Genomic DNA, 57,671 nt, shown 5'->3' on the forward strand with positions numbered 1-57,671 from the left:
CGCTTGTTGGCGCAGAAGCCTGCATATCTGCGGTGTTTCCGGATGAAGCATCGCGGCCAAGCCTGCGGAGTTTCCGGGAATGGCAGGCTCGGGGCTACATTCCATTCGTAAAAGTGGGAAGGCGGACCTTCTTTGACCCCCAAGAGGTAAGATCGGCAATTGATCGCCGCTTCCGTGTTAATCCGATGCCGGCTCAAGGAGGTAGCACGCCATGAGCCCTAACGAAGAGATCCGTTCGGACGAGGTGGCGGCCTCCAGTAAGCTTGGCGACTCCGGCTGTGAGATTACCAGCGCTGTCAGTTTGCCCCGAAAAGCCGAGCCGCAGCTCAAGGACATCGCAGAAAGGGCCAATCGGAAATACAGGACGGCGAAGGACCAGCTTCAAAGCTTCTTGGGCCACGCTCGCGATTGTGGCCATGAATTGAACCACGCCAAGCAACTGGTGCCGCATGGCGAATGGGGAAAATGGGGGGAGGCGAACTTCGAGGGGTCCGACCGGTTGGCCCGTCACTACATGTTCCTTGATGCAAATTGGCATCGGATTTCCGATTTGGATCTTGGATCCCTCGGGGAAGCGATCGCGACAATCCGCTTCCTAAAGTCGTCCCCGGACTCCTGCGAAGACGAGCTTGGGGTTATGGACGATGAAACGCCGCCCTTTGCAGAGCTAGAATCAAACAAGGGGGAGACGCCAGAAATGCCGGCGGCGCAGGTGATGGAAGCGGTGGCGACCGTGGAGCGCCCTCCGGAACCGCTCCAAGTAACACCATGCAGCAAAGCGGCGCGCATACCTGTTGCTACGACGGCGAAGGTGATCGCAATTCTGGAAAAACGTATCGAGACCGGCCCGACCGAAGCAGTGCGGGAGGAAATTCGCGTGATCCTGGCGTTTTGTCGCGATCGGATATCGCGGTTGCCCTCGCCCTTGATTGGGGATGCCGAACTGCCTCTCTTTTAGATCGAAAGCGCCCGCGGCGTTGGCGGCTGTCCTAAAGACGCTGTGACCGCGGCCATGGCTCCATTCGGGCTGGCTTCCCTTGCTGCTTCTCTCTGGAGCGGCAAGGGGAGCCGGAGGGGGAAAACGACAAACCATGTTTTGCGCGAATGCAATTCGACGATTTCGAGGAACCGAACTCTTTCCGTGAGGAGCCGTACCCTTGGTCCGACCTCGAAGGCTGGGAGGACTTCTGGAACGAGGTCCGATCGGTTTACTCGATGGAACACCTCAGGCTTGTACTAGGGGTCCATCTCAGAGCCGGCGAGGCCGAAACATGGTCAGACGTGGTGGGGTTCGTGTCTCATTTCCTGACCGGGCAGGTTGTGAATCTGGGTGCTGCTAGAGAGTGGTTCCAAGAGCGGCTGATACAGGACCAAGCGCTCTGTGCGAAGGACAACGCGGGGACGTGTGACTCAATCATCGCACCACTCTGTGAGGCGATCACTGAAGGAGCTACATCGATGCCAGCCAGCCTGGCCGCGGATTCGCCCGGCACGGAAACGAGTGAAAAAATCACCGCCATAGAACCGGAACCGGAAAAGTCACCGACATGGAATGGGAAAAAATCACCGACATGGAGCGAGGAAGAATCACCGTCCGACCAAGTACCAGTGGGGTTGTGGTTGGTGGTGGATCGTGAAGATTTAGAGAAGCGTTTGCGGCGATTCCAGCAAGGCGAGTGGTGTACGCGCGTAAGACTCAGCGGGCTGCTGCTGTTGATCGGCTTCATCGCGGCCAACACGACTCGACGCGGATTTTCCGTATCGGCAAACTTGGCTCAAAGCTACATCTCGGCGATCAAGCGGGCCCGATCGAGAACCACAATTCGCGAGCCCTTGGCGGTGCTAGAAAAGATCGGCGTGATCGAAATGGTTCGGGAGGCGGTGTTCGGGAAACACACCTGTAGTTCGGCGGCCTACCGGATCCCGGCTTCCTTGCTTAAGAAGAAGAGGCGGGGAGCGATCGTGGTGACTCCCAATTTGGAAGCTAAGCTTGCCATGGCAGAGCCTCGCAAGGAGCGCCGCTTGAGCGCGAAGCAACCATGGAGGGCACGACTCCGTGTAACGCTCGGGAGGGTGAGCTTGTCGGCAGCGTGTGAGAGACTCGCACTAGAGCTCGTTCTTGAGAAGCCGGCGGGGGCGAAGGGCGTGAAGCGCGTCTTGGAGATTTTGAAGGGGGCGATCCCCGCCAAGGTTGGCGCCGATCAAGCCGGGCACATCACCACGAGCTTCAGCAACTGCCCCAGGGAGTTGAAGCCGCACCTCCTCATTGCCGGGGAGGAGGTCGGGCTTTGCGACATCACGGCAGCCCATTTTTGCATATTGCCGCGGGTGATCCGGGACGGGCTTGAACAAGCCGGGGTGTCCGATTGCTGCGAGGGTGACACGCAAGCCTTGTGGGAGGAACACGGGCGTTTCGTCGAGTTGCTCAGCACCTCCGACCTTTACCGAGAGTTCAGTGAGGATCCGCAGTCAGACGCCTCGCGGAGGGCCGCGAAGGAGCGACTTCTGAAGGTTCTGAATTTGAAGACTCAGTGGGCCCGAAAGGATCCTACCTATCGCCGCTTCCAGGAAAAGTTCCCGCTCATCGTAAAGTTCATTGAACAGGTGAAGCGTCAAGACCATCGGGCGATCCAGGCTCCGCTCAGGCACTACACCGCCATGGCGGTCAATCGAGCCCTAGTCCGCCTCCAAGAGGCGGGCGTGGATGCCATTCCCGACTCGGACTGCTTGATTTGCCCACAGCGGCATCGGGACCTCGTTTGCCGCATTTTAGGCAAGGAGATATTCCTTCTATCTGGGGTCCGGTGCATCGTCGGAGGACGAAGGTTCCAGCCTTAGCTGGCGAGTGCCCCGACCACGCCGACTAGCCTTTGGAACGATCATCCGACCGCAGAGGTGGTTCGGTGGCCCCTTGAATCCATCCTCGTAACCGCGTGCGGTCGGGCAATATGCACTATGAAGCACCTAATTTGGGCCGAATGAAGGGTTACGCTCGTCGAAAAGTCGTTCACGGGCGCCCGCGCCCCCGCGCGCGAGGGACGGCCTCGAGCACGGCCGGTCTGGTGAAGGGCAGTTTGCCACCTGCGGACGGTACCAGTGTCCACTTTCCCGCCGCTTTTGCAGACGTCGAAGAATGCAACGGAACTTGGTCGAGAAACTGGGCTTTTGGGGCCTTTTGACGCGTCGGGGACATGTGGCCGGCGCACGCGCACCCGCGTGTGTGTGCGTGCGCGCGACGGAGAGGATTGGGGAGTGGCATTGGGAACCGTGATCGATCGTTCGATGCGTTGCAGGGACCCGCGTGCATCACCTCCAGGAGAGCGGCGGGACGTCGACCTTCTCGGGCTTCAGCTCGCAGGTGATTCGTCCGGCTCGTGCCACGGCTACCGCATTGAGGCCTCGTGAATCGGTGAGACCGCTCGCCATCGATTTTTGTGGGCTAGTTGGGTCCAAACAATGGGTTCTCCGTTTTTGGGCCGTCTTCAGCTTTTACTCCGTTCGCTTTTGCCGCTTGGCGAGGGTTCAAGAAACCATGTGATTGTTTGGACCTTTCGAATTGCCAAGTCCGTTGGCCTCGGCGAGGGTTTTGCGGTGGAAGTCCCCGTCTGCATACTGGTTCGAGTCTCAACCGATGAGCAGAACAACGCCCGGCAGGTTTCCGAGCTGGAGGCAGTAGCTGAACGCCATGGCTGGAAGGTCGTGGAGGTGATCCGAGAAGATGGGGTAGGTGGGAGCAGTCGCATCCGGCCCGGGCTTGCGCGAGCGCTACACTTGGCGGAGAGCAAGCTTGTGCGGAAGGTGATGGTGCACGAGGTTTCAAGGTTATCCCGACATCCAGCGGTACTCCACGACGCGGTGGAGCGCCTAAATGAGGCCGGGGTTTCGCTCTATTGGCACTCACAGGCCGCCGAGACCCTCTTGCCTAGCGGGAAGCGCAATCCGGCTACGGGCATGATGTTGGCGATTCTGGGCGAAATGGCGCGCTACGAGAAAGAGAACCTGGTAGAGCGAATCCACTCCGGGCTTGCCGAGGCACGGCGGAGAGGTCGGAGGCTGGGACGTCCCGAAGGAACAACGCTTTCAGCTGCCGATCTTCTGGCCAAACACGAGGATATTGTGAGGGCCCTCCGGGCGGGCAAGCCTCTACGAGATATCGCAGCTCGAACAAAGAAGGGTTTGAGCACGGTGAAGCGCGTTAAGGCGGCTCTCGTCGGCTGATCTCAGGCTTTGGTCTGTCGACTGCAGCACGCCCATTTGATTTCTCGGCGCTTGCGAGTGCGGACCAGATCACGAGATTCGAAGGAGGCCGGATTGGACGACCCGCGCTCTGAGTCCACCGCGGAAATCGGACTTGAGGAATTGCTCAGCGCCAGGAGCAATAACCCGATCCATCCATTCGCAGGGGATGCACTCCTGCGCGCCTTCGAACTCCACGCCTTGGAAGCGGAAGCGCTTGCCCAGCCAATGGCGGAGATTGACGCCTTCGACTATCAAGTTGCGACGGAAGATGGATGCTGGAAGCTTGGGTAGCTTGAATTGCTCGCGGATCTGCTGGACCACACGCAGGTCAAAGAAGGTGACCTGTCCGCGGGCATTCGGGCGTTTGTTGAAGTAGCGGTCACCGCGCAAGCCCATCGCCGCGACGCATTCGACCTCCGAGAGGGAGTTGATGCCATGCTGCATGCGCCCTTCGCCTTGCCGGCCCCAGTAGTCGTGGCCGGAGGAAGTGTAGATGTGAATCAGCCGGGCATTCCAAATGGGAGGGGCGCCAGAGCGGCCTGGCTCGGCTTCTGGAGTGTCAGGAGATGAAGTGGAGTCTTCCATGTCGGCGTCTGCGAAAGGGGAGGGGCAGCGGTCCTCGACTGACAGCGTGGTGGTGTGGACAGCAAGGGAAAAGCGGTCGAGAAAGCCTTGAGCTCTCGATAGCCGGCGCGAGGTCCGGGCATTGTGCGCGGTCTAGCAGCTGGCTCCCGGAAAAAACCGGGGCAACATCAGAAGCGGCCTTGCGCGCAACCTCTTTCGGGCCGACCGGACAGCCGATCTTCGTCGTTTGGCTAACTTTCCTCCTACCCTTATGCCTCCCCAAGTGAACCTCGCCATTATTGGCAGCGGCCCTTCGGCAATCTACCTCCTCAAACATTTACTGGATGAAGGAAAGTTTTTGAAGCGGTGGCTCGCCAGCATCTCGGTGTTCGAGAAGAGCCAGCTCACGGGCATGGGGATGCCCTACAACCCGCTGACGACCGACCGCTTTAACTTGGCGAACATCTCTTCCGAGGAATTGCCCGAACTGCCCGTCCCGATGGTGGACTGGCTCGAAAGCCTGGACCAGGAGGACCTGCGGGGCTTGGGTTTAGAGGGAGAGGAGATCAGCGCTGAAAAGATCTACCCTCGGCTCGTGCTCGGGCAGTATCTACACTCCCAATACCGGGTGCTGCTGTCCGGACTCCAAGAGCGGGGGATTCACGTCCGCGAGTTTCCCGGTTGCGAGATCACCGATATCCAGGATCTGCCTGAGGAAGGCGCCGTTCGCCTAGTGACCGCGAACGGAGGAACCCATTCGTTCGAGAGGGTAGTGATCGCAACCGGCCACTATTGGACAAGCGAAGACCGCCCGGATCGGGGTTACTACGCGTCACCTTGGCCGATCCGCAAGCTCTTGCCGGGTGAGGGCGAGCATCATGACTTCACAATCGGCACGCTAGGTGCCTCCTTGAGCGCCTTCGATCTGATCACGTCGCTTGCCCACCGCCACGGTCGGTTCGCGGGAGAGCTTGGAAATCTCTGCTTCGAGCCCAGTCCTGAAGCCCCCAATTTCAAGATCGTCATGCATTCTTTTCACGGTTGGTTGCCGCATTTGCAGTGGGACCAAGAAGAAGCGATGCGAGTGATCTACCGTCACGTCGGCCGGGAAGTGCTGCTGGGATTGCGGGATCACGAGGGCTTCCTGAGGCTGGAGACTTACTTCGATGCGGTATGCCGCCCGGCGCTGGCCGACGCCTTCCGCAAGGACGGGATGACCGAAATGGTAGGAAAGCTGGCGGATCCCCACTTCAAGCTGGCCGACTTGGTGGAAACGATGAGCGACAAGCACGACTATGACAATGCCTTCGAAGGCATGCGCCGGGAGATGACGGAGTCGCGGCGCTCGGTGCTGGGGCACAAGCCGATCCACTGGAAGGAGGTCATCGATGACCTGATGTATACCTTGAACTTCCACGCCGAGTTGATGCCGGCGGAAGATCACCTGAGCTTCCGCAAGACGGTGATGCCATTCCTGATGAACGTCATCGCGGCAATGCCGCTGGAATCTGGCGAGATCCTGCTGGCCCTGTATGATGCGGGAAAGATCGAGATCATCTCCGGCAAGGCGGTGGTCAACGAAGAGACGGGGAACGATGGCACCACCAGGATCACCATCCATGATGAAGACGGCAGCGAAACCACCTCGAACTTCCGCATCTTCGTGGATTGTGGCGGCCAAAAGCCTTTGGAGCTGCCCGACTACCCTTTCCCGAGCTTGGTGAGGGCCGGGGTCGTGAGCAAAGGGCGGGTCCGTTTCGCTGATTCCTCGGTGATTTCATCCTTGGAGGATGAGGTGCGGGAGCATGTCTTCTCGGACAGGGGCGAGAGCTTTTACCACGTCGGCGGCGTGGATATCGATTCCGCATGCCGCTTGATCTCGGCGGATGGTGTTAGCAGCCCCCGAATCGCTGACGTGGCCTTCTCCCACACTTCGGGTCTACGGCCCTACTCTTACGGCTTGCAGTGTTGCAGCGATACCGTGGCGATTTTTGTTCAGGCCTGGCTGCAGGAACTCCGCAGCAATGGAGAAATCGAGGAGGACTCCATCGAGCTTTCAAAGCTCTACGAGGAGATCTGAAGCAATCCCCCTGGGCCTTTCAAAATCCCGAGGCACCTCACGGCGGGTCGCATTCCGGGTGCAGGACAGCGTCGTCGATGCCGTTGAAGAACTCTGCATCGGAAATCGAACTGCGGGGTATCACGGTCGACCTGAAGGTGGCCACGGTGGGACCGCGCGTGCAGACCAAGTAGTCGCAGGCTGTGGGAAAGATCGCCAAGACCTCCGCAGCCTCCGGCCCGGGAGGATGAGGAACGCCGACCTGCGCCAGATACTCCAGACCCTCGAAGCGGTATCGGATTGCAAACAAGGCGGCGGGGGTCAGCGGCTTGCCATATCGCTCGGCACATCCCTTGGCGAGTTCCCGGTAGAACTTCAGCGCCTGATCACGGTCGGAGAAGCCGGGGACGAAGAACTTCATGGATCCACGACTCCCTCGGCCCAGGCATCGATGGCAGCGGTGAGCGCAGCCGACGCCCGTTGGATTTCCGGTTCGGCGGAAGAAGCAAGTTCCAGCGCCTTGCGCGCCGACTTCAAGCGGTCAGTCAGATATTGGGGCGGACCATTGAGATGGTCCAGTGCATCGGCCATCTTGATCAACCGCGCCTGCCACGGCGCCTGCCTGAGACCCTCCCAGTATTTGCCTTTGTCCGATGAGGGGGACTTTGAAAGCCACTCCACCCATTGCGCCACTTTCGGGCCCATGGTCATCGCTAGGCCCTCCCGGGTCAGCGGGGTCTTTTCGAGTGCATCGTGAAGGTAAGCAGCTGAGAGCACCTCGGCGTCATGGCAACCGAAAACCGCAGAGACCAGCATTGCCACCCGCGCGGGATGGGCGAAGTACGGCATCGGTGATCCGGGAGGATTCTGGCCCTCATGTGCCTCGGCCGCGATTGCCGCCGCATACTGCCACAGATAGGCCTTGGGCGGCGGGTCCAGCAGCGGGTTCAGGGGTGTAGGGGACTCCTGCATGGCAACGAATCAATCGGCGAGCTTGGCGAAATCCTCCCGCCAATCCCGGTTGAACTGGTCCTTGTAGTCAGGATGGAGCGGCCCGAATGCTTCGATGAACTTTTCCGCCTTGTGCTGCCGAATCTTGAATTGAGGGCGGACGCCGTCTGAATAGACCACCTCGCCCTCGCCCGAATGTTTTTGCCTCCAGGTCCGCAGGTTCTCGGCGATCGTCAGATCGTCGGTGGCCTGAGGACCGGACACCTCTTTCTGCTGCTGTTCTGAAAGGTCGCCTGTCATGGTTCGAGATGGCTCGAAAGCTTATCCAATGCTGCGGAGGGTAGGCTCGCGGTCCCAGCGCCGGCCCTTCTTGGCCACGGCGATGAACGAGCGTTGCCCTTTCGCGTCATCCACCGTGACGGTGCCGTCGTCCGGCTCGACCGCAGCGGTATCCAACAAGGGTTTCGCGGAAGCGGTATAGCCGATCACCTTGAGATGGCCGAAGGCATCGCGGACCCAGTTCACCGCGGCAGCTTCTTCCACCAGAATTTCGATAGCCTCTGCGGAAGCGACCACCGCTACCACGTCGAACAGCACGGAGGGCCCGCCGGAAAGGGAATGGTGCACGGCGAGCGGGGTGCCATCCGAAAGCGTGACTCCGCCGATCTTCGGTGCAATGAGTTCCACGGCTGATTTCTCTTTCTTGAAGGCTGCGGTGAGCGCGGTGATCACGGCGGCATCCGCTCCGTCCGTCACAAAAATCCCGGCCTTGCGTCCCTTGAGGATGCCGGGATCCTTTGCGATGAGGCTCAGCGACGGGGATGCGGGAAGATCCCGCGGAGCGATTGCGGGAGCGATCTTCATTCCGCCCTTCGCCGGCATCCCGAGCGCGTCCGCCACCGTCTGATGGAGTTCTTCCGCGATGTTCGCCAAGTGTCCGAGCATGCGCTCGCGAATTGCCACCACTTCGACCTTGGCCAATTCGAAGGCGAGTGCGCTGGCGATGTGGTTCTGCTCAGGCGGAGTCATCGACCGGAAAAACATCCGCGCTTGCGAATAGTGATCCGCGAAGGTGTCCGAACGCTTGCGGATCTTCTCGCCGGTCTCCGTCTCCGGATGTGTGCGGAAGCCGTGCATGGGGCACTCGCGTGGAGCGGCCGGGGGCGAGATCTGGCTCGGCTCATAGGCGACGCGCCCGGGGTGCACATGCATTTGGCGCAGGCCGTCCCGCTGGTTGTTGGCGAAAGGACAGCGCGGCGCGTTGATCGGAATCTGATGGAAATTGGGACCACCCAAGCGGCTCAGCTGCGTATCGAGGTAGGAGAACAGGCGGCCTTGAAGCAGCGGATCGTCAGAAAAGCCAATGCCCGGCACGATGTGGCTGGGACAAAAAGCAACCTGCTCGGTCTCCGCGAAGTGGTTCACCGGGTTGCGGTTGAGCACCATCTTGCCCAGCATGCGGATCGGGATCACCTCCTCCGGGATCAGCTTGGTGGGATCGAGCAAGTCGAAGTCGAGGTCGGCAGCCTGGCTTTCCTCGATGACCTGCACGCCCAGTTCCCACTCCGGGAAGTCGCCGCGTTCAATTGCTTCCCACAGGTCACGCCGATGGAAATCCGGGTCAGCGCCGCTGATCTTCACGGCCTCGTCCCAGACCACCGCAGCGCTACCGATCGTGGGCCGCCAATGGAACTTCACAAAACGGCTTACGCCTTCTGCGGTGATAAAACGGAAGGTATGAACGCCGAAGCCTTCGATCATGCGCAGCGACCGCGGGATCGCCCTGTCGGACATGGCCCACATGATCATGTGCATGCTCTCGGGCGTGAGCGAAATGAAGTCCCAAAATGTCGCATGCGCGGAGGCGGCCTGCGGGAAGCCGCGGTCCGGCTCCATCTTCACGGCATGGATGACGTCGGGGAACTTCATGGCATCCTGGATGAAGAAAACCGGGATGTTATTGCCAACGAAGTCGTAGTTGCCCTGCTCGGTGTAGAACTTCACCGAGAATCCGCGGACATCCCGCGGCAAATCAACGGATCCGGCACCACCCGCAACCGTGGAGAAGCGGGCGAAAACCTCGGTCTTCTTCTTCGGATCCTGGAGGAAGCCGGCACAGGTGATATCCGCGGCGGATTCGTAAGGCTGGAAGTAGCCGTGGGCACCAGACCCACGGGCGTGGACGATGCGCTCGGGAATCCGCTCGTGATCAAAGTGAGTGATCTTTTCCCTGAGGATGAAGTCCTCCAGTAGCAGTGGACCGCGCACGCCAGCTTTCAGCGAGTTCTGGTTATCGGAGATCGGCAGTCCCTGATTTGTGGTGAGGTGTGGGTCACTTTCGACAGCAGTCTGGTGGGTCTCTGCGGGTTGCGATAAGGGCTTGCTTGCTGAAGGGGTCGAGGGCGATTTCTTGGAGGCCATGGCGGGAGATGCGTTGTGTGAGACTATACCGGTTTGCCGATTCGCCCTCGCAGGAAGAATGCCCGAATCAGGAAGAGACGGCCCATGGCTGTACATCCGGAATCCATCCAATGTTACGCCCATAAATTGCGGGCAATCTGCATGACTCCACAGCACATTGCACGCGCTGACGCCTCTTCACCACACAGTCCAATCGCTCTACGGAACCTAAGCGGAAGAAATAAGCGCCGGCGGTGAGGGCAGGCTTCAGGGATAGGGGAGGCCTGTGGCGGGAAGTATGATGCGGGATCAACTTTTACACTTCTCTCGCTGCCGTTCTGGGTGCGGGTAAGCAGTTTTACAGCCAGCGGAACAGCCCGCCCGGCACTGAGAATGCTAAGGTGAGCCGATCCTCCCGAGCACGTGCCTCCTTCTGGTTACACGTCGGGTGGCATTTGCTTATCCTGAATCCAAGCACTTTGCGACCCTGTATGGACAATATTGACGGCGTGATGATCCAATTTTTTCATTGGTACAACGCCCCCGATGTCACGCTCTGGAATGAATTGAAGGACCGCGCCTGGCAACTTGGAGAGGCCGGTTTCACTTCGGTCTGGCTGCCTCCGGCGTACAAGGGAAATGCCGGTGGATTGGACGCGGGCTATTCCGTCTACGATATGTATGGCCTGGGTGAATTCGACCAGAAGGGCTCGGTGAGGACCAAATACGGGACCCGTGACGAATTGATTGCCGCCGTGGCCGAAGCCCGCCTCTGCGGACTGCAAATCTACTGGGACGTAGTCCTGAATCATCGCATGGGCGGGGACGAGGAGGAGGAATTCACCGCCACTCCCTACTACAACGACAACCGGCACGAGCAGATTGGCGAGCCGCGCACGATCCGGGCGCACACGCACTTCACCTTTCCCTGCCGGCAAAAGAAGTATTCCGAGACGGAATGGCATTGGTGGCACTTCACCGCGACCGATACAGACAACAACAATCCCACGGCGAATGATATCCTCTTGTTCGAGGGCAAGAGTTTTGATGAAGCTGTGGATCTGGAGAAGGGCTCATTCGACTACCTGATGGGCTGTGATGTGGACGTGAAGCACGAGGAGGTACAAGCGGAGATTAAACGTTGGGGTGAATGGTTCTTCGACACGATCGGCATGGATGGCGTCCGCTTCGAGGCGGTGAAACACGTCGAGGCTGGTTTCTTCCCGGTCTGGCTGCAACATGTCCGGAACTACTCGAAGAGCCGGATATTCGCCGTCGGCGAGTATTGGTCCTACGAGATCGAAGCGCTGCATCACTTCATCTCCGTGACGAGTGGCGCCGTGGCGCTCTTCGACGCGCCCCTGCACCTGAATTTCTCGGAGGCTAGCAAGGCGGGTAATTCCTTCGACATGTCGCGCATTTTCGAAGGCACTCTAGTCAAAAATGAACCCGCGCTGGCGGTCACGCTGGTCGCGAATCACGATACTCAACCCCTGCGGGCCTTGGAGTCAGTGGTCGAAGAATGGTTCAAGCCGCTTGCCTATGCGCTGATCCTTCTTCGGCAGGAAGGTTACCCCTGCGTGTTTTACGCAGACTATTACGGCGCGAGCTATGAGGATGTGGGCCGGGATGGAAACACCTATCCGATCGAAATCCTCTGCCACAAGAAGACGATCGATGATCTGAGGGGAGTTCGCCGCAACCATGCGCACGGTGATCAGTACGATTACTTCGACCATCCGAATACCATCGGCTGGACCCGTCAGGGGACGGACTCCCATCAAGGCGGGGTGGCTGTCGTATTGAGCAACGGTGATGCTGGCACCAAGCGAATGCAGGCCTCCAGCCGAACCACGCCTTTTACGATGCCCTCGGCAACATCTCCGACATGATCCACACCGATGGCGATGGCTGGGGGGATTTCTGCTGCAACGCGGGCAGCGTATCCGTCTGGTTGCCGCAATGATCCCATAGGCTGCTTTTGGTTAGGCGGCCCCGTCCCATTACTACCCCAGCCAATGAAGCGCATCTTTAAAAATAACGGCCTCAGCATCGTCCTTCTCGTTTGCTTCCTAGCTTTTTGGGCCGCGCAGGCCGTCAGTGGCTTCAAGGTCCACAATCAGGATCAAATTCTCTACGGAAGATCGCCCCTGGAGTTCTTGGATTACCTCCGTAGCGGGCATTTCTGGCAGGCCACCGGCGAGAACTGGGAAAGTGAATTCCTCCAAATGGGAGCCTATGTGATTCTCACCACCTATCTCTACCAACGAGGTTCCGCCGAGTCCAACGATCCGAACAGGGCCGGAGAATTTGAGAGGGAACGGAAGAAGAAACCTGGTAGCTGGCTCTACCGAAACTCGCTTTCGCTCGCCTTCCTAGTTCTGTTTCTCCTCTCTTTTACGATGCACGCAGCGGGTGGCCTGGTGGAATTCAACGAGGAGCGATCCGAGCATGGCCAGAGCGCCGCGACGTTGGGCGAGTTCCTCGGGGATCCCGAATTCTGGTTCCAATCTTTCCAAAACTGGCAGAGCGAGTTCCTGGCAGTGCTTTCAATCGTGGTCCTCACGATCTTCCTGCGGCAGAATGGCTCGCCCGAAAGCAAGAAAGTCGGGGCAACGAATTCGGAGACGGGTGACTAAGGATTGTGCGAGTGGCTTTCGAGTCGCAGGCCGTCCTCGTTGAGACGTAGAGGATGCGTGCCTCGTCGAGCGGGAATGAAGGCAGATGCCAGTTGCCGGCCCTTGGATACCTATGGGCTGCCATCGATTGTCGACGCCGAGCGCATGGGCGTGACTTCGAGTAGGGAATAGCATGCTTGGCGGTTGCAAGTTGCATTCCGATGCCGGCATTTCCGGGATAGCTCCCGCGAGGCCGGATGGGGATCAGGAACATCTCCGATATTGGCTATAGCGGCATGAGCATTTCATCCAGTAGTAAGGGCAAATGGCCCGCGTTTTGCGAGGGGAGTGGAAGCCATGCCGAACAACTCCAAGGACGAATCGGATGAACATCCTCAACGGCCCGCTCAGGAGCAACCCCGCCAGCCGGGTATCGAAAGTGAAATGGAACCCGCTCCCCGCTTCGAGAATCCGGAGCTTCGCGGGAGCGGCCGGCTTGTAGGTCGTGTGGCGCTGATCACCGGCGGTGATTCCGGCATCGGTCGAGCGGTGGCGATCGCATTCGCCCGGGAAGGCGCGGACGTCGCAGTTGTCTACTTGAACGAAGACGATGACGCGAGGGAAACTGCGAGGCTGATTCATCAGCATGGTCGACGCTGTCTGCTTCATGCTTGCAACATCGGATCCCAAACCGCCTGTGAAGAGGCCGTGGCGCAAACCCTTCGGAGCTTTGGTAGACTCGACATCCTCGTGAACAATGCCGCGGAGCAACATCCCCAGCCCTTTGTTACCGACATTACTCCAGAACAGTTGGAAACTACGTTCCGCACCAATGTCTTCGCGATGTTCTTTCTCACAGCGGCTGCTTTGCCTTACCTAAAAGCCTCCCCAACCCCAGCAATCATCAATACCACCTCAGTGACAGCTTACCGGGGAAGCCCGAAGCTACTCGATTACTCTGCCACGAAGGGTGCGATCGTCAGCTTCACCCGCTCGCTCGCGAGTCAGCTTGCGGAGTTGAAGGTCCGCGTCAATGCCGTGGCTCCCGGGCCCATTTGGACGCCCCTGATACCTGCTACTTTCCCGGCCGACGAAGTAGCGTCTTTCGGTTCGGACAGTCCACTAGGTCGCGCCGGGGAGCCTTGGGAATGCGCCGAGTGCTATGTGTTTCTTGCCAGCGAGGCCGCTAGTTACATGACCGGCCAGGTTCTCCACCCGAATGGCGGTGAAATCGTCAACGGATGACCCCACTTGCTACCATCCTCAGTTGCCATTTTCCATGTATCCGAACCCTTTGCTCCTTTTCTGCCTTCTCGCGCTCCCCGCTGCAGCCTCTTTGAGGACAGCTCGCGCACCGTGTCCCCTTTGCCGCTGTGTTCCAAGGGGAAGGGTGCCCGAACCCTACCTCGAAGTTCGTCGAAACCCATGCCGCCACGGCTCTGAGGATGTGGACCTCGTGCTTGACGGTGCGGCAGCCTCGATCACGTGGCCCGAAACAATGGTCAGGGCTGTGGAGCGGGAGTAAGGCATTTGGCTTCATGACATGAAGATTGCCACCTACAACGTCAATGGAGTGAACGGCCGGCTACCGGTCCTTCTCCGCTGGCTTCATGAGGCCGAGCCGGATGTGGTATGCCTTCAAGAACTCAAGGCCCCGGAGGAAAAGTTCCCTTTGCTGGCAATTCAGGAAGCGGGCTATGGCGCGGTCTGGCACGGCCAGAAGAGCTGGAATGGTGTCGCGATCCTCCGCCGCGGTGCGGACCCGGTCGAGACGATGCGCGGCCTGCCAGGAGATCCAGAGGACCTTCACAGCCGCTACATTGAAGCTGCGGTCGAAGGCGTTCTCATCGCCTGCCTCTACCTGCCGAACGGCAATCCCGCGCCGGGTCCTAAGTTTGACTACAAACTCCGTTGGTTCGATCGCTTCACCAAGCATGCCCGATCGCTGATATCGAAAAAGCTCCCTGTCATCTTGGCAGGGGACTTCAACGTGATGCCCACCGAGCTGGATGTCTACAAGCCAGAGAGCTGGGTGGATGATGCGCTATTCAGGCCCGAGGTGCGCGAGGCTTTCGATCGCTTGGTGACGCAAGGCTGGACCGACGCCCTCCGGCATCTACATCCGGGCGAGCGCATTTACACTTTCTGGGACTACTTTCGGAATGCCTACGCGCGCAACGCCGGCCTCCGGATTGACCATTTTCTCGTGAGCCCCGAGCTCGCTGAGCGCTTGACCTCTGCCGGAGTGGATCGCGACGTCCGAAGCTGGGAAAAGACAAGCGATCATGCCCCGGTATGGATTGAACTGGCAAACCAACCCAAGCCCGCGAAGAAGAAGCGGTGCACCGCACGTCCAAGCTGGTGACTCTTTTGGATCAAGCAAAGGGCTACCTTGCCCTCGATATGTTCGAAGAGGCCTGGCAAGCCTTGGATGAGTTGCCCTCAGACACCGTTGCAACGCCCGAGATGGTCCGCATCCGCATGCGCGCCGCCGCGGGGATGCAGCGCTGGGACTTCGTCCACGAACTCGCCTTGATTCTCCGGAGGGGCAATGAGGAGGACCGCTTCGAGGCCGCCTCCGCGTTCCAATCGATGGCTGCTGAACACCTTCGCCAGGGCCACGAGGAGGACGCCCGGAAGATGGCAGCGGCAGCTATCGAAACACGCCCAGCGCAACGCACGCTGATTCTCGAAGACCCCCGCTTTCCGGCGAACTTCATCTAGCGAATGCGAAGTCAGCTTCCGGCCCACCAGGAGCGTTCGTTTGACGCTCGGCTCGTCCACCTCTACAGCATGCAATGGCCAAACCGCATGCTTCTTCTGCGAGATCCTACGGTACGAGGAGCTCTGCGATATGTTTGACGCAAAAGTGATCGACTACGCCGCGAAGGCTGCTGAGGGGACGACTAGCTCAGTCAGCCGCGGGCGGATCGAGGTCGTCGAGGACCAATCAGCAGAGCCGGCCCATGACGGCGTATGGGTCACGTTGGAGATTCGTTCCCCTGAAACTCACAGCCTGGGGGATTCCCAGGATAAGATTACTCTTTCGGAAGTGGATATTAAGCTGGTCTTGAGGGCGCCCCACGATTCAGAGGCGGATTGGATTCTCGATGGTGCAGAACCCTTGGGCCTTTCCGATGCGGACGTGTGAGCTCCAACGGGTCTCTGTAACCTGGATTTTCTCGATACTTCCACCCGGAGTCCTCTTTCTTCTCTGCTAGGTCTGGCCCGGGCATCGCTCGGAGTCGGCGGGATTTGTTTATAGGCCCCGGGTGGAGGCGGTCAACACTCAGCCCTTCCATGGGGGACCGGGGGCAGCCTGCAATTTTTATCGGGCAATTAGCCACCGCGCCGTGAGTCCCGCTAGCAGGCCCGCGCATCCGGCGGCAACGATCGTGGTCACGGGGGCCATCTCGACTAGGTCTCCGATCCGGGAATGCCACAGCGCCTTGTTGATACCCATTCGCGTCTCCCCCTCATCCTGCTGTTCGTTTCCTTCCGCCACTGCCGCGAATGGTCGTGGATCGCGTGCCGGTACAAATGGGCGAGGGTCCGCTGCGGCGAGAAACGGCCGGGCGCTTTCCCCAACCGCGGATGGACGGGGGGCGTCCTCCGGCGCTTGGGATTCCAATATCGGGCTTTTAGGGTAGGCAGGTACGTTGGACATCGTCGTGAGGGTTGTGCTGTTCTCCCTCGCAGCAGCTGTGCCATTCAGCTGGCAGCTATCGTCGCCTAGCGGGGAGCGCAGGATTCAAGTCCGGTTCCCCGGTCCGCGGCTGTTTGGCTGTTCTTGGCGAGCCGTAGGGGTTCTTGCCGTTCCTCGACAGTTCACGAGGGGCCGTGTGAGCCACGACTGCTTTTGGTCGGGCGGGAGGGCTACGTGCAGCTCTCCCGAAATTTCGACAACATCGCCAAAAGTTCTGTCCTGTTCCGTCAGCGTGTCAAAGGCAGCGCGAGTAGACAAAAGTCGGGTTGCATTTGCGTCGATCTGCTTTCCTTTTGGCTGTGGAACTCGCGGTAGCGGGGGCGAAGGGATCGCAGAGCACCTTCTAGCTGCCTCGGGAACTAACAGCAAAGTGATAGGATGAGAAACGTCACCCCGGACCAGATCAACAAGGAAGCGGACCAATCGAGCGAGGGCAAGCGATCCACATCAAGTGTGGTCGCATCGCTGATGGACGATTTCATCCGGATTCCGGGGACTGATATCCGGTTCGGTCTAGACCCCATCTTGGGTCTTTTTCCGGGGCTTGGAGATACGTTTGCTTCGCTCGTGGGCGTGGCGATTATCAACGAAGCCGGTCGGTGCGGCGTGTCCCGGAAAACGCTTATAACAATGGCCCTCAACATTCTCGCCAATGCTGCTGTCGGGTCCGTCCCGGTGATTGGCGACCTCTTTTCCGTTTGGTTCAAATCCAATCGGCGGAATCACGATCTGTTGCAAAAGGCGCTCTCCAGCGAGATATCGCCGGCCGAGCGCGAAAAGGCCGTTCGCCATGCAAGCCGCTTCGCCATTCTCTTGATCGCCGGGGTAATCTTGGGCGTGGTCCTCATCATCATAGGCTCCCTCGCCCTGCTCAAACTGCTCTTCCAATGGATGTCCGCGTAAGACCAAATGCGCATCCGCTGCCGTGACCGCCCACACTCAGCCTCTTCAAGTGCGCTAGGGGATGGACCTTGGGGGGGCTTCCAACGACACTTCGCCCGTCAGCGCGGCGACAACTGCTAGAATGACATTCCCGTTTGCGAAGTCATTTTGCCACAGATCTCAGGGTGACTGAATCTGCTTGTTCGATCGCTTGCGGACGCTATCTAAAGCATGGCCTTTGCCAGTGAGGCGAATGAATGCTTGCCGCTTCCATCTTCTTCGATGGCTGATCGCCGTCGTCTTGATCTCCGTTCAGGTCCGCGCTGACGATGCCGTGCTAAGTGCGGACTTCTCCGTGCATACCGGGGCCATTCGGCCACTGCATGGTGTCAACAAGGGGCCGCTGGCACCTGGGGGGATCATCGACGTGATTAAGGAGCAGAAGGAACTGGGGATTCCTTTCACCCGGCTTCATGACTGCGGCTGGCCTAATCCGTATGTCATCGATCACCACGTCGTTTTTCCAAACCCAGACGCTGATCCGGCATTGCCGGAGAGCTACGATTTCCGACTGACTGACGAATACATCGACGCAGTGTGCAAGACCGGCGCGGAACCGATCTACCGATTGGGCGAAAGTATCGAGCACACCAGCGTGAAGCGGTATGTCCATCCCCCCGCGGATATGGAGAAATGGGCGGCGGTCTGTATCGGCATTATCCGCCACTACAATGAAGGGTGGGCTAGCGGCTTTCATCACAAAATCCGCTACTGGGAAATTTGGAACGAACCCGAGAATCGCCCGGCAATGTGGAGCGGGACCGACGACGACTACCTGCGGCTCTACCGCACGGCAGCCACGGCCATCAAAAAACAGTTCCCGGCTTTGAAGGTTGGCGGCCCGGCGCTTGGTTCCAGCGGCACATTCGTGAATGGTGAATTCGTTCCAACAGAGTTCGCCACGAACTTTTTGGCGATGTGCCGCAGAGACAATGTTCCATTGAATTTCTTTTCCTGGCATTGCTACACCGCCGATCCCTCCGAGCTCTCGGCGCGCGCGTGGGCAATTCGCCGACTTCTGGATTCCAGAGGTTTCACTGAGACCGAGAACCATCTCAATGAATGGAATTATCTTCCCGGCAACAGCTGGGAGCCGATCGCGCGCTCCGGAACTCCGGAGGCGCGCCAGCACTTCTACGAAGAAATGGCCGGTGCCGCGGGAGCGGCTTTCATTACCACTTCCCTAACAGAACTTGAGGACGCACCCCTTGACGTCGGCAACTTCTTTCACGGTGAATTGGGTGGCTTCGGGATTTTCACCGAGCAAGGCGTACCTCTGAAGGCTTACCAAGGGCTGCGGGCATTCCAAGGTCTAGTGGAGACGCCGCAGCGCGTGGAAACCCGCGGTTCCGTCGCGGGGAAGCTGGCCTTTGCCGCCGGATCGAGCGGCGATGGGCGTGAAGCGACGATGCTGGTGAGCAACTTCGCCGACCCGCGCCAAGAGTTTGTCCTGGACTGGAAGAGTTTCGCCTGGACCGGTGGCGTGACAGCAGAGATCCACATCATTGATGCAGGCAACGATTTTTCTACATCGCGGACCGAGGCGATCGCGGGCGACGCTGCTACGCTGCGCCTGACCCTGAAGGCTCCGGCGGTTGCGTTGATTCGTCTGCGCCCTACCGCAGGCGCGGCGGCGAGAACAACGCTGTCGGTTACCGCGCCTGCGAACCGGCTGGTCTTCCAGCGCAGCCAGGCCGGGGACGCGGTAATACATGTCTCCGGAAGCTGCGCGTGGCCGGGCCAGGCGGTTGAGGCGCGCATCGTGGACATCGAGACGGGCAAGGCCGGTGAATGGACTGCGCTGGGAGAAGTGCAATCGGATTTCAGCTACCGGGGAAAGCTCACCGTCGCCACGGGCTGGTATTCGCTTGAGGTCCGCTCCCGCGGCGATGGAAATTCAGCCGTTGCAACGGTCGGACGTTTCGGGGTGGGGGAAGTCTTCGTGGTCGTAGGCCATTCGGTCGCGCACGGGGGAGCGATCAATCTCCCCGGGGCCGATGACGACAGGGTGAACACCATCGCGCTGCCTGCGGGCGATATGGAATCGCAGCGGCAGTATCGACTCACCGGCGACACGCGTTTTCTTCCGGACGCGGTAGGCCGGCACTTCGGTTCGAACGTCCAGCCCGCTCCCGCCGGAAACGGAACGTATTTCTGGGCCGCATTCGCGGAGCACGTCGCCAAGGCGAACAAGGTTCCGGTGCTGCTGCTAAATGCGGCATTTGGCGGCACCAGCTTGGAACACTGGGCCAAATCGGCGCGCGGCGAGACGTTCGAACATCCCTTCGTTAATTCACAGATCCGCATGCCATATGTCCGCCTCGAACAGGCGCTAACGAAGTATGCTGCGGTCACCGGCCTGCGCGCCATCCTCTCCGATCAGGGTCAGAACGATTGGCTCGAGAGGGACGAGAATAAAATCGTCGCGAACTACAAGGCGTGGATCGATCAGGCTCGCAAGGATGCCGGCTTCCCGAATCTGGCTGTGGTGATCAACCGTCAGTCCCCCCCTGATGGCTTTGGCCAAATCCGCCGGGTGCAGGATCGAATGATTAAAGAGCACCCCTTTTGTTTCGCCGGTGCAGACTACGACACGCTGGAGAAGGAGGATACGGTGGATAAGGTTCACCTCAGCGAGGCCGGGGCCAAGAAGGCCGCCAAGCTATGGGCGGACGCGCTTGATGCAAAGTTCTTCGGCAGCGCTCCAGCGATGTTGGCGCACTAACCGACGATAACCCAAATCTTCCATAGGCGCTCCACGACCCTTGTTAACGGACGTCGTCCTCAACCCGTTCTGAGCTCATCCTATCTCTCCGGCAGCTTCAACGGATGCAACCCTTCAAAATCAAGGTTCTGACTGAAAACGGTCCGGAATTTGCGACGGCTATTTTTAATCCGCGCCACCCTTTGGGGGAGATGTTGCGAGGACGTTCCGGATCGTTTCGATCAATGTCGGAATGGCAACGGGCTTGATGAGATGGGCGTTGAACCCGGCATTCCGACTTTTTTCGATGTCCGATGGCATCCCGTACCCGCTTTGGGCGATCGCGGGAAGCTTCTGAATTTGATGGATCCGCTCGACGAGTTCGTACCCGCTCATGTCGGGGAGTCCGAGGTCGCTGACGAGGAGGTCGAAGCTCTTCCGCCTGGCCATCTCCAGCGCGTGCTTCCCGTCGAGCGCCGTGCTGACCACCAGACCCATACTCTCAAGGATCATCGTGAAGACTTCCAAAGTGTCTGCATGATCATCGACTATGAGGATCCTCGTTCCGGTGAGGTCTGCACGCATTTCCGTAGTTGGTGCGGTAGGTGCCGACAAGGATTTCGACTGGGCGAGCGGAAGCTCCACGGTGACGGTTGTTCCCTGCATTTTGCCGGCGCTATGGGCGGAGATGGTGCCGCCGTGAAGCTCCGCGAACTTTCGGGCGATGGCGAGGCCGAGTCCCAGCCCTCCGAATTCTACCGCGACCTGTTTGCCGCCTTGTTCAAAGGCGTTGAAGATTTCCCGGATTACATCCGGTTCGATGCCCACCCCGTCATCGGTGATGACGATCCGAAGCGTTTCGCCCTCGACCGAGGTGGCGATGTTGATGTTGCCGCCGACAGGGGTGAATTTGATCGCGTTCTTGAGGATGTTCCAAAGGGTCTGCTGCAGGCGCGCCGAGTCCCCGTTGACATGACTCCTTCCGGCGTCCATGTGGAGGGTGAGTTGCTGCCCCTTGGAATCGGCATCTACTTGGCAAATTTCCACAACATTGGTAACAAGTGCGTGGACATCGACAATGTCATTGTCGAGATGGAGCTTGCCCTGGATGACGCGATTGAAATCGAGCAGGTCGTCGATCAGTCTAGCTTGCAGACGCACGTTGCGGTCAATCACCACGAGTTTCTCGCGCAGTCCGGGAGGCAGGCTGTCGTTGTCATGCAACGACGATATGAGGGCCAGCACGGGAGTGAGTGGGGTGCGGAGTTCATGGCTGAGGATGGCGAGGAACTGGTCCTTGGCATCGCTGGCAGCCGTGACGGAGGAGAACAACCGGGCTTTCTCCAAACCGATCGCCGCCTGTGCTGCCACACTGCCGAGGATGCGTTCGCTGCGCTCGGAGAAGGCCGACTTCGATTTGCTCCAGAAATGGAACATCCCCATGAGGCCACCCTCGGGTTGCTGGACGGGAACCGACATGCAGCTGAGCATGCCGAGACCGTCGTGGAGTTCACCCAGGATGCCCCCAGACGGAATATCAGAAATGTCCGCATACCGGCTAATCGATGCCGGAATCTCGCCCCAAATAAGTTTCCCATCCGCTCCCAACCCTAAGTCTGACAACGCTCCGGCCGATCTGCCGGAGACCGCATATAGCCGCCATTGGCCGGCGCCTTCCCCGAGCAGGAACACCCCGAGATCGGCATCCGTCAGTCCAGTGGTCACCTCGATGAGCGATTGCGCGAGGGGCACCAGGTCCAGCTTGGAAGCAAGCATGAGGCTGATGCGGTTGAGGGTCTCGAGCTCGTCATAGAGCGCCAGGACGCCGGTGTTGGTCTCGGAAAGTTCCTGGTTCATGCGCGACAGCTCCTCCTCGCGGAGGTGGGCTTCGGACATCATTTCCAGCAACTCGCGGTTCTGGACGCGCACCTCCTCGAACGCGCCCTTCGGGGAACGGCTGGAGAGCTCGTCAACGATAGCCTGCAGATCTTTCGGCAATAGCTCGGGGGCTGTGGGAGGGAACACCTTCGACATGCGGATCGTGGTGCCATCCCGTGTGCTTTCGATGTCCAAGCGGTCCATCAGCCGCTTGGTGCCGACGATGCCGAGGCCCATGCCAGTCTTCGAACGATAGGAACCGCCGAGGATCTCTTCCAACTGGGCGATCCCATTCCCCCTGTCGCTGACCTCGATGAACAAGGTCTGGCGGAGCCGTCCGGCGCGGGAAGGAGAGGGCTCTGATACAACCGAGAAGTCCACCCTGCCACCGCCGGCGTATTGGTAGGCGTTGCGGGCAATCTCGGAAACGGCCGTGGCGATGCGGATCTGCAGTTGCTGCGGAAAGCCGAGCGAACCGGCCAACTGCCGGGCTTGCTGGCGCGCCGTCACCACATCCTGCTCGAAGCCGATGCTGAGGGAGAAAAGCCGGAGTTTGGCGTTTGGCGCTGTCATGGTCTGGCCCGGACGACAACAGCAGTGGCATCGTCGTTCCCCCTCAAATAATCCCGATACAGGATGCCTGCAATCAAAGCGGTCCGTTTCATCCAGATCCCCGGATAGCTTGAAATGGGGGTGTTAGACTTGAGGCCATCGCTGGCCATGAGGAGCATCGCACCGGCTGGCCAAGGGACACTGTGTACCCTCACCGTTCGGAAATTGAGGCCCATTGTGCCGTTCATCGATAGGAGGCTGGAAGACGAATCGGGGGTCACCACGCAGCCTGAGATGTTGCCCAGCCCGGTGAAGCGGAGCTCCTGCCTTGCCGGATCTATCTCTGCGATAGCGAGGGCGGCGCCGCGTGTCGTCCGCAGCGCGGCGTGGATCCTTTCCATGAGCTGCTCCAGCCTTTCCTCCGGATGCGCAAGGAGAACCTCCACGGCCTTTCCCGAGGCCTCTGCCGCCATCTCCCCGTGACCTAGTCCGTCCGCCACCAGCACTCGCAGGATGCCATCGCCGAGTTCGACGGTCTGCCATGAGTCGCCGCAGGCGATCTCAGGCGGCACGGGAACATTCACGGCACCGACCTCCCAGCGGCCTGTCTTCGACGGCGCGGCATCCCGCTCCGCGAGCCCGCTCAATATAGCCGTGCCGAGGCCAGGGGAGGAATGGAAATCGAAATAATGCGAAGCCCGCCCAACCGCGCCGAGTCCGGTGCCGGAGGTGCCTGCCGTTGAGAAACCATCGGACAGGCACTGCTGGAAATTCGCCACGCCGCCGCAGCGGTTAAGAGAAAGGATTTCCACCCCGTAGGTTGCACCGCTGGCGAGTGGCCGGACAACAAGTGTTCCGCCCTTGGTGTGTAGCGCCAGATTGTTGCCGAGCTCTGTTACCACGAGTGCAACGCGGGCGGAAAGATCCTGCGACCATCCGGTATTGCGCGCCCAATACCCGATCATCCTCCGGGCATCGCCCACCTGGCTCTGCTCGTGGATCGGGATGGCAAGGGAGTGCATCATGGACGTTCTTCCGACATCAGCGCCATTTGGTGATTGTAACCCGTGTTCCCTCGCCCGGCTTGGAAACGAGATCGAAATCGTTAACCAGGCGTTTCGCCCCGCCCAGCCCGAGGCCCATCCCTGAACCGCTCGTGAAGCCGTCCCTCAGCGCCTGCTCGAGGTCCGCGATTCCCGGGCCTTCATCGACGAAAGCGACCCGCACACCCCGGCGGACGTTGTCGGTCACCAGATCCAGGATCACCTCGCCGCCGCCGCCGTAGATGAGCAGGTTCCTGCCCAGCTCGCTGGCCGCCGTGACCACCTTCGTCTGATCCACCAGCGATAGGCCGATCTCCACCGCAATTGTGCGCACAGACTGGCGCACTTTCACCACGTCCGATTCACCTTGGACAGGAATGGTCGATGTTTTTTCGACGGTCATGCCGGGCCGCTCTCCGCACGCAACAGTTTCATGCCCCGCGAGACGTTCAAGGCGGTGTGCACGCCTTCCAGCGTGAGGCCGAGTTCCACGAGGGTGATGGCTACCGCCGGCTGTATCCCTACAACCACGGTCTTGGCATCCAGAACGCGCGCCATCGCGGAGATGTTGCCAATCACGCGTCCGATGAACGAATCCACCACCTCGAGCGCGGAGATGTCGATGAGAACGCCGCGAGCGTTCTCCTGGCTTATCTTCTCCGTTAGATCGTCCTGGAGCTGGAGCGCGAGGCGGTCATGCATGTCGACCTGGATTGTGACCAGAAGCATGTCCTCGATCTGGAGGATTGGGATTTTCTCTACCATCAGTCGTAGGGCTTATTTTTCTCGGGTGACCCTGAATCCCATCTTGTTCATGGCTGTCTTCAGCGCCTCGGCCATGGTAGCCTTGGTGCTGACCGTGGTCAGGTCGATGCCAAGGTGCACCATGGTCTGGGCGATCTGCGGCCTGATGCCGCTGATGATGCAGTCCGCGCCCATAAGCCTTGCGGCGGAGACGGTCTTGAGAAGATGCTGCGCGACCAGCGTGTCTACGGTGGGGACGCCGGTGATGTCGATGATCGCGATCTCGGACTCCGTGCTGACGATCTGCAGGAGGAGTGACTCCATCACCACGTTCGTCCGGGCGCTGTCGAGGGTGCCGATGAGCGGCAGGGCTACGATCCCGTCCCAGAGCTTTACGACAGGAGTGGATAGTTCGATCATCTCCATCTGCTGCCGGGAGATCACCTCCTCGCGTGCGCGCTGGTGCGTCTCGATGGTGTGGAGTGCCAACCTATCGAGCAGGTTGTTGGCGGTTTTGATCTCCTCGAAAAGCTTGTCTGGGTCATTCCCCACATCCTCCCTTAGCCCCTGGATGATGGGCTGCTTGAGCGACAGCACGAAAAGTGCGGTTTCCGACGCGGAGAACCCTAGGCGTCCCCGGCCTTTGGAGATTTCGCTGAGAAACTCCAGCACCGGCTTCCATGCCGGAGCTTTCAGATCATCGAGTCTGCCTCCTTGCACCGCAGTTTCCAGGCGTGTAAGGAACTGCTGGCCCTGTGTGCGCTCGTCGTCCTCTTTGATCAGGTCGGATCGTCTTCCGGCGGAGCTGAGCTGGCGATCCCATTCCTCCAAGATATTACTACCGGATTTCTTTAAAAGATTTGGCAAGATCGTCTCCGACATGATCGCGTCTACGCCGCTCTCAAGAGGCGAGCAAGGGGGAAAATTTTAATCCTTCCGCAAGCTTGTATCGCATACCTGAGGATCGGCTCATTCAGCGGTCGGTCCGGCTGCCCGCTGACCGACCGTGAAGAGCTGCAACATATCGCCTTTTTTGATTGTGAGCGCCGCCTGAATGTTTCGCTTCCTACTGCCGAAGCCTTATATCCGTCGAACTCGGCCTACACATTTTTTGTCTTCCGATGGAGGACTTCCAGCAGCTCTTAGTCCCTCGAAGCCTATCTCCGCAAAACACCAGATTTCTCAGGGAAAACTCCACGGTTGTCGTGCATTATCCGCGCCTCCTCCATGTCGCAGGAGTCCATCCCTTCTTCTCGCCGCGGGCTTTGAGCGCCTGCCGATACTCGTGGTGGTGCTCGGCGGGGTTGCGTCGCCCGTAATGAGCACCGCCTCTCCATCCCCTGTTTCCCATCCGGGTGGCGCGGTGTCGGCCACCCAGTCACCAGGCGAACAATCCAGCGGCGTCGCCCGTATTTATGCGGCGTGTTCCATTATTGCCGATGCTTGTTAGAGGCAGGGCTTAAAGTGCCGGAAAGAATTTGCACTCCCGCGGTCCGGGTTGCCTCGCTGAACCCAAGCCCTCTTGACGAAGCGCCCCCGCGCGCAACTTTACGTTCGCGGGTCGGAGTGGGATCCTTCCGTGGACGCTAATCCAAATGCCTCCGGTCGGCATTTTGCCGCCCTTGTCCGGCGCGACTTCAATGCTTTGATCCGTGCATGCGTGAGGCGGATCACCCTACCGCTCCAGAAGTCACCCCCGATTCTGTTTCCTCTCGCTTCTCTGGGCGACACCTAGGAACGCCTGAGGCGGTGGGAAGAAGAAACATCCGCGCAATGCGTCAAGAGGTGGCCGACGTCCGCCGTCGGCTGGCGGAATATTGGGATGGGATGCCGCCCGAGGATCGGGCCGAATTACAGTTGGCGGGGGTTAGGTCTAGAGCCGCAACCATATCGCGTGGACGCTGCCGTCCTTGGCCACGCACCGCGTAGGCGTAAACACCCGAGCGAGGCCGGCTTCCGTCGCAAGCAAATACCTCCTCTTTGAAGCGTCCCCATCAGGCACCGCTGTGGCCAGAACCCAATCATAGACTTCGCTATCTTCGACACAGGACCGGAGGCGCGGATCACGCTTGGGCCGGATCAGGGTAACGGGAATTTCAATGATCGGCGCGCGGTTATCCTCCGCCTGTGGTGAAGTCTCGGGCTTGATGTGGGAAGGTTCCCGCCGTGTAGGAGAAGTGGGGGCGCGTATCGTTAGGGAGGGGGTGAGTGCGAAAGGCAGTCAAATCGGCTCACATCTGCGTTTGCAGAATTCGTCACTGGCATTGCTTTTTGCTCGTCACTTTCCGCTTGTGTCCGCACCGCCTGCTAGAGGGAGGCTGATCGGAAGCGCAACGCTTTTTGGCCCGTGTTATGCGAAAGCTTCCGCGCTCCTGTAAGGTCCCCAACTTTACCCCCCAGGAGTGGCGACGGGCCTGATGCATCCCCCCTTCACCGGGCCCGCCGCCATATCATCTTCCAGGACTAAAACTCCCGTGCTTGGACACTGCCACCTTGGGCAAACAGTTCGGGTCCTTCACCCTAGACCCCGAGAGGCGCGCCAAGGGCTACGAGAGAGGCCTCTCCGGCCTCACCAACTTCGGCTTCCTCATCAGGCTCCGCTCGATCATCTCGGACCTTGCCAGCTCCGCCTTCAAGAACGCTTCAATGGCCTCCTCCAAGGCATCCTCGGCATTACCGGCGAGCTCTTCGGGCAGGGTGGGGGACTAGGCGGCAATTCCCTCAGCTGCCAGCTTGCTTTCAGCGGTTGCTCCACTGGGGGCGGCCTTATGAGTTCCCTCTTTGGCAGCCTGCTAAGCTTTGAGGGCGGCTACACCGGCAATGGCACCCGCTCCGGCGACATGAACTGCCGCGGGGGGGCGCCTCGCCATCCCTTCACCCCCGCGAGACCGTCTTCGATCACGCCGCCGTCAAAAGGAGTGCCCCCTCGCGCGACGGTGCCGTTAACCTCTCCATGCCCATCACCTTCATGCCCGGCGTGAGCAAAGCAGGAACTCGCCGAGATCTTCCTCTCCTCAAGCGCGACATCATTAAAACCAATCCCGCTGCTCATCTCCCGCGACGGCCGCTACGCCGGTGCCTTCGTCCAATAGTCGGTAGGGCGGTCGTGGCCCACGCCGCCCCACTTCACCTGCTTTTCCCTGATCACTGCCCACCGATCACTTGGCACCTGCCATCTCATCTGACAGCCATGCACCCCACCCCAAACCCCATCCCCGCAACCTCCACGCCCCCCTTGGTCTCACCAAAGCCATCCCAACCGCCCTCATCCCCTCCGGCTGGCAACAAGTCACCGCACCTTTCCAAGTCGGCGACATTATCCTAACAGACATGGCCCACCCGGCATCTGGGACGGCGTCAAGATCCTCGCCCAACCTGCCCAAGGCATCGGCATCCTCCACCTCCACGCGAGCCACGCCCGCGCCGGACTCCGGTTCACGACACCCGTTCCCACGCCATCAATATCTCACCCGTAGCGTCATCGTGCCGTTCGCCGCGCTTGAAGGTCCACCATCCCTCAGGCCTACCGCCGCGCGACCGCGGACCTTCCATCGTGTGAAAGTCGTGGATGCCCCAGAACGGCGCCCGCACCGCTGGCAGCCAGTCTCCCACTTGGCAATCGATCGGATCTTCGCGTCGCTCTCCACGGCACATGCCCGCGGGAATTAGCGCACAAGAGTCCTCTATGGCAATCAACCGCTAATAGGCATCATGCTGAATATCCCGTCAGTGAAATTCCCGACGCCCCCACTGGGAGCGCGGAGGCTCCGCCTTGCATCCTTCATCCACGCGCTTCCCAGCTCATAAAAAAATGCCGCCGCCCCATCCCTGAAGCGGCGGCTGCATTTTCCAGGAAATCCTTATTTGGAAGTCTTCGCCTTCTTGGAAGCTTTCGGAGCCTTGCTCTCGGCTTCATCAGCCTCCTCCTCTTCCTCGCCTCCTTCATTTGCCTCCGCCATCAGCGTCTCCGCCAAGTCCGTGAGTGTGGAATCGCACTCACTTTCTTCGTCCAGAGTTTCCTGCAGAAGCTCCACCACTTCATCGAGACCCAAGGTTTCTGCCAGCGCCCGAGCCGATCCGTAACCAGAGATCTCGTAGTGTTCCACTCGTTGGGCGGCCGCGATCAGTGCGAGGTCTTTGATCGTCGGATCGCCGTCCTCCTCGATCGCTTCCGCGCCCTCTTCCACCAGGCCCTGCATCGCCTTGCACACCTTGCCTTTCGGCGAGATCTCAAGCAGCTCGGCCACTTTCTCTAGGCGGGTCACGTGACCCTTCGTTTCTTCGAGGTGAGAGGTGAAACCTTCCTTCAGATCCTCATTCGCCGCCGCCTTCGCCATTTTCGGGAGAGCTTTGACGAGTTGGTTTTCCGCACTGAAGAGATCCTTGATCTCTTCTTTTAGCAGGACTTCAAGCGATGTGAGTTTAGCCATAATTCTATCCCTTGTGGGGAGTTTCCCTCTCGCATGACATGTGCCTTAATGGGGAGATTGGAAAAGCCTCGTCCTTGCAAGGCCCGCCACTACTGACCATTGCTTCAGCACCGGAGCCGGCGAGCAACCTGCACTGCCTTCATCGCAGAATGCCGTGGCTCTTCCCGTGGCCTACTCTTCACGGGCCTGCACTCGCACCGGCGCATCGTTGGCATTCCCTTTGCAAAGGTCTCTGCATCCGGAGCAACCGCCGGAAATCATCGAACATGAAATCCAAGGACGAACAGATCAAGGAAGCCCGCAACGAAGATCCCATCACCGGCGAACCCGGCAGCCATCCTGTCGGCGTAGGTGTTGGTACCGCTGCGGGCGCGGCAACCGGCGCCAGCATTGGTGCCGTCGGTGGCCCGATCGGCGCGGTCGCGGGTGCCGTGGTAGGTGGCATTGCCGGCGCAGTCGCGGGCAAGGCTGCCGCCGAAAAGATCGACCCCACCGTCGAGGCCGACTACTGGCGCACCCAGCATCCGCGCCAGGATTACGCGGACGCGGAATACACCTATGAGGGCGACTACGCCCCGGCCTACCGCCTGGGCTGGGAAGGACCTGACCGCTACAATACCAACTTCGAAAACGCGGAGAGTGCCATGCGCGCCGATTGGGAAGAGCGGAAAGGTAACTCACGCCTCGACTGGGAGAATGCCAAGCACGCCGTCCGTGCCGGCTGGCATCGCGTCGAGCGACAACTCCCGGGAGATGCCGACAACGACGGCATTTGACCAATTTCCAGGTCCCGCCATCTGACGGTTTAATTGCGTTGGCTGGGCCCCGGTTCGCAAGAGCCGGGGCCTTCTTTCTTCCGCTCGCTGATCCTCACACCCACTCGATTGTGGCACCAGCCACTCCACTTTCACTCGAGCCACTTCCCGCACTACCATATCCCAGGCGAAAGGCTCTCGTTGGAAAGCTCATTTTGACTTCGCTTCCCCAGCCGCTTCTCCAGCACGGTCCCGCTCGGCTTTCGGAACTTTGTCCCAAGGCGCAATCAACAGTTTGCTGACATCGAAGCCCGCCTTTCGGGCGATATCTTGAAGCGACTTCAGTGTCTCTTCTCCGATTGGAACCTCCCGCGCGAGGATCCACAGCGACTTTCGATCCGGCACCCCGACCACCGCGTATCGGTAACCCTCATCGACATGCATCACGTAGTAGTTCGGAGCTTTCGCCTTGATCGGACCGAACGAAACCACCAAGCGTCCCGGCGGGTCGCCCTCGGCAAGCTTCGCCTCGCCTGTGATGTCCACGACCTTCTTTCCCGCTTTGTCGTAAGCGGTGTTTTTGACTGTCACCTGCCCGGGCTCCTTTCCTGCTCCGTATTCGGCCACTGCAAGGGTCCCGGAAGGCTGGAACAGCATCGGCAGCCTAGCCACCTCATACCACTTCCCGAGATACTTCTCGGGCTTGAACTCTTTTAAGGAAGGCAGCGGTTCCGGCGCTTTGTCCTCCCCGGCGGCTGTCCCGAATAATGTGGTCGAGAACAACGAAAGAACCAGCGTGCAGATGGATGAGCTTCTCATGGGTGGCTTTGAAAACTTTGCGGAGCCAGCCCTTGCAGACCGGTAACCCCACATTTTGCCTCTGGCGGAGCACGCATCAACCGATTTCTCCGCGCTCCCTCTGCGACCCCTGCGCCTCCGCGGTTACCTCCACATCCCGGGTGCCTTCAATCCGCGCCCATCCGTGGAAAGCCGTGGTTCACCCCGCACTATACTCAGCCGGTCCCGTTTCCGCCCTGCCTGCCCTTCACGGTCCACACGTCCGGAGCATTGCTGCGGGGATTGAACCCGCCATCCAGGATTTCGAGATTACGAATCAAGCAGTATCGGAAGATCCTCCAACCCGGAGCACCCTGGCCCTCCTCGACCCACGCCACGAGGACAAGAGCCCCGTATCGGGGGGCTTGGGCGAGCGAATGAGGTTCTACCACGAACACCTCTCCGAGGTGCTGGAATTTTACCTGTCTGAAATGTTGAATCGCCCCACGAAGTGCAGGCAGGGCGGCATAGGAGGAAGTCGCCATACGGAGGATTTTAGGCAATTTTTTTGCCTGTCAAGAGCACCCCGGTTCACTCCACCCGCTTCCACCCGATCGTCTCCATCCCCTTGTAGCTCGCCGCAAACATCCAAGGTTTTTCCCCCGGCTTCAATCCTGCCGGAGTAAACTCCACCAAGCGGATCCCGCCGTCCCAGTGCGGCACTGATTGCGGCAATAGCCGGTCACCGACCTCGCAGTTTTCCGGCCGTTCCATCACGCGTTCTTCAATTGGGCTTAGGGTCATGATCGCACCATCTAACAATGTTTCGCGAGCGCAAGGTCTCGCACGGTTCTTTCCGTTCGAAATTTGCCTCTTCCGCGTCACTCGTTTCGCTTACGCGCCATAGGAAGACGGAGGGGTAAAATTTGCATCTCGCAATCTTCCGCATGCAGCGTGCCTCCTGTTAGTCCCCATGGAAAAGCTCTAGGCGCACCGGAAAAATCCCGTTGTCGGAACCCAGGGGTGATTTGTCCTTTGCCACAGACTGCGCCCAAGCAAGGAGCAGTCCCACAAATAGGATCATCGAGGGCAAGGTCAGATCAGGGCGGCGATTCGGGGAGAAGAAGTCAGGGAGTCGCTTCATGCCGCCCCTTTTGCAAGCAGCGTGCCATCGCCATCTCCTTCCGAACGCCCCAAATCCCGCTCTCCTACTCCTCATTTCGCACTACGCGGCCATGCCAAGCGCCACCGTCCGCCTCCTCTGCGAAGCCGGCAGCCCGAGCCGTGCACTGTCCCCGACGGTGCCCCGGCCTCCGCCCCTTCTACTCGCGCGGATCCTCGGTCAAATTTGTACTCGCGCTCACCTATAGCGGCGCCTTCCTCCTCACCGCCGGCGTCGGCACCATCATCATCGAGGTGAAGCCCCTTTCTGCCCTGTCGACCGATGATGACGCGCTCATGCGCATTGCGTCGCCGCGGTTCGCGGGATCCGCTCACAAGCACGCTTCACTTCGAGTTTTCATTAGCGCATTTCTTCGCCTGCAACATGTTAGACTTCCAATGTTTCTCCTCCGACACTCCCTCGTTCTGCTCATAACCCTGCTGGCCTCCTGTCAACCCCTCCGCCCCTACGCGCCCATAGTCACCTCTAAGCCGGTCAATTTCGTCACCCTCACCGGCGGGCAACGGGTGCACGTGGAGCGCTACGGCCATCGCGGTCCTGCCGTCCTTCTCATCCACGGCTTTTGCGCTTCCTCCTACTGCTTCCGCCACCTCGCTCCTGAACTTGCGCGTGACCATCGCGTCTTCGCCATCGATCTCAATGGTTTCGGCTACACTGAGCGCCCGCGCGATCCCGCCGCATACGATCTCGATGGCCAAGCCCGCTTGGTCAATGAAACCACCCAAAAACTGGGGCTCACTCGCGTGAATTTCGTTGGTCACTCCTTCGGAGCCGTAGTCGCCTTGCGCGCCGCCGAACTCGAGCCCCGGCGCTGCGATCGGCTGGTCCTTGCCTGCCCCGCTTCAAGTGTCGGTCTGCCCGCCTTGCTGCGCTTTACACCGACCCGTTATCTGCTCTATCCCTTCGTGAGGATGCAGCTCTCTTCGCCCCAGGCCTTCCGGGCCGCTGCCAGCACTGCCTTCTACCAGCCAGGACTCCCCACTCTTGAAGACAGCGAAGTATTCCGCAATCAGCTGCTCGTTGAAGGGTTTCCGGATGCCTATCATGGCTTCGGTCGCGCGATCGATCCCGAACCAGGAAAACAACTGCCGGCCGGCGAGAATCTCCGGAAGCCGATCCTAGTAATTGCCGGGAGACACGACCGCGTCATTCCCCTTGGGAATGTCCGCAGCACCACCCGGCATCTTCATCACCCGCAACTGGTGATTCTGGAGAACAGCGGTCATGGTGCCATGGAAGAAGAACCCCGTGCCATGGCCCGCTACATTCGGCGCTTCATCGATCGCTGAAAAAGACTGACCTCCGCAAAACCCCGCAACCTGCCCCGGAATCTGATATTCCGCGAAGCTCTGCCGCACTTCCATCTGCGTCACCGATGCGCTGTCCCCGAATTTTTCTGACAGGTCCTCCGGAATTTCCATCTCCAATCACCTTCGGCGATTCCCCGCACTCGCGGTCGGCGTCCACTTGAGAGAATCGCCTGAAATCTCCTCGAAGCTCTGCACCAGCGACGGCTTGATGTAGATCGTGCACTTCATCCGATCACTCTTCGCCGCAGACCACGTTCCACTGCCATCACGGTAAGCTATCGTCTTCTTTATATAGATCTTCACCAAGTCCCGCAGAGGTCCTCCTGGATTCCCTCGATCGCCAACGGCCCCATCCCTTGGAATCTCTTCTGAAGCGGTTCAGCTTTCCGCCATCGATGACCGCCCGCTACTGTCATGGATTGCTGGATTAAGTCTATCCTTGGCTCCTTTCCTCCAGCCTGCCAGACTACCGGAATGGCAGAAATGGACCTCTCTCACACGTCGCAAATCATCGTCCTCTCCGCCCGCATGAAGGCCCTCGAAGAATCTTTGGACGCCTTGACCGGAACCCCTTCCAAGGAGGTCCGATATCAGCGGGTGAAGGAAATCGTATGTCAGCTCATGGAGGCCTGCGAGGACGAAATTCCGAGAGAGCTGCACGCGCACTTGCAAGAATCAGTGGAGAAGATCGTCGGCACCTGCGGCGAGGAGTAGAGGAGAGCGGCGGGCATTCCCGAATGCCGAACATAGTAATTATCCCACTTCCCAACTCCATCCGGCATGAAGCCATGGCGCCGGTAGAACCGGTTAGATGCGCTTTCCTTCACCGCGACGACAAAGACCGGCAACCTCAGGCGTTCTGCCTCTTCGAGTATGAAATGTAGGACCTGGCTCCCGATTCCCCGGTTCTGGAATTTTGGGAGTATATAGAGGTGCTCCAACTCTACTCCCGTCTCACTTCGTCGCGCCGCGTAAAACCCGACCGTCTTGCCATCCACCTCGATAGTTCGCGTGAACTCCGGCGCGAAGCTCACCAGCAATCGAGTCCGCGAGCCCTTGGGATCAAACCTCCCAACGCGTGCTAAACTCTTTCGCATCGCCGCGGCGCGGATTTTCGCCAGCCGTTCAAAGTCATTCTGTGTCACATTCAGGACCCGAATTGAATCGACAGGCGTATGCATAGGATTTTCAACGAGGATCAAGAGCCACATGATAAGGCCAAGACGGCCCAGCTCCAAGGTCCATGCTTCAGCCTTTTAACGTCCGGAAAACTGGTGACTCAGCGCACCACAGGGCGATCATCGCTCGAACCGTCTCGATCGCTACGCAGAAGTCGTGATGGAGGCGACAACGCGGTGGATCCCATCCGAGCTCCGCTACTTGCCCGGCTTGATATTGCCGTTGGCATCAGTGAGTACCACCGTCGAGCTTCCCCCCACCATGAGCACAGTCAACCTATTCAACCTGAATATCTCACGACCTTGGATCATCAAATCTCGCCGTAGGGAAGGGGTGGTGGTTCAAGGAAGCACTTGTGACGACATAAGGCTGCGTCGATGGTAACGGGTGTCCGATCGTCGCTATCCCGTTGAGGAGTTCGCTCGCGATTTCATGGCGATCAGCGCCGATCGCTCCGAGAGAGGGGATGACGCATTCATTCGAACGGTGTGTTACTTGGGCCGGGTCTACGCCCATCCCAGCAAGAGGACGCAGCGTGCTGCCTTTATCTCACTGGTGGGCGCCTTCCTATCTCAGCACATCGACAAGTTCGACACCGGTAAGATTGAAGTGGCCGGGCCGGAAGCGTCTTTAGTTTCCGCCCATCTCCTTCGGGCACTCTAGGATGTCGTCGCGCCTGTCGCGCTTGATCGGTCTCACGCTCTGCCCACGCCGGGCACGTGCTTGCCGTGGCGGAGCGTTACGCCGCCGCGCCTTGACCCTTTTGAATATCTATCGCAGAGCGCCGAGCTTCGTAGCCTCCCCGGTAACAAGCGGACTACCCCCTAGGTGGGGGTAATCGTTACTTGGGAGTAATCTGCCGAGTGCATTGTGGCAGAAGTCAGTGCAGTATGCCCTGAGTACGCCTACGAGGTGTAGCAGAGCTGCCGGCCGGGCACTGGAACTGCAACGGTTTGGCCCGAGTTCCATAGCGGTATGCTTCCTGCGAGGTGGTCTTTAGCGGGCCGTGGGCCCGGGAATCCACTATATGCAAACCATGAAGACACCAATCAGCAAAACAGGCCAACTCCTCATCGCTATCCTTGCCGCCTCGATGAGCCTTGCGGTGGCCAAAGACGGAGTGGCAATGAAGGACGGGAAGGTTGTTACCGTGAAGGACGGCAACAAGACCGAACTCACGGACGAAGCGACTCTCAAGGATGGTACCAAGGTGATGAAGGACGGCAGGGTTGTATCGCCCGATGGCACCAAATGGAGCCTGAAAAATGGCGAGATGATCGATTGGGACGGGAAGTTCAGCGTCCATTTCGTGATGGATGGTGTCGTCCGCAAGGACGGCAAGATCTGGCTCATCAAGGCCGGTGAAAAGTCCGAGGTATCGGGGGAGACCACTCTCACCGATGGAACGAAGGTGCAGGCGGACGGCAACGTGGTTTCGAAGGAAAACAAGAAGTGGGAGATGGATGATGGTGACGCAATCCTCTCCGATGGCCGTCCAGTGGTGGAGGGATCGATCGTCGGCTGGGGTGAAAAGCCCCTGCTCACGGACGACTGTTCCGGAACCTTGCTGAAATCAGACAAATCCTTCCCCAACGGGAACAAGGTCCAGCCGGATGGCACTATCCTGTTCTCCGATGGCAACAAGGGGAAGATCAAGGATCTGGATGTGATCCAAGAAGGCGGAACTTATTTGCCCGCCATCAAATAATTTGCTTAGCAATTTCCCGGAATTGTTTGCGGCGGGTTGCTTTGGCAGTCCGCCGTATTTGATGTGTCCTGGCGCCCCGCGCCCCCCCCTGCCGCGGTCGACAAGGCGTGCGGAAAGCGGCGCGCCGAGGCGAGTTGCAAATCTCAGGCGCTCCGCCGAAGGCTGGAGCCGCCTAATACCGTTCGGCACACTACGTGCGATGGGGAGGCATGTATAACCTCCTCGAAGACAACCCGCTCTCGGACGCCCCTTTTTCGCCGGTGCTCGAGGGAGAAGCTCGCCTCAACTTCATCTCGAAGTTCGTAGAGACCCATCCCGCCGTCGCCCCGGAGGATGTAGAACTCGTGCTTGACGATGCCGCGGCCTGGATCGAGGGGCCCGAAACTCACGACGCATTGGTCAGGGCTGTGGAACGGGAACTCGGCATTTGACCTCATCACATCAGAATTGTGCCCTCTAACGTCAATGTCGTGAACGGTCCGCGGTCAGTTTCGTTCCGCTGCCTCCCGAAGTCCGCGCCGAATGTGGGGCGTCTCCAAGAACTCAAGGCCATGGAGGAAGGTTCTAAAGGGAGCCCTCTGTGGCCATGAATGGCTATTGCAGTGACGATGATCGTGCGCGCGATGGAGCCGCCTTTGACGGGCATCTGGTGGAAGCCACCGAACCTTGATCTCCTACGGAAAATCCTGTGCCCAAATGCTTAATTCCGCCTATGAGCGCGTCACACGAGCTAACCTTTGATCTTGCTGACCTTGGGCGCGCCATTCGCGAGCACCATTCGGTGCGTGGAAGGCGGTTGCATGATCGATTTGAAGGGGATCCCGTGTTGATCAAGCCTTGCCCGGACACCCATCGCCTTTGTCTTCTTGTCAAAATCCGCACCATCAATGGTCGGCGGCAGCGGGGTTGGCATCACCTCGCTCTCAATGAGATCTCGGAGCTTGAGATCTTGAGTGAGAGGTTTCCCGAGCATGAGTATCCGCCCTGGCTAAAGGACCAGCTTTCGCCCTTTGGGAATTGCGACGCGGATCTATGGGAGAGGGGCCGCTGGGAGTGAGCAGAAGATCATCGCAGCTGCCGCCTGTCGCCGTGTTCAGAGGGTTTTCATTGGCTCGCCCAATTCAGGCCTGGTCGCGAAAGGCTGGCTGGGCCGCCAGCGGCACCGCGGTCTCTCACGGCTTGCCTCACAGCCGCGATCCCCTTCCAACGGGAACACAGGCGCTGAAGTCCCCCGGTAATGGCCTAGGGCAAAGGGACCACCAGACTTGACTTGGATGAAGAGCGGCTTGGGCAGGATGAGATCGCGATCGAGAAGTGGTATGGAATCTTGGTTCGTCACCCATTCTTGCCGGCCGAGGGCACACGCAGGTCAAATGGCCTGTGCTGGTTCGTTGGGCTAGGCATATGACCGACAAACTCCCCTGAATTCCTCCCTCACTCGAATCCCTTCCGTGCGGTGGCACTGGATCTGCGAAGGGATACGGATGGACCCAAGTCAACCCAATACCAAAGGCCAGCAGTCGGATTCCGATGCCGAGCCTGCTGAGCAGACGAATGCCCCTGAAGTATTTCGCGAAAGCGAAGAAGATGCCTCAGACAGAGCGAGGAAACCCCGAGTGCTTCCTCAGCCTGTAGGCCGCACGAGTGCCTGTTGTGAAGAATACGCCGGCTGCATTCACAGCGCAGTGCAAGCGCGTCCCTTCGAGTCAATTGCGATTGCGCTCGGCGTTGGAATATTGATCGGTGTCTTGATTGGCAGGAGCTAGTCTTCGCCCATGTGGGCGCAATGGATGGAGCAACGGCTGAGAGCGGCGCCTACTGCCGAAAAGGCCGGGGCTCCGTTTGTGGAGTCCCGGCAGGTGTTTCGGGACTTCAAGCGCCCTGGGAAAGAGTCAGCCCATGGTCGCCACGTTGACCGGGTTGCCAGCCTGCAATGCTGCACGTGTGTCGACACCAGCCAAGTCATGGACGGTGATCGCCACTCCGCCAGATTGAATGGCATTGTGGATTTCGGTGGCATCTTTTTCGGAAACGCCCGCCTTCACGAGGGAAGTTACCATCGAGGTAATTCCTCCAGCGGCAATGCCGATGCCTGCTCCAGTCGCTGCAGTCGCGGCCACTCCGGTCAAACCAAGGGCGGCGGCGATTGGGCCCGCTGCCAGGAGGAAACCCAGTCCAGGAATTGCGAGTGCGGCAACACCCACAAGCAGACCTCCCACCGTTCCGAGCAAGCCACCGGCAACCGCGCCTGAAGCTGCATCGGTGGCGGCGGTTCCGGCAGTGCTGCCTGCCGGTGCGCTCGTAGATGCCATCACCTCACTGCCCTTCGCGCTGGGATCCAGAGCTGCGACTCCGATGTCAGAATCGGGAACTCCGGCAGCCTTGAGAGATTCCACGGCGGTGTTGGCATCGGAGTGATTACGATAGGTAGCAATAAGTGTGGTCATTTTGTAGGATCGGTTGGATGAGGATTTTTCCTCAGCCCGCCTCTCGCAGTTTGCAGGCCGCCGATTGTTAGACGAATGAAACCCATGCTCCTTATGGTATATGCCTCCTCGTGCTGAGCGCGGGGGTCCTGCTTCCACATGCAAAATGCCCGGAATTGCGCTGATGCACGGGCCTAACGCATGTGCTGCGAGCAGCGTTGCTTTGCTCGGGTCCACGTTGGTAGCGGATGGCGGTCCGCTGCTCTTATACACGTAGTAGATCGCAGTCCGCCTCCCCGCACTTCTTCGGATCGTTGTTTACTGATCGCGCGATCCTTTGCGTTGTGGTGTGGTCCCCTCTTTCTCGATGACTTCAGTTCCCCCTCTCGACATCCACCATCTAGGCCGCGGCATCCAGGAACACCGCCTCATCGGCCTTGCACTTGGCGAGGAATCGATGAGAGGAGAACCCTATCGACTGGTTAGTTCTCCAATCTCCGGGGTCCTATCCCTCCTGATTCGCGTGACATTCGATTCGGGCCAGCGGGTCAAACCTCTGTGGACCCTTCTGAATTTCGCGGATATCACGAGGGTGCAGATTCGTCCGGCGATCTTCGAACCGTGCGAGGTTCCGTGTGAATTCCGGCACGAATGACTGACTGCGCGAATCCGGGGAGGGTGGGTTCCCACAATTGGAATTGCTTCACCCCTATTCGTCGCTACATACCTTCATGCTTGGGATCCTTGGCAAATGGAAGGGAAGGATGAAACGGCGCTTTCCCCGTCTAGCGGCGAAAGCGAGCTACGTTCGTAAACGCAAAAAGCGCTTCCTCGCCTTGTTTCTCACGGTCGCTCACGTGCTGGGAGCACTCAGTTCCGTGCAGGCGATCATGACAGCTAGAACCGCCCAAGGTGCCACCGCTTGGGTCGTGGCCCTGAACTCCATCCCGGTTCTTTCGGTGCCCGCCTATTGGGTCTTCGGCAGGACGAAGTTTGAAGGCTATGTTTCCGCCAGAAGGGGTAGCGACGGGAGATCGAGCGCGGTTGTCAGTACGTTGCGGGAAGAATTCAACGCTGCCCGGCCCCCTGCGCCATCGTCCGGAAATGGGGAGGCGCGCATTCTCGAGCGCTTGACCAAGCTTCCTTCCACCTCAGGCAACGAGGTCCAGCTCCTCCGCAACAGCGAGCAGATCTTCCCATCGATTTTTGAGGGTATCGATGCGGCCAAATCCTACATCCTCGTCCAATTCTACATTGTCAGGGATGACGATCTGGGCAGGCAGATCAAAGACCGCTTGGTGGCGGCAGCCGGCCGCGGCGTGGGTGTCCACTTCCTCTACGATGAAATCGGCAGCTATGGACTCCCCGACGCCTATCGGGACGAACTTCAACGCGCCAGCATCGAGATCCTGCCTTTCAATTCAAGGAAGGGCTGGACCAACCGCTTCCAGGTCAACTTCCGCAACCATCGGAAAGTCGTCATTGTGGATGGCCGGGTCGCTTGGACGGGAGGTGCCAATATTGGCGACGAATACAGCGGCGGCGACAAGGATCTGTCTCCGTGGCACGACACCATGGTCCGGGTGCAGGGCCCGGCGGTGCAGGCCATCCAACTGCCATTCTTTGAGGACTGGCTCTGGAGTAGCGACAAGGAGTTGAAGCTTGAGTGGAGACCTGCTGCGGTCTCCGCAGGAACCGGCCAAACCGTCCAGTGCATCCCCAGCGGTCCCGCCGATTCCTTGGAAACCTGTACCCTTTACTTCCTGAGCTTGGTGAACTCAGCGCGCTCGCGACTTTGGATCGCTACGCCCTACTTCGTGCCGGATGAGCAAATTGTCAGCGCTCTTGAACTTGCTGCTCTCCGCGGGGTCGAGGTTAGAATCCTGGTCACCGACAAGTGTGACAGCCCTCTCGTTGACCTCTCTGGCTGGGCTTACGTTGAGCGCTTAGGCAGAGTGGGCGTGCGCTTTTATCGGCACTGCGAAGGCTTCATGCACCAAAAGGTGACCCTCGTGGATTCTGATATCGCTACGGTGGGGTCGGCGAACATCGACAACCGCTCTTTCCGGCTGAATTTCGAACTGACGGTGCAAGTCGAGGATCGCGGCTTTGCCGCTCAGGTAGCAGAGATGTTCGAGAAGGATTTCAAGAAATCCCGTGTTGTCGGGTTCAAGGAGCCTACCGAGCGCGGCACCCAATTCCTTATGAAGGTCCGGGCGGCGAATCTGCTCTCACCAATCCAGTGAGCCCCGCAGTCTCTCACTTTGCTGAACCGGAAAGGTTTGAATGAGGCCCCCAATAGAGGGGGAACTCCCGGCCCGCGCTGATCGAAATTGCTCGTTGGTGCCCTATCAAGGGAGCCCCTTTGCCTTGGTCATTTGACAGCCTCCGGCTCCGTCTTACGGTACACCTTTCCTACAACCGAAAGATCGATCCAATGTCAGCCTCCAATCTTCACGAAGTCAGCGTATCCCTCAACGACGAAGCACGCGCCATCAAGGTCCTGTTCGGCCACCTCCCGCGAGTAGGGGAGACTCTTACGCTTCAGGGCACGAACTACGAGGTGCAAAAGGTCGTCTTTGATCTCATCGAAGGTGACGGTGGCAGGTTCGGACACCCGAGCCTCTTCTGTCGCCCTGCAACCCTGTCGCTCGGTGGAGATTCCGCGACTCCAGCTTCCTGATTCGCTCGCTCCATAGACCCCTTGAGGCCATGAACAACTACCTCCTGGCCGCCTTGGTTCTCGGCCTCACTGCATTGTCATTCATTGCCGATCGCTTTCGGAACCCTGACAAAGTCTTCCGCGCTTGGTTTTGGCTCGCCTTGATTGCATTCGTCGAGGTCGCCGCCGGTCTCTTCCGTGCTGGCAATTACACTCGCCCTAACGACATGCTCCTCGCCGAAATTTGGTCAAACGCCTTTCAGTGGCTCTTCATGGGGCTCGCCCTCCTGTCTCTCGCATCGCTCCGCAAGCCGGGGCTGCAATCGCGCGAGTCATGATAGGTTCCTAGGCTCTTGGTCCTTCATGGTATTGGAGGCATGCTGCCAGACATTTCGGTTCACCCCGTTTGATCTCCGGCTGAGGAGGTCACTTTCCCGTTAACCGGGAGCATCACCACAGGGTAATTGGCAATGGGCTGGATAGGCACCCGGCCCTCTCGATAGGGCGGTGACGAAGCCACCGTCTACGTCACCTCCATAAAGCCTCTGCACGGTAGGGAGGCCGCCCACGCCTCTGGCAGCCACGACTTCCGCTAGAATTGAAAATGCAACGGGTACGCCACGGCCAGAAAAGCAAAACTTAGCAGAGTTCACTTGAACCTTCGGTGCCGATGTGGTTGAAACGGTGCGCCCGCGTCAGCGTGGGCTGGGCGTCAGAACCCATGACAGCCAACCGGACAAATGGTCCGGGAGGCACCGGCGCATGTCCAAGGAGCTTCGTGTATGCGGGGCTCTAAAAGGCCCGTGCGGTCATGCTGTCATGACTTCTGAACTCCCGGGCCACCTGGAACGGGCAATCGAACTCGAATTGCCCTAGGCCATGCTCGAAGAAATTATAGCTGCCATATTTGTCTGCGGGATCCCCGCTGCCGCGGTCCTTCTCGGTTGGAAGCGAGGAAAAGCCGTGGGGCGAAAAGCTTTCTTTCTCAGTAGCGTCGGGTGGTGGGTGGTCGTGGTCATCACTATGATATGCTTTAGCGAATACAGGGTCGATCCCCCAGCGCCCGGCCAAGCACCACAATTCCCGATTGGTGGCATCATCGGTCTCATCGTGTTGGCCCGGTCCGCTTACGGGGCCTTCGCAATCCTTGGCAAGCGACTCAAGGACGCTTCGGTTCCATGTTGGGCGGTATGCATCATGGGATGCATTGCCCTCTTGCTGGTGCCTTACGTGATTGCGCTTTTCCTGCCTTCTAAGCCTCTGAAGGAAACAGAAACCGGAGAGCTCACCCGAGGCCCCGAACGAGGCAATATCATGAGACACAGAGATTACGCCGTAGTTATTCCAGAAGGCGAGGAGGCCGAGGAAGGCTACGTCCGAATGGAACATGGAACGCCCTATTCCATCCGCCTTGAAAACAGAAGTTCACGGCGGTGCAACGCACGAATTGCCATCGATGGTAATCCTGTCGGTACGTTCCGCATTGATCAGCGGTCTTCCATCGTCTTGGAACGGCCCTCGCACGACACGGGCCGTTTCACCTTCTTCAAGGTGTGGGCAAAGGAGGCTGGCGAAGCCGGGATCGTGGAAAACGAATCAACAGGACTCATCTCCGTGACCTTCATACCCGAGTTGGCCGATCATCTGAAAGGGCTTGAGGCAGCGCGACTCTCGGAGGATGATGATGCGGGAGGGACGGGCCTTGCCGGTCATAGCTCCCAGCGCTTCCAGCCAGCGGCGTCAATAAAGACCGACGAAAGCGAGGCATTCACAATCCACTTCCGCCTTGTGGCCAAATGCCCCGCTGTTCGGCCTTTGGTTGCTAGATCCACCCCTATCCCTCCGGCTGTTGGCACGTGAGTAAATCTGAGAAACGAACGCGCAATTGTTGCTCCAAGATATGCCCCACGGGAAAGAGGAGAGCCCTTTCATGCTTTCGTTTCTCCATGCGGAAGCTGGCGCGTAATTTGCCCCGCTGGCGCATTGCTTAACTCCCAGGTCGGCAGGTTCGCGGACCTGCGCAGTGTTGTTCAGAGGCGGCAGGTACTGAGACGGGCTGATACTAGCGTGTGGGTTGGTGCGGGGCACCTTTACAACGTCATCAGCCGTGCAAATGCCGGTCAGACAGGTCCCGCCGACACCGCGAGGGCGGTGGTCGATAGTTCAGACTCGCCGTTTTCGTCAGATGACTTTCAATGCGACCTGCGCTTCCTTGGCGCTCTTCATCAGGACTGCGCGTTTCGCCAAGCGGTCCGGCACGATGTGAAAGAATTTCTCTCCCTCCTCGCGCGGGTGGGTATTCAGGTAGTGGCGTTTTACGATGCTCTCGCTGTTGCCTGCCTGCAGCGCCACATCTCCAATGCTGCGGTGAAAGGCTACGTGATACGAGATGAAGCTGTGCCGCGGCTCATCGTGGGTAAGCTCAAAATGCTGCCTCACCATTTTGGCCAGTCGGTCGTAGTTTGTCGGCAGTATGCTCCCGGGGAAAGCGCCTAACCATTCAGCGAGATTTGCGGGGATTGTCACCTGCCGCTCATGTCGCGTCTTGGAGACGTTAGCAGGAATGCCGATCGTCAAAGTCTTGAGATTTACCAGCGAGGACTGCCTCGCCGCCATCCGCTTCAATTCCTCGGGACGGATGCCGGAGAAATAGAGCATCGCGAAATGAGGGATCATTACCCCGCCACGCCAACGCGATAGCACGGAGAAGAGGCGTAGAACCTTTCCTAGATCGGTGGTGGTGGGAGTATCGCCCTGCTCCTCTCTCACTTGGCGGGCGGCGTATACGCGGATGTCGGCTACAGGATTTTCGAAAGCGAACGGCCGGTTGCTTGCCTTGTCAGCCTTCGCGCACCAACTGAAGAATGCACTCAAATCATTTCGGTAATTGTTCCAAGTCTTTTTGCTGGCACGATGAGTGCCGTTCTTCGCAGTCAGACCGCGCAAGAAACCTTCCACTTGGCTGCCCGTCACTTCATGAACCCACGGGTCATCCGCAAGGATAGAAAACTGCCTCAGCACGCTATGGATTCCCTTCAGGGACCGGGGACGCAACCCGTCACGCTCCCTATCGTCAATATAGAGATTGAGGGCATCAGCCATTCGAATCGTGAATTCCGGAGGTCGGTGATGGCGCAGGAAGAAATCGACCGCCTCTGCGAGCGTGTAGGTACTCCCGAGCCTGTCGAACGCCTGCAAGGCTTCCTCGTGCTGCGAGTCTGTAAGAGCGGAGAGAACCATGCGTTGAGCCCGGCCCTTGTTCTCGAGTTGTACCCGCAGCGCCGCGGCGAAGGTTTCGGCTTTCTTCCGTTCCTTAAACCGCTTCCGCTGCCACTTCCCATCCTCCTGCCACCCTTGTACCCGATGGAAGACATAGCCTTGGGCATCCACCTTGGAAACGATGGTAATGCCCGTCGAGGCAGTCTTACTGGCCGTAGTACGGGTTCGCTTCACTCTTCTGCTCATACCTGCATCGGAGCGGAGCGTAGGCGCGTTCGCAAGCATCTATTGCACGGAGTGAAGCATGGAGATTGTGCGATGCTTGATTTTTAGGGGTTGGGCGTCAGGCTCATAACCTGAAGGTCGTAGGTTCAAATCCTACTCCCGCCACTTCATAAGAGCCTCAACCTTGACGGGTTGAGGCTCTTTCCTTTCGGAGTGGGTGCCATTTTCGAACCAGAGGCGTGAACGGCATGGCACTTGATACGAGGGACTCCTCTTGTCGGGGGCGCTGGGTACGCGGTCCTGCGTATTTTCACGGGATTTCATTTTGGAGATTCTTCGGCCCTCCACTCTATCAGGTCCCGTTCTGTTCTTTATGGCGCATTCGAGATGATTTCGGGCGATCATCCATCAACCACAGACTCCAGCCGTTTGAACGGGCGGGGATTACAAGTTTCTCCAACTACGCTGTAAGCTGTCGTTTCCCTCATCGACCTTGTCCGTGCCAAAGGACTTTTCCGGGCGTCAGCAGTCAGGCCGCTTCCATTCATGAAATCTTCCGCAATCCTCCTCGCTCTTGTTCTGACTCCATTCGTGGTCTTTGCCCAAGGCCCGCTAGTCCCGCCAGCGGGCCCGCCTGCGCCATCGATGAAGACGCTCGACCAGATCGAAGCGCGCACCCCGATCGACTCGCTGCCCTATACCATCAGCACCCCGGGAAGCTACTATTTCACCAAGAACCTCCAGTTCACTGCGACCTCGGGGGATGCCATTAGCATCACCTCGCCGAACGTCACACTCGACTTCAACGGCTTCACCCTTAGCTCCACCGCGACAGTGGCCGGCAGGGGCGTCTTCGTCACCGGCGGTCTCAATAACATCGCGATCCGGAATGGCAACATCGCCGGGAGCTCCACGGTCTATCCCACCACTATCGCTGGGTTCGAGAACGGGATCTACGCCAATGCCAGCCAGGGCATTCCCTTTGGCGCCTTCAGGAATCTGAGCGTGGAAAACATGCAGGTCAGTGGTTGCCGTACCTGGGGCATCGTCGCCTATTATGGCAGGCTCAGCAATTGTACCGTCGCCGCCAATGGCACCGACGGCCTCATTGCGTCGGAAGGTGTCGTCACTGCCTGCCTCGCAAAATACAACGGCGGCAATGGAATCTCGGGCGCAGCCATCACTGTCGTGAATTCGGTAGCTTCTGCCAACGGCCGTGATGGGATCGGCGCTACTTCCGGCAGCGTGACCGCCTGCATAACCCAAGGAAACAACACTTCCGCGGGAAGCTACTATGATCTCAATGCTGCGAACGCTGTCATCGCCTCCACAAAGTACGGTACCGGCAACGTGACGGGTAGCTCTATCGACGGCGAGCGCCGCGCTGCCATCGACTCGTTGCCTTACACCATCAGCAGCCCGGGCAGTTACTATCTCACCCAGAACCTCCAGTTCACCGCTACTTCGGGAGATGCCATTAGCATCACCTCGCCGAACGTGACCCTCGATCTGGGCGGCTTCACCCTCAGCTCCACCGCTGCGGTGACCGGCAGGGGCATCTTTGTCACCGGTGGCCTCAACAATATCGTGATCCGGAACGGCAACGTCGCCGGGAACTCCTCAACCGTGTTCCCCGCGGTGACTGCGGGCTTTGAGAACGGAATCTATGCCAATGCCGCCGGGGGGACTCCTTTCGGTGCCTTCAGGAACCTGACCGTGGAAAACATGCAGGTCAGTGGCTGCCGGACCTGGGGTATCATTGCCTACTACGGCATCGTCAACAATTGCACGGTTGCCTCCAATGGTACCGATGGGCTTATCGCCTCGGACAGCATCGTTACCGGCAGCATCGCGAAATACAATGGCGGTAATGGGATCTCCGGGGGGACGGTCAACGGCTGCATTGCTATATCCAATGGTGGTATTGGAATTTCCGGCGCCACCGTCACCAGCTCGACGGCCACTTCCAATGGTCAGGATGGAATCAGGGCCACCTCCGGCAGCGTCACCAGTTGCACCGCCACGTCGAACCATACCGCCGCCGGGACCTACTACGATCTCAATGCCACGGACGCCGTCGTCGCCTTTACCAAATACGGCACGGGCAACACGACTGGCAGCACGCTGACCGGAAACAAGACACCTTGAGTCGCCCTTGCTTTATGGTCGCGTGACTTCCAGTCGCAGGAACTGCTGCGGCTGCCCGCCAATCGGGAGCAAGGTCCGGATCTTCACAGTCTCCGTGCCGTTCCCGTTGTCCTGCGGATAGCCGGGCAGCATGACCGTGTCTTCCCAACTGCCATCCGAGAGGTCCCAGGTAGTACGATGGTGATAGGAGATCCCGGCGATTGCCGGTTTCGGCCGCACATAGGTGGTGGTGAAGTAGGGCAGACCATCAATGATCTCGATCTCTCCGTCCGGCAGACGTGCCGTGTCGCGGGCGCTCGGGCTACCGCCGAGGGCGGCTTCAAGGAGCACGCTCACGCCATCGCCATCGCCATCGGAGTCGTCCAAGGCCGGTGCCGCTTGGGCCGCAGCGAGGCTGCCGAAGGCGGAGATCTTCCAGTTGTTCAGCGGCGAATCCAGGATCTGGATCTGGGCGCTGCTGCTGGCTCCGGCGATGTAGTTGGAAGCTTCCGACAGCGAGAGTGTCACGCTCAGCGGGCCGGTGACCGTTTCACGATCATGCGCGCTCAAGGTCAGGGTGGCGTAACTCTGGCCGGCGGGGATGGAGAAGCTGGTGGGCAGCGGCGTCAGCGTGTAGTCGATCCGCGGCAGTGCTTGGCCAGCGCCATAAGCCACTGCGAGTCCGACCTGCAGGGCCTCATCGGTGGGGCCTGTGCGGCTGACGGTGAAGCTGCCGGTATCCGCTGTGCCTTTCTGGGCGGTGCCATCGGTCGCGACGATGGAGACCGATCCGGATTGCGAGGCCAGCAGAGCGATTTCATTCGCCGCCAAGGCACGTGAATAGAGACGCACGTCGTCGAGGTAGCCATTCATGTGGTCGCCAGCTGTGGAGCCAGTGGTCTTGGTTCCAATGTTCAGGGCATTGGTCGTGGTCGGAATGGCTGCGGTCTGGGCCTGGCTGGCCACCTCTTCGCCATTCACATAGACCCTCATCTGGGTGCGGTCGTAGGTGGCCGCGACATGGAACCACGTATTGGCCGGTGGCAGGTCGGTCTCGATCCGTCCGGCGCCGGAGATGTGCCACACCAGCTTCCCATTCTCGGCGAGCAGCCGGTATTGGTTATCGTTGTTGCCCTTCTGGACGATGCGACGATTGCCGCCCCAATCGACGGCCTTGACCCAGGCGGTGAGCGTGATCGCTTCGGTCGGATTGAGGGCTGTCTGATTCGCGACTACCACCCCTTGGTTCAGCTCACCGGTGAATTGCAGGGCGCCGCCGAGACGTCCAGCCGTCACCCACTGGGGCAGGGGCGCATTCAAGGTGCCGACACGGCCATTCCCGGAACTATCAGCCGCGGTGGTGCCGCTGCTATCGTCGAGCTTCCACCAGCCGACAGGGCCGGAGGCAACGCCGGTGCCGGTAATCGCGAAGCTCGTGGTGGGCTCGCTCGGATCATTCGAGAGGATCACCACGGTGGCATTCTTCACCCCGGTGGTGGCCGCCTGGAAGCGGATCTGGAAGGTCGTGCCGCCCGGACCCGCGATGGATGCTGCGGGCTGCGCCAGCACGGCGAAGGATGATGCGCCTGTGCCATCGATGCGGATCCGCGGCGTGCCGTTCAAGAGCAGCGGCGCATTGCCCAGATTCTCCAGCGTGAAGGTGCGGATGACTTGGCCGCCAGGCGGCACGGCCACCCCGAAGTCGGTGCCATCGGAGTAGTCCGGCGTGCTGTCGTTGTTAGAGACGATGCGGCCATTCCCCACGATCCGGATCTCTGCCGCCGGAGGGCCTATGTCGGTGGTCGCGGAGGCGACATTCGAATAGGAGGAATAGACGTAATCGCCGAAGGCGGCGACGCGGTAGTAGTTCGCGGAGAAAGGATCCGCCGTGGTGTCGCTGTAGCTGGTAGAGCCAGCTGGGGCGATCCCGATGGACTCGAAGTTAATGCTGTCCAGCGAGCGCTCGATCGAGAATCCCGCCTCGTTGTCCGACTGATCTTCCCAAACAAGTTGCACCTCGTTGTGCGAGATAGCTGTCGCCACCAGTGTGGTGGGTGGCGTGACGGTCTCAGGTTGCAGCGACTGGATCCACTGCGCGAGCATCTGCACGCCGACGGTGTCCACCTGATTGCGCGCCAGCGGCGGCATCTGGTGATCACCCACCTTGCTCACGCGATAGTAGAGAACCGAGTCCTCCAGGCTCTGCGGCACGATCACCCGGGCATCGGGATTGCCCAGATTGTCGTTCAAGAGACCGTAGAAAAGGCCCTGCTGCTGGAAGGGCGTCTGGAAGCGACCATCCCACATCGCATGCACGCCGCCGGGGCGATGGCAGTAGGAACAGTTCGCATCCAAGTACGAGCGAGCGCGATCCTGGAGCGAGGCGCTGGTATCCGTATGATACGCCAGCTTTTCCATCGTGGGGATCTGGCTGTCAGAAGGAGCATTGCTGAAGAGGCCGATGTGATTCCAAGCCCGGACCTGGTTGTCGGTCACGCCGCCGGGATAGAGCATGTCCTTGTTGAACTGCCGCGTGCTGGGCCCGAGCACACCGCCGGCTTGGCCATTGTGGCAGCGCACGCAATCCTGCCGGCCCGGATAGTACCAAGGCTGGCGGCGGCTGTTCAGGTGGAACTTGGCCGTGGTGGTCGCATTCTGGGATGCGACGTGCGCGGTCACCGCCAGGCCGAAGTAAATCTGGTCCGGGTAATCTTGGGTGACGCGAGCATACTCGGTCCAACTGAAACCATCCGGGCTGGAGTAGGCGATAAAGGTGTCACCCTCGCGCTTCATGCGCAGCCAGGTATCCGGGTAGTTCACGAGCGGCTGCGGAGCGGGTGGATAGATCGCGGCGGCATTGCCCCCGGCAGTCGCGCGGTACTGGAACTCATAGCCACCCACGTTGTTGTTGCGCGCGGCATTGCTGGGGAAGACCAGTGCCATCACGTGCCGCCCGTTTGCCGCGAGGCTATCCCGCACCATCAGACCGGTCTTGGTGTAGAGATCCGCCTGTTGGACCGACTCAATGCGCACCGAGATGTCGAAGTCGCCGCTGCGCTGCTGGTAGGCGAAATGGAAGCGGTCGTTGTTCCCCCAGATGTCGTCACCGCCAGCCACGATGGTGACCTGGTCACCGTCGCGGGTGGTCGATCCAGCCAAGATCGGACTGCCGATATCCTGACCGGTGAAGCTTCCCACCGGTGCCGTGGCGATCGGGATGTTTTCGGTCAGGCCGCCGTCGAGCAGGTCGGCATCGCTCTGGTCGGCACGCCACTTGTAGGTCGCACCATAGACCGTGCCGTCGTCCTTCTTCACGATCACGCGTGTTTCCAGGCGGCGTTTCGCGTTCGCATCCACATCGCTGGAAGGCAGGTCGAAGTGCTTCACCAGCACGCTGCCGGTGGGGAAATTCCAGTCGCCTTGGGGTTGGAAGCTGATGGTGGTGTTGTTCGGCACCGTGGCCCAGCGCGACTTGATCGCGCCGTCCGACCAGAAGGGGGCATTAAGGCTGTAGGGGATCAGCTTCGGGCTTGGCGTCATGGTCGCCAAATTGCTGAACAAGCCGGTGGCACTCAGTGTGGCAGGTAGCGGAGTGCCGGGTGCCGGGCCGCCACGCTGGAGCTTGTAGATCTTCCCTGCGGTGGTGCCGAGCTGGCACATGTAGAGTTCGTGGTTCGCGTCCAGGCCAAAGGATCCGAGACCGCGGTAGTCATTGCCGGAGTTCTCTCCCTGGCCATCGGGCAGGGTTGCCAGCAAGACCTTGCTGGCGGGAGTGGTGGATTCATCCAAGTACCAGATGAAGCCGGTCATGTTGTCGCCGAAGATATACTTGCCATACAGCTCCGGGAACTGGGTGCCGCGGTAAACGTAGCCGCCCACCACGCAACTGCTGCCATCCCCGCCGGCGTGCGGGTAGTCGATCACCGGGCGCTTGCTGACGCCGATGTAGGTTCCTGTCAGGTCGCCGTTCAGACCTTCGATCCTCGGCCACTGCAGGTTCAGGCCGAGTGGGTCGCTCGGCTCGATGATGGTGACCTCTTCCCGTGTCTCAGCTCCGACGTCGCCGATGAAGATCCGGTTGGTCACCGGGTCATGGGTCATCCGGTGCGGACTGCGCAATCCGATCGCGAAGAACTCCTCAAGCGCGTTCGGTTGGCCCACGAAAGGGTTGTCATTCGGCACGTAGTAGCGCGGCCACTCCGGACTGACTTCGTTCAGCGCCCGCTTGGTTGGCGCGTGGCTGATCGCTCCACCACGCTTGTCCACATCGATCCGGATCACTCCGGAGAACAAAGCGCGGTCGATCCGCTGTCCGTTCAGGGCGCCGTCGGCGTCGTCGCCGTTGGTCAGATAGAGGAAGCCATTTCCGGGGTGGAAGAACAGGCCGCCGCCGTTGTGCCAGACGTGGTTGTCCTTCTGGTCGATCACCACATATTCACTCGCTTGCGTCGTCTGGAAATTCGAATCCAGCACGAAGCGCGACAAGCGATCCCGCGTCGGTGGGGATGGTGGCTGGAGAGTGATCGGACGGGTGGTCGCGTCGCCAAGGATCGGGCCCAGGTCACCGGCACCGCCGACCTGCCCACCGCGCCAATTGTAATAGACGAACATTTGGCGGTTGTTCGCGAAGTCCGGGTGGAAGGCTAGACCCAGAAGTCCGGAGTCATCCCAGCCCTGGGTATTGGCTGAGAGGTCCACCACCAGGGTTTTGGTGGTGACGGCCGGGTTGTTGTCGAAGGCGTAGACCCGGCCTTCGCGCTCCCAGACCACCAGCTTGTTGGTCCCGGGAATCGCCGCGAGCCCGACCGGATTGAGGAAGCTCAAGTTCGGAAAGGCGACTACGGTGGTCCAGTTGGCGGGAACCGAAGGAGCTTCGGTCGGGAAGGTGCCGTCGTAGAAAGCTCCGACGTCAGGCCGGGTTTCCAGTCCATAGTCCTGCGCCTGGGCGGGGCAGGGGAATAAGGCCGACATCAGCAGCGTGAGGGCTGCCGCCAGAGGAAACGGGCGGAGGGTTTTCATGCGACGCGGAGTGAGATGGCGCCGGGAAGGCATGAGCCTTCCCCGGGGTCGTTTATTTCCACGTCCGCTGGACGCTCCAGGTTTAGGGGAGGCTTGTGACGGTTTCGACACCGCCTCCGCCGGCTCTAGGGCCGCGTCACCTCAAGCCGCAAGAACTGCCGGGGCTGGGCGTCCATCGGGAGAAGAGTCCGCGTTTTTACCGTCTCGGTGCCATTCCCGTTGTCCTGCGGATAGCCGGGGAGCATGACTGCTTCGTCCCAGACATGGGCGGACAGCTCGAAGCTGGCGCGGTGGTGATAGGAGATCCCGCCCAGCGTGGGCTTGGGTCGCACGTAGGTGGAGGTGAGGTAGGGCAGGCCGCCGATGATCTCGATCTCGCCGTCCGGCAGGCGCGGGGTATCGTTTCCTGTCGGGGTGCCGCCGAGGGCTGCCTCGAGCAGCACGTTCACGCCATCACCGTCTGCATCGGCGCTGTCCTGCGCAGCAGCTGCTTGCGCCCCGGCAAGGCTACCGAAGGCGGAGACCTTCCAGTTGTTCAAAGGCGAATCAAGGATTTGGATCTGCGCGCTGCTGCTGCCCGCAATATAGCCCGTCGCCTCTGCCAGCGACAGCGTGACGCTCTGCGGGCCCGTCGCGATATCGCGGTCGAGCGCCTCGAGCGTCAGGGTTGCCGAGCTCTGGCCGGCTGGAATCCGAAAGTCTGTCGGCAAGGGCGCGAGGGTATAGTCGATCCGCGGCAGCGCCTGCGTGGGGCCGTAGGCGGTGGTGAGACCCACTTGGAGGTCTTGCTCCAGCAGGCCGCTGCGGGTCACGGTGAAGGTGCCTGTGTTGTTGGTGCCTTTCTGTGCCGTGTTGTCCGTGGCGGTGATCGAGACGGATGCCGACTGCAAAGCGAGTAACGCGATCTCCGAGGCCGGAAGCGCCCGCGAGTAAAGCCGTACGTCGTCGATGTAGCCGTTCATGTGATCGTTCCCCGGAGCGGCGGGGGATTTGGCACCGATGTTGAAGGCGTTGTTGGTGGCGGGGATCGCGGCGGTAGCCGGTGCGCTGCCTACCTGGGTGCCGTTCACATAGAGCCGCATGTTCGCGCGGTCGTAGGTGGCCGCCACGTGGAACCAGCGCTTGGCGGCAGGGCGGGTCGCCCGGACTTGGGCGACGTTGAAGATCTCCCAGACCAGATCGCCATCCTCGGAGAGCAGGCGGTATTGATTGTCGCTATTGCCCTTCTGCACGATGCGGCGGTTGCTGTCCCAATCGGAGGCATAGACCCATGCCGCGATTGTAATGGCTTGGGTGGGGTTGAGCGCGGCCTGGCTGGCGATGCTCACGCCTTGGTTGTCGACGCCGGTGAACTTCAGGGCTCCCCCCAGCAATCCGGGTTCCCACGCTGCCAGCGGACCGGTGAGACTGACGTTGCGGCCATTACCGGAGCTGTCACTACCCACGGTCCCGGACGTCTCGTCGAACTTCCACCAGCCGATCAGGTTGCTGGCGACTCCGGTGCCGGTCACGGCGAAGCTGGTCTCCGGCTCGCTCGGGTCATTGGACGGGATGGCGATGGTCGCCGTCTTGATCCCGGTGCCAGTCGGCTGGAAGCGGATATCGAAGGTGACACCGCCTGGGCCAGACACGCTTGCGGCCGGCTGTGCTACCACACTGAAGGAAGTTGCTCCGCTGCCATCGATGCGGATGCGTGGTGTGCCACTTAGCGTGAGGCTGGCGTTGCCGAGATTCTCCAGTGTGAAGGTATGCGTGACTTGGCCACCCGGCGAGACCGCGGAGCCGAAATCGGTGCCATCCGAGAACGCTGGCACCATATCGTTGTTAGAGATCACCCGGCCATTGCCGACGATCCGGATCTCGGCGGCGGCAGGACCTACGTCCGTGGCTGCCGCCGCCACATTCGTGTAGCTGGAGTAAACGTGATCACTGAAGGAAGCGATGCGATAGTGGTGGATCGTGAAGGGCTCGGCCGTCGTGTCGCTATAGCTCATCACTCCAGGCCCTACGATGGCGAGCGCCGTGAAGCTGAGGCCATCGAAGGAGCGCTCGAGCGAGAAGCCCGCCTCATTGTTGGATTGGTCGGACCAAGCGAGATTGATCTGGGTCTGAGAGACAGCGGTGGCGACGAGCAGGGAAGGCGGAGCAATCGTCTCCGGCTGCAGTGAGTTGATCCACTGCTCCAGCATCTGCACTCCGGCCTTGTCCACCACGTTGCGGCCCAGCGGTGGCATCTGGTCCTTGCCCACCTTGTTGACGCGGAAGTGCAGGATGGAATCCCCGAGGCTCTGTGGGACCACCACCCGTGCGTCGGGATTGCCCAGCTTGTTGTTTACGATGCCATAGTAGATCCCTTGGCTCTCGAAAGGCGTGGCAAAGCGCCCGTCCCACTGCGCTTCAGCACCACCCGGGCGGTGGCAGTAGGAACAATTGGCATCCAGATAAGAACGCGCCCGCTCTTGCAGAGACGCACTGGTATCCGTGTGGGCCACCAGTTTTTCCAGCCCGGGGATGGCTTGTTCGGTCGGCGCATTACTGAAGAGTCCGACGTGATTCCACGCGCGGATTTGGTTGTCGGTCACAGCGCTGCCGGGATAGGGCATCTCGCGGTTGAATTGCCGGGTGCTGGGGCCTAGCACACCGCCTGCATTCGGATTGTGGCAGCGCACGCAGTCCTGCCGACTCGGGTAGGACCAGATCTGGCGGCGGCTATCGACATGGAACTTCGCGGTGGTCACCGGTGATCCGGCGTTCGCGGTTACCGCCATCCCGAAGTAAACCTGATCCGGCAGGTCCAGCGTGGTGCGCGCATATTCCAGCCAGTTGAAGCCGTCAGCGCTGGAATAAGCGATGAAGGTGTCACCAGTGCGTTGCAGTCGCAGCCAAGTGTCCGGGAAGTTCACTCGCGGCTGTGGCAGCGGCGGGTAAACCGGAGTCGCATTGCTGCCCGTCGCGGCACGGTATTGGAATTCGTAACCGCCGACGTTGCTGCCGCGGTCCGCATTGCTGGGAAAGACGAAGGCCGTCACCTGCTTCGCGTCGGCCGCCAGGGACTCGCGAACCATCAGCCCGGCCTTGCTCGAAAGGTCGGACTGCGCCAGCGACTCAATCCGCACCGCCAGATCGAAGTCACCCGTTCGCTGCTGGGAGGCGAAGTGGAATTGGTCGCTCGTGCCGCCGATGCCCGTGCCGCCCGCGGTGATCGTTACTTGAGTGCCACTCCGCAGTGTAGAGCCAAGCAGTGCCGGGCCGCCGATGTCCTGTCCTGTTAGGGTGCCAATGGGGGCGGTGGCAATCGGAATGCTTTCGCTTAGCCCGGAGTCCAGCAGGTCGGCATCGCTCTGGTCGGCGCGCCACTTGTAGGTCGCGCCATACACCGAGCCATCGCTCTTCTTCACGATCACCCGCGTCTCGAGCCGGCGCTTGATGTTCGGATCCACCTCGCTCACCGGTAGCTCGAAGTGTTTCACCAGCACGCTGCCGGTGGGGAAACTCCATTCGCCCGTCGACTGGAATCCGATGTTGCTGCTGTTGGGGATCGCGGCAAAGCGGGTCTTGATCGCGCCGTCCGACCAGAAGGGGGCATTCAGCGCATAGGGGATCAGCTTGTTGCTCGGCGTGAGGGCGGCGAGATTGCTGAACAGTCCGGTGGCACCGAGCGTGGCGGGTAGGGGAGACCCGGGCGCTGGCCCACCGCGCTGCAGCTTGTAGATCTTCCCCGCTGTAGTGCCGAGCTGGCACATGTACAGCTCATTGTTGGCGTCCACGCCGAAGGACCCGAGACCCTGGTAGTCGCTGCCGGAGTTCACGCCTTCTCCCTTGGGAAGCTGGGCGAGGAAGACCTTGCTCGCAGGCGTCGTCGACTCGTCCAAGTACCAGATGAAGCGCGAGACATTGTCGCCGAAGATATACTTGCCCACCAGCTCCGGGAACTCCGTCCCGCGATACACGTAGCCGCCCACCACCGCACTGCCCACGCCATCGCCATGACCGTAGTCGATGATCGGTCGCTTGTTAGTGCCGATGTAAGGCGGCACGAGATCACCATCGAGGCCTTCGATCCGGCTCCACTGCAGATTCAATCCCGGTGGGTCGCTCGGCTCGATCGCCGTCACTTCTTCCCGCGAGGACTGGCCCACGTCACCGATGAAGATGCGCCCGGTGAGGGCATCTAGGGTCATGCGGTGCGGACTGCGAAGGCCGATTGCCCAGAGTTCCTCAATCGCTCCGGCCTGACCGACGAAGGGATTGTCGTTGGGGACCTGATAGCGCGGCCATGTGGGACTCACCTCATTGAAGGGCCGCAGGGTCGGCGCATGGCTGATGGCCCCGCCGCGCTGGTCCACGTCGATGCGGATCACGCCGGAGAAGAGCGAGCGATTGATCCGCTGGGTCTCGTCCGGATTCACGTCGTCGCCATTCGTGATGTAGAGGAAGCCGTTCGCGGGGTGGAAGAACATGCCCCCGCCGCTGTGCCAGACGGTCGACCGCTTCTGGTCGATCACCACATACTCACCAGCCTGGCTGGTCTGGAAGTTCGCATTCAGTACGAAACGCGAGAGCCGGTTGCGGTTCGGCGTGCCGAGTTCCGGCCGGGTGGTGGCGTTGCCCATGATCGGGCCGGTATCATCCGTGTGGCCCGCGATGCCACCGCGCCAGCAGTACCAGACCCACATCTGGTGGTTGTTCGCGAAGTCCGGGTGCAGCGCCACGCCTAACAAACCGGAGTCGTCCCAGCCCTGGGTATTGGCCGAGAGATCGACCACCAGGGTCTTGGTGCTGGTCGCCGGGTTGTTGTCGAAGCACCAGATCCGTCCCTCGCGCTCCCATACCACCAGCTTGTTGGTTCCGGGAATGGGCGCCAGCCCGACCGGATTCAGGAAACTCAAGTTCGGGAAGGCCACCACCGTTGACCAATTCGCCGGTACGGAAGGAGCCTCCGGCGGGAAAGCGTTATCGTAAAAGGCCCCAACACTCGGCCGGACCGTCAGACCGTAGTCTTGGGCCATCAGGCAGCAGGATAGGAGCAGCGCGACAAGCAGGGTGAGAGCTGCCGCCGTGGGGAGGGCGCGGTGGGACTTCATGCGGATCGAGGTGGGGCTAACACCACGGGGGGTATCCGGGAACAGGGGTGAACGGCGTTTGCATAGCCACAGTCCCTTACTTGGGAAAGGCTAGAATCGCGGCGTCACGGAAACTGCGCAGGGACCCGCTTCCTGCCGGATTGGCGCCCGATTGCGCTCTGCAACTTCAAGCCGCTATTCCTGCATTGCCCGCTGGCGCTTTACGGCACGATTTGACCGCCTTGTGGATGCTGGTGATGGCTTGTGGTCGATTGATGGCCAATGGCTTAAATGGGATTATGGCCGTCCTCGGAAGTGTCAGGGCACGTCGCTTGCTCATGGAAAGGCGACTAGAGATACGAACAACCGCGAATTCCATGAAAACGAAATCGAAGATTCTGACTGCCATATCGGTCGCGGTGGTTGCGTTGGCTTCCACCTCGTGCATGACCACTTACGATGCCTACGGCCGCCCCGTTCAATCGGTGGACCCGGGTGCCGCCGCCGCAGGTGCCGTCGCCGCAGGCGCTGTTGGTTATGCCATCGGCCAGCACAATGACCACGACCACTACTATTACAACGGTGGTTACTACCGACACGGCTACTATGGTCGCCGTGGCTACTATGGCCGCCGCTACTAAATCATCGGGGGAGCGAATCACGGCGTGATCCGCTGTCAAAAGCCAGGGAAGGGGACCTGGCGTCCCCTTGGAAAAGCGAGTCTGGATGTTTCCGGGCTCGCTTTCTTTTAGTGGGTAACGAAGATTTGAAGGCTGGCGGAAATTCGCAAGGTGCCTCCATGGTGCCCAAAAGAATTTCACGTTGTTTCCGACGCGCTCCCTTGCTCCTGCATTCGATCCTGTTAGCAAGCGGGGATGGCCGAAATCTGTTACGCCTGCTTGAAGGCTCCGGGAGTGACGCGGGACCACGTTCCTCCAAAATGTTTCTACCCGCTCCCGGTGCCCGTTGATCTGATCACCGTGGCGTGCTGTCACGAATGCAATGGAGGTAACGCCCCCCCTGACGACTACGTGCGCACAGTACTAGCCTCGCTCTTGGCTCGCTCTGCGGCAGGGGAGCGCATCTGGGAAGAGAAGGTTGTTCCCGGCTTCCTTCCGAGAAACCCCCGAACGGTGGATGCGATACTTGCGACCATGGAAGACAAGGAGATGGTCCTAGACGGCGTCT

The 57,671-nt window shown here is 59.9% G+C and carries 41 protein-coding genes and 1 pseudogene (1 of these 42 running past the window's edge); 24 read left to right on the forward strand and 18 right to left on the reverse strand.

Going from position 1 to position 57,671, the window contains the following annotated elements; genetic code table 11:
* Nucleotides 1-211: 211 nt before the first annotated feature.
* The 3 genes from BV071_RS29605 (at nucleotide 212) to BV071_RS29615 (ending at nucleotide 4,218) form a co-directional block, all read left to right on the forward strand.
* Nucleotides 212-958 (forward strand): DUF3102 domain-containing protein, encoded by a 747-nt coding sequence (locus BV071_RS29605; protein WP_035615305.1) that lies wholly within the window; start codon nucleotides 212-214, stop codon nucleotides 956-958.
* 146 nt (nucleotides 959-1,104) lie between these two features.
* Nucleotides 1,105-2,838, forward strand: a complete 1,734-nt coding sequence (locus BV071_RS29610) for a hypothetical protein (protein ID WP_035615308.1) — start codon at nucleotides 1,105-1,107, stop codon at nucleotides 2,836-2,838.
* A 753-nt stretch (nucleotides 2,839-3,591) separates the two neighbouring features.
* Entirely contained in the window at nucleotides 3,592-4,218 is a 627-nt protein-coding gene (locus BV071_RS29615; protein WP_265595058.1) for a recombinase family protein, read from the forward strand.
* Nucleotides 4,219-4,287: 69 nt separating this feature from the next.
* On the opposite strand, the gene BV071_RS29620 is transcribed toward BV071_RS29615, so the two are convergent.
* Nucleotides 4,288-4,824, reverse strand: coding sequence for an MOSC domain-containing protein (locus BV071_RS29620; protein ID WP_265595059.1), 537 nt, complete (start codon nucleotides 4,822-4,824; stop codon nucleotides 4,288-4,290).
* Between the two features lie 262 nt (nucleotides 4,825-5,086).
* Here BV071_RS29620 and BV071_RS29625 point away from each other — a divergent pair, with 262 nt between their 5' ends.
* Nucleotides 5,087-6,883, forward strand: coding sequence for an FAD/NAD(P)-binding protein (locus BV071_RS29625; protein ID WP_265595060.1), 1,797 nt, complete (start codon nucleotides 5,087-5,089; stop codon nucleotides 6,881-6,883).
* 37 nt (nucleotides 6,884-6,920) lie between these two features.
* On the opposite strand, the gene BV071_RS29630 is transcribed toward BV071_RS29625, so the two are convergent.
* Genes BV071_RS29630 through BV071_RS29645 form a run of 4 tightly spaced genes read right to left on the reverse strand, consistent with a single transcriptional unit; the run spans nucleotide 6,921 to nucleotide 10,234 of the window.
* The gene (locus BV071_RS29630; protein WP_035615317.1) at nucleotides 6,921-7,283 is read right to left on the reverse strand and encodes a hypothetical protein; all 363 of its coding nucleotides are present in this window, start codon (nucleotides 7,281-7,283) and stop codon (nucleotides 6,921-6,923) included.
* Nucleotides 7,280-7,834: an HD domain-containing protein gene (locus BV071_RS33940; RefSeq protein WP_052574051.1), complete on the reverse strand. Its 555-nt coding sequence runs from the start codon at nucleotides 7,832-7,834 to the stop codon at nucleotides 7,280-7,282. The genes BV071_RS29630 and BV071_RS33940 overlap by 4 nt, the downstream gene beginning before the upstream one ends.
* Nucleotides 7,835-7,843: 9 nt before the next feature.
* The gene (locus BV071_RS29640) at nucleotides 7,844-8,113 is read right to left on the reverse strand and encodes a hypothetical protein (RefSeq protein WP_035615319.1); all 270 of its coding nucleotides are present in this window, start codon (nucleotides 8,111-8,113) and stop codon (nucleotides 7,844-7,846) included.
* Nucleotides 8,114-8,134: 21 nt separating this feature from the next.
* A complete protein-coding gene (locus BV071_RS29645) occupies nucleotides 8,135-10,234 on the reverse strand; it encodes a catalase (RefSeq protein WP_035615321.1) in 2,100 nt (699 codons plus the stop codon).
* Between the two features lie 470 nt (nucleotides 10,235-10,704).
* Between BV071_RS29645 and BV071_RS29650 the strand changes: the two are divergent.
* From BV071_RS29650 to BV071_RS29685, 8 genes and pseudogenes are all read left to right on the forward strand, one after another.
* A pseudogene (locus BV071_RS29650) lies at nucleotides 10,705-12,179 on the forward strand (alpha-amylase).
* Complete coding sequence (locus tag BV071_RS29655; protein ID WP_265595062.1) at nucleotides 12,121-12,852, forward strand: DUF6766 family protein; 732 nt, start codon at nucleotides 12,121-12,123, stop codon at nucleotides 12,850-12,852. Before BV071_RS29650 ends, BV071_RS29655 begins: the two are co-directional and overlap by 59 nt.
* A 336-nt stretch (nucleotides 12,853-13,188) precedes the next feature.
* A complete protein-coding gene (locus BV071_RS29660) occupies nucleotides 13,189-14,076 on the forward strand; it encodes a glucose 1-dehydrogenase (protein WP_035615328.1) in 888 nt (295 codons plus the stop codon).
* A 298-nt stretch (nucleotides 14,077-14,374) separates the two neighbouring features.
* A complete protein-coding gene (xth, locus tag BV071_RS29665) occupies nucleotides 14,375-15,196 on the forward strand; it encodes an exodeoxyribonuclease III (RefSeq protein WP_052574052.1) in 822 nt (273 codons plus the stop codon).
* Nucleotides 15,172-15,555, forward strand: coding sequence for a hypothetical protein (locus BV071_RS29670; protein ID WP_035615330.1), 384 nt, complete (start codon nucleotides 15,172-15,174; stop codon nucleotides 15,553-15,555). The genes xth and BV071_RS29670 overlap by 25 nt, the downstream gene beginning before the upstream one ends.
* 145 nt (nucleotides 15,556-15,700) lie before the next feature.
* Nucleotides 15,701-15,982: a hypothetical protein gene (locus tag BV071_RS29675; protein WP_265595063.1), complete on the forward strand. Its 282-nt coding sequence runs from the start codon at nucleotides 15,701-15,703 to the stop codon at nucleotides 15,980-15,982.
* Nucleotides 15,983-16,915: 933 nt separating this feature from the next.
* Nucleotides 16,916-17,440: a DUF4112 domain-containing protein gene (locus tag BV071_RS29680; RefSeq protein WP_052574053.1), complete on the forward strand. Its 525-nt coding sequence runs from the start codon at nucleotides 16,916-16,918 to the stop codon at nucleotides 17,438-17,440.
* A 232-nt stretch (nucleotides 17,441-17,672) separates the two neighbouring features.
* Complete coding sequence (locus BV071_RS29685) at nucleotides 17,673-20,204, forward strand: sialate O-acetylesterase (RefSeq protein ID WP_035615335.1); 2,532 nt, start codon at nucleotides 17,673-17,675, stop codon at nucleotides 20,202-20,204.
* A gap of 165 nt (nucleotides 20,205-20,369) precedes the next feature.
* On the opposite strand, the gene BV071_RS33945 is transcribed toward BV071_RS29685, so the two are convergent.
* The 5 genes from BV071_RS33945 to BV071_RS29710 are packed head-to-tail and all read right to left on the reverse strand — an operon-like array spanning nucleotide 20,370 to nucleotide 25,282.
* On the reverse strand, nucleotides 20,370-22,634 hold the full coding sequence (locus BV071_RS33945; RefSeq protein ID WP_052574054.1) for an ATP-binding protein: 2,265 nt from the start codon (nucleotides 22,632-22,634) through the stop codon (nucleotides 20,370-20,372).
* A complete protein-coding gene (locus tag BV071_RS29695) occupies nucleotides 22,631-23,638 on the reverse strand; it encodes a SpoIIE family protein phosphatase (RefSeq protein ID WP_035615338.1) in 1,008 nt (335 codons plus the stop codon). Before BV071_RS29695 ends, BV071_RS33945 begins: the two co-directional genes overlap by 4 nt.
* A 16-nt stretch (nucleotides 23,639-23,654) precedes the next feature.
* Nucleotides 23,655-24,059, reverse strand: coding sequence for an anti-sigma regulatory factor (locus tag BV071_RS29700; RefSeq protein ID WP_035615340.1), 405 nt, complete (start codon nucleotides 24,057-24,059; stop codon nucleotides 23,655-23,657).
* On the reverse strand, nucleotides 24,056-24,421 hold the full coding sequence (locus BV071_RS29705; protein ID WP_035615343.1) for an STAS domain-containing protein: 366 nt from the start codon (nucleotides 24,419-24,421) through the stop codon (nucleotides 24,056-24,058). Before BV071_RS29705 ends, BV071_RS29700 begins: the two co-directional genes overlap by 4 nt.
* 12 nt (nucleotides 24,422-24,433) lie before the next feature.
* Entirely contained in the window at nucleotides 24,434-25,282 is an 849-nt protein-coding gene (locus BV071_RS29710; protein WP_035615346.1) for an STAS domain-containing protein, read from the reverse strand.
* A 1,596-nt stretch (nucleotides 25,283-26,878) separates the two neighbouring features.
* Between BV071_RS29710 and BV071_RS29715 the strand changes: the two genes are divergently transcribed.
* Nucleotides 26,879-27,109 (forward strand): hypothetical protein, encoded by a 231-nt coding sequence (locus BV071_RS29715; RefSeq protein WP_035615348.1) that lies wholly within the window; start codon nucleotides 26,879-26,881, stop codon nucleotides 27,107-27,109.
* Nucleotides 27,110-28,260: 1,151 nt separating this feature from the next.
* Here the strand turns inward: BV071_RS29715 and BV071_RS29730 are convergent.
* Nucleotides 28,261-28,830 carry a ferritin-like domain-containing protein gene (locus tag BV071_RS29730; RefSeq protein WP_052574055.1) on the reverse strand — a complete coding sequence of 190 codons (570 nt, stop codon included), beginning with the start codon at nucleotides 28,828-28,830 and terminating at the stop codon, nucleotides 28,261-28,263.
* A 266-nt stretch (nucleotides 28,831-29,096) separates the two neighbouring features.
* Here BV071_RS29730 and BV071_RS29735 point away from each other — a divergent pair, with 266 nt between their 5' ends.
* On the forward strand, nucleotides 29,097-29,606 hold the full coding sequence (locus tag BV071_RS29735; protein WP_035615354.1) for a hypothetical protein: 510 nt from the start codon (nucleotides 29,097-29,099) through the stop codon (nucleotides 29,604-29,606).
* Nucleotides 29,607-29,795: 189 nt separating this feature from the next.
* Here the strand turns inward: BV071_RS29735 and BV071_RS33950 are convergent, their stop codons facing one another.
* Both BV071_RS33950 and BV071_RS29750 read right to left on the reverse strand, forming a co-directional pair.
* Nucleotides 29,796-30,368, reverse strand: coding sequence for a lipocalin family protein (locus tag BV071_RS33950; RefSeq protein WP_052574056.1), 573 nt, complete (start codon nucleotides 30,366-30,368; stop codon nucleotides 29,796-29,798).
* Nucleotides 30,369-30,953: 585 nt separating this feature from the next.
* Complete coding sequence (locus tag BV071_RS29750; RefSeq protein WP_035615358.1) at nucleotides 30,954-31,166, reverse strand: hypothetical protein; 213 nt, start codon at nucleotides 31,164-31,166, stop codon at nucleotides 30,954-30,956.
* A gap of 480 nt (nucleotides 31,167-31,646) precedes the next feature.
* On the opposite strand from BV071_RS29750, the gene BV071_RS33955 reads away from it, so the two are divergent.
* A complete protein-coding gene (locus BV071_RS33955) occupies nucleotides 31,647-32,834 on the forward strand; it encodes an alpha/beta hydrolase (protein ID WP_081886323.1) in 1,188 nt (395 codons plus the stop codon).
* A gap of 635 nt (nucleotides 32,835-33,469) precedes the next feature.
* On the opposite strand, the gene BV071_RS34550 is transcribed toward BV071_RS33955, so the two are convergent.
* Complete coding sequence (locus BV071_RS34550) at nucleotides 33,470-34,057, reverse strand: GNAT family N-acetyltransferase (protein ID WP_265595064.1); 588 nt, start codon at nucleotides 34,055-34,057, stop codon at nucleotides 33,470-33,472.
* A gap of 1,013 nt (nucleotides 34,058-35,070) precedes the next feature.
* Here BV071_RS34550 and BV071_RS29785 point away from each other — a divergent pair.
* Both BV071_RS29785 and BV071_RS29790 read left to right on the forward strand, forming a co-directional pair.
* Nucleotides 35,071-35,742 (forward strand): DUF6799 domain-containing protein, encoded by a 672-nt coding sequence (locus BV071_RS29785; RefSeq protein ID WP_265595065.1) that lies wholly within the window; start codon nucleotides 35,071-35,073, stop codon nucleotides 35,740-35,742.
* 209 nt (nucleotides 35,743-35,951) lie between these two features.
* Nucleotides 35,952-36,173 (forward strand): hypothetical protein, encoded by a 222-nt coding sequence (locus BV071_RS29790; RefSeq protein ID WP_035615371.1) that lies wholly within the window; start codon nucleotides 35,952-35,954, stop codon nucleotides 36,171-36,173.
* A gap of 1,461 nt (nucleotides 36,174-37,634) precedes the next feature.
* On the opposite strand, the gene BV071_RS29805 is transcribed toward BV071_RS29790, so the two are convergent.
* Nucleotides 37,635-38,189 carry a general stress protein gene (locus BV071_RS29805; RefSeq protein ID WP_052574058.1) on the reverse strand — a complete coding sequence of 185 codons (555 nt, stop codon included), beginning with the start codon at nucleotides 38,187-38,189 and terminating at the stop codon, nucleotides 37,635-37,637.
* Nucleotides 38,190-38,932: 743 nt separating this feature from the next.
* On the opposite strand from BV071_RS29805, the gene cls reads away from it, so the two are divergent.
* The 4 genes from cls (at nucleotide 38,933) to BV071_RS33960 (ending at nucleotide 42,690) form a co-directional block, all read left to right on the forward strand.
* Entirely contained in the window at nucleotides 38,933-40,414 is a 1,482-nt protein-coding gene (gene cls / locus BV071_RS29810) for a cardiolipin synthase (protein ID WP_052574074.1), read from the forward strand.
* Nucleotides 40,415-40,605: 191 nt separating this feature from the next.
* Nucleotides 40,606-40,851, forward strand: a complete 246-nt coding sequence (locus tag BV071_RS35970) for a hypothetical protein (protein ID WP_265595066.1) — start codon at nucleotides 40,606-40,608, stop codon at nucleotides 40,849-40,851.
* Between the two features lie 29 nt (nucleotides 40,852-40,880).
* Nucleotides 40,881-41,168: a hypothetical protein gene (locus tag BV071_RS29815; RefSeq protein WP_035615377.1), complete on the forward strand. Its 288-nt coding sequence runs from the start codon at nucleotides 40,881-40,883 to the stop codon at nucleotides 41,166-41,168.
* A 541-nt stretch (nucleotides 41,169-41,709) separates the two neighbouring features.
* A complete protein-coding gene (locus BV071_RS33960) occupies nucleotides 41,710-42,690 on the forward strand; it encodes a hypothetical protein (protein WP_052574059.1) in 981 nt (326 codons plus the stop codon).
* Between the two features lie 321 nt (nucleotides 42,691-43,011).
* Here BV071_RS33960 and BV071_RS29825 read toward each other — a convergent pair whose 3' ends face one another.
* Complete coding sequence (locus BV071_RS29825) at nucleotides 43,012-44,283, reverse strand: hypothetical protein (protein ID WP_265595067.1); 1,272 nt, start codon at nucleotides 44,281-44,283, stop codon at nucleotides 43,012-43,014.
* A gap of 537 nt (nucleotides 44,284-44,820) precedes the next feature.
* Between BV071_RS29825 and BV071_RS29830 the strand changes: the two genes are divergently transcribed.
* Nucleotides 44,821-46,422 (forward strand): right-handed parallel beta-helix repeat-containing protein, encoded by a 1,602-nt coding sequence (locus tag BV071_RS29830; protein ID WP_265595068.1) that lies wholly within the window; start codon nucleotides 44,821-44,823, stop codon nucleotides 46,420-46,422.
* Between the two features lie 12 nt (nucleotides 46,423-46,434).
* Here the strand turns inward: BV071_RS29830 and BV071_RS29835 are convergent, their stop codons facing one another.
* Nucleotides 46,435-51,420, reverse strand: a complete 4,986-nt coding sequence (locus BV071_RS29835; RefSeq protein ID WP_035615382.1) for a LamG-like jellyroll fold domain-containing protein — start codon at nucleotides 51,418-51,420, stop codon at nucleotides 46,435-46,437.
* A 125-nt stretch (nucleotides 51,421-51,545) separates the two neighbouring features.
* Nucleotides 51,546-56,504 carry a LamG-like jellyroll fold domain-containing protein gene (locus BV071_RS29840; RefSeq protein ID WP_035615384.1) on the reverse strand — a complete coding sequence of 1,653 codons (4,959 nt, stop codon included), beginning with the start codon at nucleotides 56,502-56,504 and terminating at the stop codon, nucleotides 51,546-51,548.
* A 356-nt stretch (nucleotides 56,505-56,860) separates the two neighbouring features.
* Here BV071_RS29840 and BV071_RS29850 point away from each other — a divergent pair, with 356 nt between their 5' ends.
* Nucleotides 56,861-57,124, forward strand: coding sequence for a hypothetical protein (locus BV071_RS29850; protein ID WP_265595069.1), 264 nt, complete (start codon nucleotides 56,861-56,863; stop codon nucleotides 57,122-57,124).
* Between the two features lie 234 nt (nucleotides 57,125-57,358).
* Nucleotides 57,359-57,671, forward strand: the beginning of a protein-coding gene (locus BV071_RS29855; RefSeq protein ID WP_035615389.1) for a hypothetical protein. 326 nt of this gene lie beyond the right edge of the window; 313 of the gene's 639 nt are visible here — the first part of the coding sequence; it begins with the start codon at nucleotides 57,359-57,361; the stop codon falls past the right edge of the window.

This window comes from Haloferula sp. BvORR071 (genome assembly GCF_000739615.1).
In the GTDB taxonomy this organism is placed as follows: Bacteria; Verrucomicrobiota; Verrucomicrobiia; order Verrucomicrobiales; family Akkermansiaceae; genus Haloferula.

Bases quoted from the DNA above. Each gene is read 5' to 3' on its own strand.
- BV071_RS29605 (WP_035615305.1), top strand. From the start codon at position 212: ATGAGCCCTAACGAAGAGATCCGTTCGGACGAGGTGGCGGCCTCCAGT.
- BV071_RS29610 (WP_035615308.1), top strand. From the start codon at position 1,105: ATGCAATTCGACGATTTCGAGGAACCGAACTCTTTCCGTGAGGAGCCG.
- BV071_RS29620 (WP_265595059.1), bottom strand. From the start codon at position 4,824: ATGGAAGACTCCACTTCATCTCCTGACACTCCAGAAGCCGAGCCAGGC.
- BV071_RS29630 (WP_035615317.1), bottom strand. From the start codon at position 7,283: ATGAAGTTCTTCGTCCCCGGCTTCTCCGACCGTGATCAGGCGCTGAAG.
- BV071_RS33940 (WP_052574051.1), bottom strand. From the start codon at position 7,834: ATGCAGGAGTCCCCTACACCCCTGAACCCGCTGCTGGACCCGCCGCCC.
- BV071_RS29640 (WP_035615319.1), bottom strand. From the start codon at position 8,113: ATGACAGGCGACCTTTCAGAACAGCAGCAGAAAGAGGTGTCCGGTCCT.
- BV071_RS29645 (WP_035615321.1), bottom strand. From the start codon at position 10,234: ATGGCCTCCAAGAAATCGCCCTCGACCCCTTCAGCAAGCAAGCCCTTA.
- BV071_RS29655 (WP_265595062.1), top strand. From the start codon at position 12,121: ATGGCTGGGGGGATTTCTGCTGCAACGCGGGCAGCGTATCCGTCTGGT.
- BV071_RS29660 (WP_035615328.1), top strand. From the start codon at position 13,189: ATGCCGAACAACTCCAAGGACGAATCGGATGAACATCCTCAACGGCCC.
- xth (WP_052574052.1), top strand. From the start codon at position 14,375: ATGAAGATTGCCACCTACAACGTCAATGGAGTGAACGGCCGGCTACCG.
- BV071_RS29680 (WP_052574053.1), top strand. From the start codon at position 16,916: ATGAGAAACGTCACCCCGGACCAGATCAACAAGGAAGCGGACCAATCG.
- BV071_RS29685 (WP_035615335.1), top strand. From the start codon at position 17,673: ATGAATGCTTGCCGCTTCCATCTTCTTCGATGGCTGATCGCCGTCGTC.
- BV071_RS33945 (WP_052574054.1), bottom strand. From the start codon at position 22,634: ATGACAGCGCCAAACGCCAAACTCCGGCTTTTCTCCCTCAGCATCGGC.
- BV071_RS29695 (WP_035615338.1), bottom strand. From the start codon at position 23,638: ATGATGCACTCCCTTGCCATCCCGATCCACGAGCAGAGCCAGGTGGGC.
- BV071_RS29700 (WP_035615340.1), bottom strand. From the start codon at position 24,059: ATGACCGTCGAAAAAACATCGACCATTCCTGTCCAAGGTGAATCGGAC.
- BV071_RS29705 (WP_035615343.1), bottom strand. From the start codon at position 24,421: ATGGTAGAGAAAATCCCAATCCTCCAGATCGAGGACATGCTTCTGGTC.
- BV071_RS29710 (WP_035615346.1), bottom strand. From the start codon at position 25,282: ATGTCGGAGACGATCTTGCCAAATCTTTTAAAGAAATCCGGTAGTAAT.
- BV071_RS29730 (WP_052574055.1), bottom strand. From the start codon at position 28,830: ATGGCTAAACTCACATCGCTTGAAGTCCTGCTAAAAGAAGAGATCAAG.
- BV071_RS29735 (WP_035615354.1), top strand. From the start codon at position 29,097: ATGAAATCCAAGGACGAACAGATCAAGGAAGCCCGCAACGAAGATCCC.
- BV071_RS29750 (WP_035615358.1), bottom strand. From the start codon at position 31,166: ATGACCCTAAGCCCAATTGAAGAACGCGTGATGGAACGGCCGGAAAAC.
- BV071_RS29785 (WP_265595065.1), top strand. From the start codon at position 35,071: ATGAAGACACCAATCAGCAAAACAGGCCAACTCCTCATCGCTATCCTT.
- BV071_RS29790 (WP_035615371.1), top strand. From the start codon at position 35,952: ATGTATAACCTCCTCGAAGACAACCCGCTCTCGGACGCCCCTTTTTCG.
- BV071_RS29805 (WP_052574058.1), bottom strand. From the start codon at position 38,189: ATGACCACACTTATTGCTACCTATCGTAATCACTCCGATGCCAACACC.
- cls (WP_052574074.1), top strand. From the start codon at position 38,933: ATGAAACGGCGCTTTCCCCGTCTAGCGGCGAAAGCGAGCTACGTTCGT.
- BV071_RS35970 (WP_265595066.1), top strand. From the start codon at position 40,606: ATGTCAGCCTCCAATCTTCACGAAGTCAGCGTATCCCTCAACGACGAA.
- BV071_RS29815 (WP_035615377.1), top strand. From the start codon at position 40,881: ATGAACAACTACCTCCTGGCCGCCTTGGTTCTCGGCCTCACTGCATTG.
- BV071_RS33960 (WP_052574059.1), top strand. From the start codon at position 41,710: ATGCTCGAAGAAATTATAGCTGCCATATTTGTCTGCGGGATCCCCGCT.
- BV071_RS29830 (WP_265595068.1), top strand. From the start codon at position 44,821: ATGAAATCTTCCGCAATCCTCCTCGCTCTTGTTCTGACTCCATTCGTG.
- BV071_RS29835 (WP_035615382.1), bottom strand. From the start codon at position 51,420: ATGAAAACCCTCCGCCCGTTTCCTCTGGCGGCAGCCCTCACGCTGCTG.
- BV071_RS29840 (WP_035615384.1), bottom strand. From the start codon at position 56,504: ATGAAGTCCCACCGCGCCCTCCCCACGGCGGCAGCTCTCACCCTGCTT.
- BV071_RS29850 (WP_265595069.1), top strand. From the start codon at position 56,861: ATGAAAACGAAATCGAAGATTCTGACTGCCATATCGGTCGCGGTGGTT.